Origin of the sequence: Variovorax multivorans (assembly GCF_051216835.1) — a bacterium.
GTDB lineage: Bacteria > Pseudomonadota > Gammaproteobacteria > Burkholderiales > Burkholderiaceae_C > Variovorax.
Window position 1 is genome coordinate 1 of record NZ_JBPJZL010000027.1, and the last position, 41,409, is coordinate 41,409.

Here is a 41,409-nt window from a genome sequence, read left to right on the forward strand (position 1 = left end):
GCATCACCGTCAAGCTGATCAACCCGATCGCGATGGAAGAAGGCCTGCGCTTCGCCATCCGTGAAGGCGGCCGTACCGTGGGTTCGGGCGTCGTGGCCAAGATCCTCGACATCTAAGTCGGGCGCAAAGAGTACCGGAGGGGTATAGCTCAATTGGCAGAGCGTCGGTCTCCAAAACCGAAGGTTGTAGGTTCGATTCCTACTGCCCCTGCCACTTAGGTGGCACTCCGAAAAAAGCCCGTCGCGTCCCGACGGGCTTCGGCGTCTCAAGAGACGCATTGAATTGAAGGCCTCAGGGTCACAGGAAATCAGCCAAACATGGCCACTTCTCAAATCGAAACCGTGAGCACCGGCGCTGACAAGGCCAAACTGGCCGTGGCTGTCGTACTGGCAGTGGGCGCTATCGTGGCGTTCTATCTGCTGTCGCGCCAAGGCTCGCTGGTGCAATGGGCTGCGCTGCTGGTCGGCTTGGCCGCGGCGGTGGCTGCCTTCGGCAGTTCGGAGAATGGCCGTCAGTTGTGGGCCTTCGGCCGCGACTCGTGGCGCGAGGTCAAGAAGGTCGTCTGGCCGACCCGCAAGGAAGCGATGCAGATGACGGCTTATGTGTTCGCCTTCGTGGCGATCATGTCCGTCTTCCTCTGGCTCACCGACAAGACGCTCGAATGGGTGTTTTTCGACCTCATTCTGGGCTGGAGAAAATAAATGACCGCTGATCCAGTGAATGCAGTTGAAACCACGCCGGGCGCACCAGAGGAAGAAAACACCTCGGTGCTGGCTCCCGCCGCCAACCCAGATCTGCGTTGGTACGTGGTGCATGCCTATTCGGGCATGGAGAAGGCTGTCGAGCGAAACATCACTGAGCGCATCAATCGCGCCGGCATGCAGGACAAGTTCGGCCGCATCCTGGTTCCGACCGAAGAAGTGGTTGAAATCAAGAACGGCCAGAAGCGCACCACCGAGCGCCGCTTCTTTCCGGGCTACGTGCTGGTCGAAATGATCATGGACGACGAGAGCTGGCACCTGGTGAAGCACACCAATAAGGTGACGGGTTTCGTGGGCGGCGCCAAGAACCGTCCTGCCCCGATCTCGCAGAAAGAGGTCGAGGATATCGTCAGCCAGATGCAGCAGGGCACCGAGAAGCCGCGCCACAAGGTCGAGTTCACCGTTGGCGAATTCGTGCGCGTCAAGGAAGGCCCATTCACCGATTTCAACGGCACTGTCGAAGAAGTCAACTACGAGAAGAGCAAGGTCAGCGTGTCGGTCATGATTTTCGGCCGCGCGACGCCTGTGGAGCTCGAATTCAGCCAGGTCGAGAAGACCTGACGACCCGCCGGCCTTCGGGTCGGCGTTACTGTTTCCGGCTGCGCGTTGTCCGACTCGGCGCGCGGCCTTGATCGAAGAGTCGTTTAACCCCGGGGAGCCGCGGCCGCAAGCCAAGGCGATATCACCCGCAAGGAGCAAATAGCATGGCGAAAAAAATCGTCGGCTTCATCAAGCTGCAAGTGCCAGCTGGTAAGGCCAACCCGTCCCCGCCGATCGGTCCCGCACTCGGTCAGCGCGGTCTGAACATCATGGAGTTCTGCAAGGCGTTCAACGCGCAAACCCAAGGCGTCGAGCCGGGTCTGCCGCTGCCGGTGGTCATCACCGCGTTCGCTGACAAGAGCTTCACCTTCATCATCAAGACGCCCCCGGCGATCACCTTGATCAAGAAGGCCATCAAGCTGGAAAAGGGCTCGGCCCGTCCGCACACCGACAAGGTCGGCAAGATCACGCGCGCCCAGCTCGAAGAAATCGCCAAGGCCAAGATGAAGGACCTGACTGCCGCCGACCTCGACGCAGCAGTTCGTACCATCGCCGGCTCGGCCCGCTCGATGGGCGTGAATGTGGAGGGCGTGTAAATGTCCAAGATCACCAAGAAGCAGAAGTCGCTCGAAGGCAAGGTCGACAGCAACAAGCTGTACCCGCTGGTTGACGCGATCACCATCGTCAAGGAAGCCGCCACCGCCAAGTTCGACGAATCGATCGACGTGGCCGTGCAACTCGGCATCGATGCGAAGAAGTCTGATCAGGTTGTGCGTGGCGCCGTCGTGCTGCCCAACGGCACCGGCAAGACCAAGCGCGTCGCCGTGTTCGCCCAAGGCGCCAAGGCTGAAGAAGCCAAGGCCGCCGGTGCCGACATCGTCGGCATGGACGACCTGGCTGCCATGGTCAAGGCTGGCGACATGCCTTTCGACGTCGTGATCGCCGCCCCTGACGCCATGCGCGTCGTCGGTACGCTCGGCCAGATCCTCGGCCCGCGCGGCCTGATGCCCAACCCGAAGGTTGGCACGGTGACCCCGGACGTCGCCACGGCCGTGAAGAACGCCAAGGCTGGCCAGGTTCAGTTCCGCGTCGACAAGGCCGGCATCGTGCACGGCACGATCGGCCGTCGCTCGTTCGACAACGACAAGCTGCAGGGCAACCTCGCTGCGCTGATCGACGCTCTGGTCAAGGCCAAGCCCGCGACCAGCAAGGGCGTGTACCTGCGCAAGGTGGCTGTGTCGTCGACCATGGGTCTGGGTGTCCGCGTGGACACGCAAACCATCTCGGCGAGCTAAAGAGATTTGCTCCGCCCGAAAGGGTGGGGCGAATGTGGTGGGTCGCGGCAACTCCGGTTGCCGCGGGCCATCCAAGACCGCTGGTGTGCAGGGTGCTGCACTTAATCGCCGGACCTTCCCGTCAGGCAATCAGCGCAGATGGCGATCCCGCTGCAAGGAATTTGATTTTTGTTCCGAAACAGTTGGTCGCTGCATGAAGCGCGATCCCAGGCCCCGGCCGAAGATCGCATTAAAAGGAGTAGACCTTGAGTCTGAATCGCAGTGAGAAAGAAGCGGTCATCAGTGATGTGACCAGCCTCGCCGCAAAAGCTCAAACGCTCGTGATGGCGGAATACCGTGGCATCACGGTGGCCGATATGACCAAACTGCGCAACGAAGCGCGCAGCAAGGGTGTGAGCCTGAGTGTTCTGAAGAACACCCTGGCCCGCCGTGCTGTCGCTGGTAGCCCGTTTGAGATTGTTGGCGACCAGATGACCGGTCCGCTGATCTACGGCTTCTCCGAAGACGCTGTGGCCGCCGCCAAGGTGGTGGCCGATTTCGCGAAGACCAACGACAAGCTGGTCATTCGCGGCGGCGCCTTCGGTGGCAAGGCCCTGGACGTCGACGGCGTGAAGCAACTGGCCAACATCCCTTCGAAGGAAGTGCTGCTGGCGCAATTGCTGGGCTTGATGCAATCCCCGATCTCTCGTACCGCCCGCGTGCTCGCGGCGCTGGCCGAGAAGCGCGGTGGTGGCGAAGCTGCACCCGTTGCCGATGCACCGGCAGAAGCGCAGGCCGCTTGAGCCCCGCGTTTGAAATATTCAACCCAATTGTTAGGAAACAAAAATGGCATTCGATAAAGACGCATTTCTGACCGCGCTCGACAGCATGACGGTCCTGGAACTCAACGACCTGGTGAAAGCCATCGAAGAGAAGTTCGGCGTGAGCGCCGCTGCAATGTCGGCTCCGGCCGCCGGTGGTGGCGCAGCCGCTGCTGTGGTCGAAGAAAAGACCGAATTCAATGTCGTGCTGGCTGACGTCGGCGCGAACAAGGTGTCGGTCATCAAGGCTGTGCGCGAAATCACCGGCCTGGGCCTCAAGGAAGCCAAGGATCTGGTGGAAGCCGCTCCCAAGGCTGTCAAGGAAGGCCTGTCGAAGGCTGACGCTGACGCTGCCAAGAAGAAGCTGGAAGAAGCCGGCGCCAAGGTGGAACTGAAGTAATTCAGACCCCCTGGAGGGCTGGAGGCGCCTGAAAAGGCCCTCCAGCCTTTGCCGCTTTCAGAGCGCACCCAAAAGCCGGCTCGTTGCCGGCTTTCCCGGAGACCTTCAGGTCGACGGAAAAGCCAAAACGAGACGTTTTTTGAGTGTCTTCTGACCCCGACTGCAGAAGACCCCTTGGTTCGGGCGATGTGCAACGCATCGCTGTCCGCCAACGGCTGGTAGTGGCCAGCCGCCAAGCAGTGGTGCCTCGGCACTGCTGACAAGTCGCTGAAGATCTCAAGCACCGGAGCTCTCATGGCCCAATCGTCCGCGTACAGTTACACCGAACGCAAGCGCATCCGAAAAAGTTTCGGCAATCGCGACAGCGTCGTCGAAATTCCCTACCTGCTGCAGATGCAGAAAGACGCGTACACCGCGTTCCTGCAAGCCGGCATTCCCCCGAAACAACGCACCGTCGAAGGCCTGCAGGCCGCGTTCGACGCCGCCTTCCCGATCGTCTCGCACAACGGTTTCGTCGAGATGAAGTTCCTCGAGTACAACCTGGCGAAGCCGGCGTTCGACGTGCGTGAGTGCCAGACCCGTGGTCTGACCTTCGCCTCGGCCGTGCGCGCCAAGGTCCAGCTCATCATCTATGACCGCGAGTCGTCGACCTCGCAGTCGAAGGTGGTCAAGGAAGTGAAGGAACAAGAGGTCTACATGGGCGAAGTGCCGCTCATGACCGAAAAGGGTTCGTTCATCATCAACGGCACGGAACGCGTGATCGTCTCGCAGCTGCATCGTTCGCCTGGCGTGTTCTTCGAACACGACAAGGGCAAGACGCACAGCTCGGGCAAGCTGCTGTTCTCGGCCCGCGTGATTCCCTACCGCGGTTCGTGGCTCGACTTCGAGTTCGACCCGAAGGACATGTTGTACTTCCGCGTGGACCGTCGCCGCAAGATGCCGGTCACGATCCTGCTGAAGGCCATTGGCCTGAACCCGGAATCGATCCTCGCGAACTTCTTCGTGAACGACAACTTCCGCCTGATGGACAGCGGCGCGCAGATGGAGTTCGTCTCCGAGCGCCTGCGCGGCGAAGTCGCGCGCTTCGACATCACCGACAAGTCGGGCAAGGTCGTGGTCGCCAAGGACAAGCGCGTTACGGCGCGCCACACGCGTGAGCTCGAGCAGGGCGGCACCACGCACATCAGCGTGCCGGAAGACTTCCTGATCGGCCGCGTGATCGCACGCAACATCGTCGACGCCGACTCCGGCGAAATCCTGGCCAAGGCCAACGACGAGCTGACCGAAGCGCTGCTGAAGAAGCTGCGCACGGCCGGCGTGCAAGACGTGCAGGTGATCTACACGAACGAACTCGACCAGGGCGCGTACATCTCGCAGACCCTGCGCATCGACGAAACCGTGGACGAATTCGCCGCCCGCGTGGCCATCTACCGCATGATGCGCCCCGGCGAGCCGCCGACGGAAGACGCTGTGCAGGCCCTGTTCCAGCGCCTGTTCTACAACCCGGACACGTACGACCTGTCGCGCGTCGGCCGCATGAAGTTCAACGCCAAGGTCGGCCGCGACGAATCGACCGGCCCGATGGTGCTGACCAACGAAGACATCCTGGCCGTGGTCAAGATCCTCGTCGACCTGCGCAACGGCAACGGCGAAGTCGACGACATCGACCACCTGGGCAACCGCCGCGTGCGTTGCGTGGGCGAACTGGCCGAAAACCAGTACCGCACCGGCCTGGCACGTATCGAGAAGGCCGTGAAGGAACGTCTGGGTCAAGCGGAGCAAGAGCCGCTGATGCCGCACGACCTGATCAACAGCAAGCCGATCTCGGCTGCGCTGAAGGAATTCTTCGGCGCCTCGCAGCTGTCGCAGTTCATGGACCAGACGAACCCGCTGTCCGAAATCACCCACAAACGCCGCGTGTCGGCCCTTGGCCCGGGTGGTCTGACGCGTGAACGTGCAGGCTTCGAAGTGCGCGACGTGCACGTGACCCACTACGGCCGCGTGTGCCCGATCGAAACGCCTGAAGGCCCGAACATCGGCCTGATCAACTCGCTGGCCCTGTACGCCCGCCTGAACGAATACGGCTTCATCGAGACGCCGTACCGTCGCGTGATCGACAGCAAGGTCACGATGGACATCGACTACCTGTCGGCCATCGAAGAAGGCAAGTACGTCATCGCCCAGGCCAACGCGGCCCTGGACAAGGACGGCAAGCTGACCGGCGACCTGGTCTCGGCGCGTGAAGCCGGCGAATCGATCCTGGTCGGTGCCGAACGCATCCAGTACATGGACGTGTCGCCCGCGCAGATCGTGTCGGTGGCCGCATCGCTCGTGCCGTTCCTCGAGCACGACGACGCGAACCGCGCGTTGATGGGCGCCAACATGCAGCGCCAGGCCGTGCCTGTGCTGCGCCCCGAGAAGCCGATGGTCGGCACCGGTATCGAGCGCGTCTCCGCGGTCGACTCCGGCACTGTGGTCACGGCCACCCGCGGCGGTATCGTCGACTACGTCGATGCGACCCGTGTCGTGGTGCGCGTGAACGACGCCGAAGCGGCTGCCGGTGAAGTCGGTGTGGACATCTACAACCTGATCAAGTATCAGCGTTCGAACCAGAACACCAACATCCACCAGCGTCCCATCGTCAAGCGCGGCGACAAGATCGCCAAGGGCGACGTGGTGGCCGACGGTGCATCGACCGACCTCGGCGAACTGGCCCTCGGCCAGAACATGCTGATCGCGTTCATGCCGTGGAACGGCTACAACTTCGAAGACTCGATCCTGATCTCGGAACGCGTCGTCGCCGAAGACCGCTACACCTCGATCCACATCGAGGAACTGGTGGTGATGGCTCGCGACACGAAGCTGGGCGCCGAAGAAATCACGCGCGACATCCCGAACCTGGCCGAGCAGCAGCTCAACCGCCTCGACGAATCCGGCATCATTTATGTCGGCGCCGAAGTGCAGCCGGGCGACACGCTGGTGGGCAAGGTCACGCCGAAGGGCGAGACCACGCTGACGCCTGAAGAGAAGCTGCTTCGCGCCATCTTCGGCGAGAAGGCTTCCGATGTGAAGGACACCTCGCTGCGTGTGGATCAGGGCTCGCAAGGCACCGTGATCGACGTGCAGGTGTTCACCCGCGAAGGCATCACGCGCGACAAGCGCGCCCAGCAGATCATCGACGACGAGCTCAAGCGCTTCCGCCTCGACCTGAACGACCAGCTTCGCATCGTCGAAGCCGACGCGTTCGACCGTATCGAGAAGCTGCTGACGGGCAAGGTCGCCAACGGCGGCCCGAACAAGCTGGCCAAGGGCACCAAGCTCGACAAGGCCTACCTGTCGTCGGTCGAGAAGTTCCACTGGTTCGACATCCGCCCGGCGGAAGACGAAGTGGCTTCGCAGCTCGAGTCGATCAAGAACTCGCTGGAGCAGACGCGCCACAGCTTCGACCTCGCGTTCGAAGAAAAGCGCAAGAAGCTCACGCAGGGCGACGAGCTGCCCGCGGGCGTGCTCAAGATGGTCAAGGTCTACCTGGCCGTCAAGCGCCGCCTGCAACCCGGCGATAAGATGGCCGGCCGCCACGGCAACAAGGGTGTGGTGTCGAAGATCGTTCCGGTCGAAGACATGCCCCACATGGCCGACGGCACGCCGTGCGACATCTGCCTGAACCCGCTGGGCGTGCCTTCGCGGATGAACGTGGGCCAGGTGCTCGAGGTGCATCTGGGCTGGGCCGGCAAGGGCATCGGCCAGCGCATCGGTGACCTGCTGCAGCAAGAGGCCAAGGTGGCCGAGCTGCGCAAGTTCATGGAGCAGCTGTACAACGGTTCGGGCCGCCAGGAAAACATCAGCTCGCTGAACGACACCGAACTGCTCGAAATGGCAGCGAACCTGCAGAACGGCGCGACCTTCGCGACGCCTGTGTTCGACGGTGCTTCGGAAGAAGAAATCCGCGGCATGCTGAAGCTCGCCTACCCGGACGACATCGCAAAGCTCAAGGGCCTGACCGATACGCGCACGCAGGCGTACCTGTTCGACGGCCGCACCGGCGACCAGTTCGAGCGTCCCGTCACCGTCGGCTACATGCACTTCCTGAAGCTGCATCACCTGGTCGACGACAAGATGCACGCGCGCTCCACCGGCCCGTACTCGCTCGTCACGCAGCAACCGCTGGGCGGCAAGGCGCAGTTCGGCGGCCAGCGTTTCGGGGAAATGGAAGTGTGGGCGCTGGAAGCTTACGGCGCCGCCTACGTCCTGCAGGAAATGCTGACCGTGAAGTCCGACGACGTGCAAGGCCGTACCAAGGTGTACGAAAGCATCGTCAAGGGCGAGCACTCGATCGAAGCCGGCATGCCGGAATCGTTCAACGTGCTGGTCAAGGAAATTCGTTCGCTGGGCCTCGACATCGAGCTCGAGCGTTCTTAATTTGAAAAGGGAAAGAGTCTTATGAAATCGCTACTCGACCTGTTCAAGCAATTCACGCCTGATGAGCATTTCGATGCCATCAAGATCGGCATGGCTTCGCCCGAGAAGATCCGTTCGTGGTCTTTCGGCGAGGTGAAGAAGCCCGAGACGATCAACTACCGCACGTTCAAGCCCGAGCGCGACGGTCTCTTCTGCGCCAAGATCTTCGGCCCCATCAAGGACTACGAGTGCCTGTGCGGCAAGTACAAGCGCCTGAAGCACCGCGGCGTGATCTGCGAGAAGTGCGGCGTTGAAGTCACGCAGACCAAGGTGCGTCGCGAGCGCATGGGTCACATCGACCTGGCCGCGCCCTGCGCCCACATCTGGTTCCTGAAATCGCTGCCGTCGCGCCTGGGCCTCGTGCTCGACATGACGCTGCGCGACATCGAACGCGTGCTGTATTTCGAAGCCTACGTGATCACCGACCCCGGCATGACCCCGCTGAAGAAGTTCGGCATCATGTCCGAGGACGACTACGACGCGAAGCGCAAGGAATACGGTGACGAATTCGTCGCCAAGATGGGCGCCGAAGGCATCAAGGACCTGCTCGAAGGCATCGAACTCGACAGCGAGATCGAACGCCTGCGCGGCGACCTGACCGGCTCCGAAGTCAAGGTCAAGAAGAACTCCAAGCGCCTGAAGGTGCTGGAAGCCTTCCGCAAGTCGGGCATCAAGCCCGAGTGGATGGTGCTCGACGTGCTGCCCGTGCTGCCGCCGGACCTGCGTCCGCTGGTGCCGCTGGACGGCGGCCGCTTCGCGACCTCCGACCTGAACGACCTGTATCGCCGCGTCATCAACCGCAATTCGCGTCTGCGCCGCCTGCTGGAGCTGAAGGCTCCGGAAATCATCGCGCGCAACGAAAAGCGGATGCTGCAGGAAGCCGTCGACTCGCTGCTGGACAACGGCCGCCGTGGCAAGGCCATGACGGGCGCCAACAAGCGCGCGCTGAAGTCGCTGGCCGACATGATCAAGGGCAAGAGCGGCCGCTTCCGCCAGAATCTGCTGGGCAAGCGCGTCGACTACTCGGGCCGTTCGGTCATCGTGGTGGGCCCGACGCTCAAGCTGCACCAGTGCGGCCTGCCGAAGCTGATGGCGCTCGAGCTGTTCAAGCCCTTCATCTTCTCGCGCCTCGAAGCCATGGGCATCGCGACCACGATCAAGGCTGCCAAGAAGGAAGTCGAATCGGGCACGCCGGTGGTCTGGGACATCCTGGAAGAGGTCATCAAGGAGCACCCGGTCATGCTGAACCGCGCTCCGACGCTGCACCGTCTGGGCATCCAGGCCTTCGAACCCATCCTGATCGAAGGCAAGGCCATCCAGCTGCACCCGCTCGTCTGCGCGGCATTCAACGCCGACTTCGACGGCGACCAGATGGCTGTTCACGTGCCGCTGTCGGTGGAAGCGCAAATGGAAGCCCGCACGCTGATGCTGGCCTCCAACAACGTGCTGTTCCCGGCTTCGGGCGAACCGTCGATCGTTCCTTCGCAGGACGTGGTGCTGGGTCTGTACTACACGACCCGCGACCGCATCAACGGCAAGGGCGAGGGCCTGATCTTCTCCGACATCGGTGAAGTGCAGCGCGCGCTCGACGCCAACGAAGTCGAACTCACCGCCAAGGTGGCAGTGCGCATCACGGAATACACCAAGAACAAGGAAACCGGCGAATTCACGCCGTCGACCTCGCTCGTGGACACCACCGTGGGCCGTGCCCTGCTGTCCGAGATCCTGCCGAAGGGCCTGCCGTTCTCGAACATCAACAAGGCGCTGAAGAAGAAGGAAATCTCCAAGCTCATCAACGTCTCGTTCCGCAAGTGCGGCCTGAAAGAGACCGTCGTGTTCGCCGACAAGCTGCTGCAAAACGGCTTCCGTCTGGCGACCAAGGCCGGTATCTCGATTGCCATCGACGACATGCTGGTGCCCGCTGAGAAGCACGGCATCATCGAGCGCTCCGCCAAGGAAGTGAAGGAGATCGAGCAGCAGTACGTGTCCGGTCTGGTGACCTCCGGCGAACGCTACAACAAGGTGGTGGACATCTGGGGCAAGGCCGGCGACGAAGTGTCGAAGGTCATGATGGCCAAGCTGTCGAAGCAGCGCGTCATCGACCGCCACGGCAAGGAAGTCGAGCAGGAGTCCTTCAACTCGATCTACATGATGGCCGACTCGGGCGCCCGCGGTTCCGCGGCCCAGATTCGCCAGGTGGCCGGTATGCGGGGCCTGATGGCCAAGCCGGACGGCTCGATCATCGAGACGCCCATTACCGCGAACTTCCGCGAAGGCCTGAACGTGCTGGAGTACTTCATCTCCACCCACGGTGCCCGTAAGGGTCTGGCCGACACGGCGCTGAAGACGGCGAACTCGGGCTACCTGACCCGTCGTCTGGTCGACGTGACGCAAGACCTGGTCGTGACCGAGCAGGACTGCGGCACCCACGGCGGCTACCTGATGCGCGCCATCGTCGAAGGCGGTGAAGTGATCGAGTCGCTGCGCGACCGTATCCTCGGCCGCTCGGCTGCAGACGACGTGCTGCACCCGGAAAACCGCTCGGTGCTGCTGAAGGCCGGCGAGATGTTCGACGAAGACAACATCGAAGCGCTGGAAGCGCAAGGCGTCGACGAGGTCAAGGTCCGCACCGCGCTGACCTGCGAAACCCGCTTCGGCATCTGCGCGACCTGCTACGGACGCGACCTGGGCCGCGGCGGCCTGATCAACATCGGCGAAGCAGTCGGTGTGATCGCTGCGCAGTCCATTGGCGAACCCGGCACGCAGCTGACGATGCGTACCTTCCACATCGGTGGTGCCGCTTCGCGCGCTGCCATCGCTTCGAGCGTGGAAGCCAAGTCGAACGGCTCGATCGGCTTCAACGCCACGATGCGCTACGTGACCAACAGCAAGGGCGAGCTGGTCGTGATTTCGCGTTCGGGCGAGATCGTCATTCATGACGAGCACGGCCGTGAGCGCGAACGCCATAAGGTGCCGTACGGCGCGACCCTGACGGTCAAGGCCGACCAGCAGATCAAGGCCGGTCACGTGCTTGCCAACTGGGATCCGCTGACGCGCCCGATCATTACCGAGTTCGCCGGCAAGACGCAGTTCGAAAACGTCGAGGAAGGCCTCACGGTTGCGAAGCAGGTGGACGAAGTGACCGGTCTGTCGACCCTGGTCGTGATCGACCCGAAGCGCCGCGGCGCTGCCAAGGTCGTGCGCCCGCAGGTGAAGCTCATCGACGCCTCCGGCGCCGAAGTGAAGATCCCGGGCACCGACCACTCGGTGACGATCGGCTTCCCGATCGGCGCACTGGTCCAGATCCGTGACGGTCAGGACGTGGGCCCCGGCGAAGTGCTGGCGCGTATTCCGGTCGAAGGCCAGAAGACCCGCGACATTACCGGCGGTCTGCCGCGCGTTGCCGAGCTGTTCGAAGCCCGTTCGCCGAAGGACAAGGGCATGCTGGCTGAAATGACCGGCACCGTGTCGTTCGGCAAGGAAACGAAGGGCAAGATCCGCCTGCAGATCACCGATCCGGAAGGCACCGTCTGGGAAGACCTCGTGCCGAAGGAAAAGAACATCCTGGTGCACGAAGGCCAGGTGGTGAACAAGGGCGAATCCGTGGTCGACGGCCCGGCGGACCCGCAGGACATCCTGCGCCTGCTGGGTTCGGAAGAACTGGCGCGCTACATCGTGGACGAAGTGCAGGACGTGTACCGCCTGCAGGGTGTGAAGATCAACGACAAGCACATCGAGGTGATCGTTCGCCAGATGCTGCGCCGCGTCGTGGTCGACAACATCGGCGACACGAGCTACATCTCCGGCGAACAGGTCGAACGCAGCGAAATGCTCAACACCAACGACGCCCTGCGCGCCGACGGCAAGATCCCCGCTACGTTCACCAACCTGCTGCTGGGTATCACGAAGGCGTCGCTGTCGACCGACTCGTTCATCTCGGCTGCTTCGTTCCAGGAAACGACGCGCGTGCTGACCGAAGCCGCGATCATGGGCAAGCGCGACGAGCTGCGCGGCCTGAAGGAAAACGTCATCGTCGGCCGCCTGATCCCCGCAGGCACCGGCATGGCTTACCACCAGGCCCGCAAGGTCAAGGACGCCATGGACGAAGCCGAGCGCCGCGCCATCGCCGAATCGGAAGCTGCCGAACTGGCAGGCTCCGCCGACAGCGATGCAGCCGCCAGCACGGCTGACGCCAGCGAAGGCGCCGCGACCGAATAACTCGGTAGCATCACCGGCCATGACCGGTACACCACGCCCCCCGACCGCTTCCGGTTGGGGGGCGTTTTTCTTTGTGTTTTCAATGATGAGGCGTTGTCGTCGATGAGCGTATTGCCCGAATCGCTGACCAGCTGGATCGTGATCGCGGTCCTGCTGTTCTGGTTTGTCGGTGCCTACAACCGGCTGGTGCGTTTGCGCGCGGCCGTGCTGCAGGCCTACGGCCTGCTCGATGCGGCCCTGGGCAAGCAGCTCGATTTCGTGCAGGCCAGCATCACGGCTGCGCCACCAGTGGAAGCGTCGCCAACGGGTGAATCGCTGTCATCCATCGCGCCATTGCAGGCTGCGACCACCCAGCTCGCGACCCTGCTCGGCGCGACCCGGCTGCACCCGCTGGACACTGGCGTCATGGCCGCGCTGGCTACCGCGCTGCAGGTGTGGATCAATGCGTGGCGGCGCCAGCACCCGGACGATGTGACGGTGTTCGACGCCGATGGCACGCTGTCGCGGCCGGCGCAACTGCAGCCCGGGACCGAGGCCACGGTGCCCAGCGCCATCGAGCCGATCGCATGGCCCGAGCCTTCGGCCGCGGCGGAGATCGCGCGCAGCCAGTTCAACCAGGCGGTGGGGCACTACAACGCTGCGATCGCGCAGTTTCCGGCGCTGCTGGTGGCATGGGCCGTGCGTCTGCGTCCGGCCGCTCCGCTGCTCTGAGTTCGGCGCCCGGCGCGGTTCTTTCTTCTTTCCATTGCGCGGCGTCCGGCTTTACGGTCGCCCGTTACCATCGCCCCAACTTGTCAGAACTACCTTCCGATCCTTCCTCCGGCAGCAACAACGGTGCGCCGTCGCTGCAGCCCCCGCTCTGGCGCCAACTGCAACTGACCGCGGTGGCGCTGGCGTCGATTCGCGCCGGCACCTCGGGCTCGGTTGCCTTCGAGGCGGTCGAGCCTTCGCTGCGCCCCGGCGTGCAGGCGCTCGGCTTCCAGGTGCTGCGCTGGCTCGGCCGCGCCGAGGCCTTGCGCCGTCACCTGGCCAAGCGCACGCCGCCGCCGCTGCCCGATGCCCTGCTGTGCACCGCGCTGGCACTGGCGTGGGACAGCGAACGTGCACCCTACGAACCTTTCACGCTGGTCGACCAGGCCGTCGAGGCTGCCAAGCGCAACCCGGCCACGCGGGCGCAGGCCAGCTTCATCAACGCCTGTCTGCGGCGCTTTTTGCGTGAGCGCGACGAGCTCGTGGCCGCCACCGACACAGAACCCGTCGCGCAATGGAACCACCCGCGCTGGTGGATCGAGCGCCTCAAGCGCGACCATCCGCGCGACTGGCAGCGGGTGCTGGCCGCCGACAACGCGCAGGCGCCGATGACGCTGCGGGTCAACGCCCAGAAATCGACCGTGGCTTCCTATCTGGCGGAGCTTGAAGCCGTCGGTCTCGGTGCGACACGCGTGGGCCTCAGCGGCCTGCAGCTGACGCGCGCACGTCCCGTGCAGCAGCTGCCCGGTTTTGCCGATGGCGCCAGCTCGGTGCAGGACTCCGCCGCGCAGATGGCCGCACCGCTGCTGCTCGAAGGCCTCTTGCCGACGAAGCCGGGTGCTGCGGCGCCGCTGCGCGTGCTCGATGCCTGCGCCGCCCCCGGTGGCAAGACCGCGCACCTGCTCGAAATGGCTGCCCCCGGGGCCATCGACGTGACCGCCCTGGAAGTCGATGCCGTCCGCAGCCGCCGCATCGACGAAACCCTGGCCCGCATCGGCCTCAGTGCCAAGGTGCTCGTCGCCGACGCGGGGCGTCCGGACCAATGGTGGGACGGCACACCCTTCGACGCCATCCTGCTCGACGCGCCATGCACCGCATCGGGCATCGTGCGGCGCCATCCCGATGTGCGCTGGCTGCGCCGCGAAAGCGATACGGCCCAGCTCGCAGCCCAGCAGGCCGCCCTCCTGGCCGCGCTCTGGCCGCTGGTGCGGCCCGGCGGCCGGCTTCTTTACTGCACCTGCTCCGTGTTCCGCGAAGAGGGTTCGCAACAAATTGATGCGTTTCTTGTACACAACACCGACGCACGATTGCTGCCATCGCCGGGCCATTTGCTGCCCCAAAGCGGGTCGAATGCCCGTGGCGTCCCGGACAATCCCTCTGGTGACCACGACGGTTTCTTCTACGCCCTGCTTGAGAAGCGCCCGCACTGAACGGCGCTGGCCGGCCTTGCTGGCCGTCCTGCTCTGGGCCTGGGCAATGTCGATGGTCTTGCTGCTGCCAGCCCCGGCGGCCGCCCAGGGCCGCAACGGCACGTCGATCACCCAGATGCGTCTCGAGCAGGCCGACGACGGCGTCTACTTCAGCGCTGCCGTGCAGTTCGAGCTGCCCTCGCTGGTGGAGGAAGTGCTCGACAAGGGCATCGCCATCTATTTCGTGGCCGAGGCCGAGCTCTACCAGGAACGCTGGTACTGGACCGACCGCAAGGTCGCCCAAGTTGCGCGCCACATGCGGCTGGCCTACCAGCCGCTCACGCGTCGCTGGCGGCTCAATGTGTCGGCGGCGCCGATGACCGGCGCGGCCGGCCTGGGCATCTCGCTGAACCAGAACTTCGACACCCTCGGCGACGCGCTCGACGCCATCAAGCGCATCGGCCGCCTGCGGCTGGGCGACCTGGCCGAGATCGGCGACGACCCGCAGCACCAGGTTACTTTCCGCTTCCGGCTCGACACCTCGCAGCTGCCGCGCCCGTTCCAGATCGGCGTGGTGGGGCAGGCCGACTGGAACATCGCCGCTGAACGCACGGCCAAGCTTCCGCTGGAGAAGCAGAAGTGAGCACTTCGGGGCGCAGCGGCGCAGCGGCCACGCCGGCCGCGCGCCGCGCGCGGGCCACGCGCTGGGCCATCGGTGTCGGTGCCGCGTTGGTCACGGCCATCGGCCTGGTGCTGATGTTCCTGCTGGCGCAGGCCACCAACAACCGCGCGCTGTACGAGCGCTACTACGTGCGCCTGTTCGGCATCAACGTCGTGGTGGCGGTGCTGCTGGTGCTGGTGATCGGCTGGGTTGCCTTCCGCCTGCTGCGGCGGCTGCGGCAGGGCAAGTTCGGCAGCCGGCTGCTCATCAAGCTGGCGGCCATCTTCGCGCTGGTGGGCGTGGTGCCCGGGGCGCTGGTCTACGTGGTGTCTTACCAGTTCGTCGCACGCTCCATCGAGAGCTGGTTCGACGTCAAGGTCGAGGGCGCGCTCGATGCCGGCCTCAACCTGGGGCGCGCCACGCTCGATTCGCTGTCCGACGACCTCGCCGCCAAGACGCGCGGCGCCAGCGCGCAGCTGGCGCAAGTGCCTGACACGAGCGCGGGCCTGGTGCTGGAACGCATCCGCGACCAGCTCGAAGCCACCGACGTGATCCTCTGGACCGGCAACGGGCAACTGGTGGCCAGCGCTGGCTCCTCGCGCTTCCAGCTCAACCCCGAGCGGCCAACCGTGCAGCAGTTCCGCCAGGTCCGCCCCGAGCGCGCCGTCGCGCACGTCGAGGGGCTGGACGAAACCGCCGCGCCGGGCGCGACCCCACCGGTCGCGAGCGTGCGTGCGCTCGCCATGGTGCAGAGGCCGGGCTTCGACTTCGACACCGCGCCGCGCTATCTGCAGGTCACGCGGCCGCTGCCGCCGGCCGTGGTCGCCAACGCGCTGGCCGTGCAGGAGGCCAACCGCGAATACCAGGAGCGGGCGCTCGCGCGCGAGGGCCTGCGCCGCATGTACATCGGCACGCTCACGCTGAGCCTGTTCCTCGCCGTGTTCGGTGCGGTGCTGCTGGCCGTGCTGTTCGGCAATCAGCTTGCGCGGCCGCTGCTCGTGCTGGCAGACGGCGTGCGCCAGGTGGCGGCCGGCGACCTGCGGCCCACCGCCGTGCTGCAGGGCAAGGACGAACTCGGCGGCCTCACGCGCTCGTTCGCCGTCATGACGCAGCAGCTGGCCGATGCCCGCGGCGCGGTCGAGAAGACCATGGGCCAGCTCGACGCTGCGCGCGCCAACCTGCAGACCATTCTGGACAACCTGACATCGGGCGTGATCGTGCTCGACGCCAAGGGCACTGTGCTGTCCACCAATCCGGGCGCGACCCGCGTGCTGCGCGCGCCGCTCGCGGCCTACGAAGGCCGGGCGCTCGTCGATGTGCCGGGTCTGGCCGAGTTCGGTTCCAAGGTGCAGCAGCAGTTCGATGACTTTCTCGTCGAGCGCATGCAGCACGGCCTCGACCACTGGCAGCACGCTTTCGAGCTGCACGCTTCCGGCACCGACCTGCCGCAGCAGGACGGCGCCATCAACATAGTCGCGCGGGGCGCGGAGCTGCCCGGAGCCGCGCGGCTGCTGGTGTTCGACGACATCTCCGAAATCGTCTCGGCCCAGCGCGCACAGGCCTGGGGCGAAGTGGCGCGCCGCCTCGCGCACGAGATCAAGAACCCGCTCACGCCTATCCAGCTCTCGGCCGAGCGGCTCGAAATGAAGCTCTCGGGCAAGGTCCCGCCGCCCGAACAGGCCGTGCTCGTGAAGTCGGTGAAGACCATCGTCGACCAGGTCGATGCGATGAAGCGGCTGGTGAACGAATTCCGCGACTACGCGCGCCTGCCCGCAGCCGACCTCAAGCCGGTGGACCTCAACGCCTTGCTGACCGACGTGCTCCAGCTCTACAACGCCGAGAGCCTGCCGATCACGCTGCGCTCCGAGCTCGACGAGCGCTGCCCGCCCATCCGCGGCGACGCGCAGCAGATCCGCCAGGTCATACACAACCTGTTGCAGAACGCGCAGGACGCCGCCGAAGCTGCCGCCAGCGGCACGGGCAAGGCAGGTGAGGTCGTCATCCGCACGCGGCTAGGCGATTCGGGGCAGCGCGTGCGCCTGACGGTGCAGGACAGCGGCCCGGGTTTTGCCGAAAATATTTTGAAGCGCGCCTTCGAGCCCTACGTAACCACGAAAACAAAAGGTACTGGTTTGGGCCTTGCGGTCGTGAAGAAAATCGCGGACGAGCACGGTGCGCGCATCGAGCTTTCCAACCGCGTCGTCGATGGGGCTGTAGCAGGGGCACAAGTCTCGCTATCATTCGCGCTGGCAGGCGAGCCGCGGGCAGCGGTCGCTCACACCGAAGATTCGAAGTCTTCCGCCGCCTGAGCCGCACGAATCTCCGTCGTCGCACAGGCGATGGATGGGCCAGCGGACCCTCAATACATTGCAGACACCAGCGCAAACAACAAGCAGCACTCATGGCAAACATTCTCGTGGTCGATGACGAGCTGGGCATCCGGGACCTGCTCTTCGAAATTCTCAATGACGAAGGCCACAACGTGGAGCTCGCGGAAAACGCCGCCGAAGCCCGCGCTGCGCGCCAGCGCGCACGGCCCGATCTCGTGCTGCTCGACATCTGGATGCCCGACACCGACGGCGTCACGCTGCTCAAGGAGTGGTCCACCGCGGGCCTGCTGAGCATGCCCGTCATCATGATGAGCGGCCACGCCACTATCGACACCGCAGTCGACGCAACACGCATCGGCGCCTTCGCCTTCCTCGAGAAGCCCATCACCATGCAGAAGCTGCTCAAGGCAGTGGAGCAGGGCCTGGCACGCGAGAGCGCACGCCGCGCCGCGGCAGGCGTGGTGCCCGCGCCGGTCACCGGCAACCAGGCGGCCGCTATCACGACGACAGGCGACAGCCTGCTGATGGCCTCGCTCGCTTCCGTGCCCGTGGTCGACGCCGGCCCGCAATCGACGCAGAGCTTCGACCTCGACCGCCCGCTGCGCGATGCGCGCGATGGTTTCGAGAAGGCGTACTTCGAGTTTCACCTCGCGATGGAGAACGGTTCGATGACCCGCGTCGCCGAGAAAACCGGTCTCGAACGCACCCATCTGTACCGCAAGCTCAAACAACTTGGGGTCGATCTTTCAAGAGGGCGCAGAAGCGCTGTATAATTTAGGGCTGCACACAAATGCAATGGCCCGGTAGCTCAGTTGGTAGAGCAGCGGATTGAAAATCCGCGTGTCGGTGGTTCGATTCCGCCCCAGGCCACCATCTTTCTTTCTCGGTAGATCCCAAGTCAGCTCAAAAGTCCTTGTACATCAAGGGCTTAGCCTCAAAAAGGCGGCTCAAGCGGCATCACCGAATCTCACAAAATCCCGTTCTTGCGTGTACCCCACGGTGTACCCCAGACTGCTTTTCAATCGCAGTCGATTTTGGGTACACCATGGGGCAACTCAACGAGCTTCAGATCAAGGCGGCAGCGCCGCGTGACAGGGAATATTTGCTGGCAGACGGCGACGGTCTTTACCTTCGCGTGCGACCGACCGGCAAGGCGTGGGTCTATCGCTACAAGCGGCATGGCAAGGAAGCCAAGCTCAGCATCGGGCACTACCCGGCGGTGACGCTTGCGGCCGCGCGCCGGAAGGCGCGTGCCGAAGCCGAGAAGCGCGCCGATGGCGTCGATCCACGGGAGGCGCGGCGCGTGGAGGAAGAGCGCGATCGCGTTGCACGCCTCAATACCTTTGAGCTGACCGCCCGTGCCTGGCATGCGCAGGCGCGGAAGGACCGCGAATGGTCGGCCAGCTATGCCGAGAAGGTGATGCGCCACCTGGAGCTGCACATCTTCCCGTGGATCGGTGCGCTGGCCATGGAGGCCATCTTGCCGACCGAGGTGGTCCGATGTCTGCACCGCATCAAGGAGCGCGGCAATCTGGAGACGGCGCAGCGCGTGCGCGAAGCGGTGCAGCATGTGTTCCAGTACGCCGTCGACGTGGGCGCGCTGGATCCGGCCCGGAACTTCGTGAACGGTCGTACCGGTGGTCTGCCGCCGCCACGTACTCGCCATTACGCGGCGATCACGGACCCGCAGAAGCTCGGTCAGTTGCTTCGCGACATGCGTGCCTACAACGGCAACGTCATCACGCGTGCGGCGCTGCAGCTCTCGCCCTTGCTGTTCCAGCGGCCCGGTCAGTTGCGGTTGGCGCACTGGGAAGATGTGGATCTCGATCAGGCGCTATGGCGTTGCCCGCCCGAGAAGATGAAGCTGCGGGAGTGGAAGAAGCGCGATGTACGCACGCCGGCTCATCTCGTGCCGCTGTCGACGCAGGCGGTCGAAATCCTGCGCGACATCTATCCGCTGACGGGTCCCAGTGGGCCAATCTTTCGCAGCATGGCGAAGCGCTCCGAGAAGACGCGCTACATGAGCGACAACACCATCAACAGTGCGCTGCGCACGCTGGGGTACGACACAAAGGAGCAGATCACAGGCCACGGGTTCCGCGCCACGGCTCGGACCCTGATTCGTGAACTGTTGGGATGCGATCGGGAGGTGATCGAGCGGCATTTGGCGCATGGCTCCGATGAGGAGCTGGGCAGCGCCTATGACCGCGCCACTTTCCTGAATCAGCGGCGCAAGATGATCCAGTTGTGGGCGGATCTGCTCGATGACTTGGCTGCGGACAAGGCGTTGGCGATGCCTGCTTGCACGGAATTCGCGACAGCAAGGGGGGGCGAGATGAGCGTGGTAGAGGCGGGCTCTCTTGCCGGTGCCTTGCCCATCTTGATACCTGATTCCGAGGGCAGCGTTGACGCATTGCAGTGGCATACCTCCGCCGGATCTCGATCGGAGGGCGCCACGTCATGAGGAAATCGATTCCTTCTTCCAAGGCAAGCGCAGCGACCTTGCCGAGTGGATATGCCGGTATCCGGGGCGGCATCGTCGAGCTGCTCGACGCTGCAAGGCAGGCGGCTGCTCGGAGCGTCAATTCATTGATGACGGCAAGCTACTGGGAGATTGGTCGCCGTATCGTCCAGGCCGAGCAGAAAGGCAGGCGGCGAGCGGGCTATGGCGAGCAACTGATCGAGCGGCTTTCATTGGACCTGACGGGGCAATTCGGTCGAGGGTTCAGCCGTCAGAACTTGCAGCAGATGCGCTCGTTCTTCCTTGCTTGGCCGATTCGCCAGACAGCGTCTGGCGAATCTCCCCGGCTGCTGACGCAAGAACATGTCTCGGGGGCGCAGGCACCGAATGCATCCCCGACAGTGGGGATCGGCTCCGCCGATCCCGTTCGAACATGGCGGCTTGAGGAGTTGGCGCCGCTTTTCACGCTGCCTTGGTCTGCCTATGTCCGCTTGCTCGCGGTCAAGGACAGTAGCGCCCGCCGGTTCTACGAAGCAGAGGCACTGCGTGGGGGCTGGAGCGTGCGCCAGCTTGATCGCCAGATCAGCAGCCAGTTCTACGAGCGCACGGCGCTGTCAAGAAACAAGGCGGCGATGCTTCAAAAGGGTTCGGTGCCGACACAGGGGGATGCTGTTTTCTCCGCCGATGCGGTCAAGGATCCTTATGTGCTGGAATTTCTGGATCTCAAGGACGAGTACTCGGAGTCCGACTTGGAAGAGGCTCTGATTCACCGCCTGGAAGACTTCCTGCTCGAGCTCGGCAGAGACTTCAGCTTTGTCGGACGGCAGCGACGGTTGCGCATCGACCAGACTTGGTACCGCGTTGATCTACTGTTCTTTCACCGCCGCCTGCGCTGTCTCGTCATCGTTGACCTGAAGCTTGGCGGGTTGACCCACGCGGACGTGGGGCAGATGCACATGTATTGCAACTACGCCAAGGAGAACTGGACCTTGCCTGACGAAAACCCACCGGTCGGTCTGATCCTCTGCGCCGACAAGGGGCACGCTCTGGCGAGGTACGCACTTGAAGGACTGCCAAGCAAGATCATGGCAGCGAACTATCGGACCGTGCTGCCGGATGCCGAACTGCTGCAAGGTGAGCTGGAGAAGACAAGACGCATGCTGGAGGTTCGTGGCACTTTCCGCGAGAAGGGGCGCCGAGGGTAGCGGTCGGTCGCCGTGCGTACGGCATCGTGACTGTACACGTGCGCGACATTTGTGGGTGCTCCCAGCGAAACAACGGGCTGCGTGACCACCCGGAGGGCGCGCAACTGGTCTTCAAGACCAGCCCAGCTGCCCGATAGAATAGATGGTTACGCTAGGAACACGGTACGCAAGCGGCAGCGAGGGCGGTCTGAGTGCCCTAGGACGATGTCGTCCCCCCGAATGGGGTGCACGATTGCGCAAATTGGAGGACCCAAGCGAATGTCAACGAAGAAGCCATCATCCTCCCCGGCGGACCAGGACGTCAATGTTGCGCCGTCCCTGCTCCAATTTGACCTAGACAATCCACGCTTCGTTGATGGGGATTTCAGCGACGAAGATGAGATTGTCCGGCACCTTGTCGATGAGGCGGATGTAAAGGAAATTGTCCAGTCTATTCTTTCCGCAGGCTATGTGGACTATGAACCTCTCATCGTGCTCAAGGCCGGAAGCATTGTCTTGGAGGGGAATCGTCGGCTCGCCGCGCTTCGATTGATTACGGACGCTCCGCTTCGAAAGCGGGTCAACTTCGAGTTACCGGCAATCCACAATGCTCGGGCTGCGCCGAGTGCGGTTCGCGTCCGCTACGTCGATAGTCGCGCGGATGCCCGTAGCTATATCGGCTTTAAGCACATCAATGGCCCCTTCAAATGGGACGCGATGGCGAAGGCCAAGTATGCCGCTCAGTGGTTTGATGAAGGTGAGAGTATCGCCACGATCAGTCAGACGTTGGGTGACGGGCACAGCACTGTCCGGCGTTTGGTCAACGGCTGGTACGCCCTGAAGCAAGCCGAAAATGACGGCTTTGATCTTGCCAATAGGACTAAAAAGCGGTTTGCGTTCTCGCATCTCTACACAGCCCTAACGAGGGCTGCCGTCCGGGACCATATCGGACTAGGTGACGAGGACGTTTCTTCTCCGCCGAAGAAAAACCCAATCCCCAAAACACATAGGGCGCAGTTCGCCCAATTGATGTCTTGGCTGTACGGGCAAGAGCAGAAGGGCGAGTCCGCCCTGATCGAGAGTCAGAACCCAGACCTCAACAAGCTCAGTGATGTCCTTGGCAACCCCGAAGCCAAAAAGATGTTGATGGCAGAGAGAAATCTCTCTACTGCTTACGCACGAGTTGTGCCCGGAACGACTAGGTTTGAAGAGGCCTTACTTAAAGCAGCGAAGTTCACGGAAGACGCCAGCGGTTTTTCCGGCTCGTATGGAGGTGATCCGACGCTACTCAAAGTCGCGGAAGGCCTTCAGCGCACTGTAAGAAGCCTTCTGGTTGCGATGAAGGATCGCGTCAATACAGCACCAGACGAGCTGTAAAAATGCTGCTGTCGCCAACCGTCAATGACCGCCGCTCTTCGCTGGCGGACTGGTTCGAACTTAGCGCTATCTTGTCCGCGCGCCGGATGTCCTCCAAAGGCGATCTTGCCAATGTCTTCGATATCGCAGATGACGGACCTCATCAGCGGGACGCGACTGATCCAGTTACTGGCGATCCGTTGGATCAAGAGATCCTGGACGAGCCTCGTACGGCTCTGTTTGATGCGGCCTTTGCAGAGCTTGAGTTTCGAAAGTCTTGCCTTGGCGATTCCTATCCATTCACGGTAGATGCCCACCGTGGTGTGTTGCGTGCTTGTTTCACGAAAGATGAGTTGCACTACGGGCAAGTGGCATACACATTCTGCTTGGTAGCCACGGCTATCCGAGAAAAGATGTTGTCTGGACTTGGGACGCTTGCCCCGGAGATCTTGAAATTACCACTTCTCTTTCAGGTATGTGCTTGTCTGGCTGCTGGTGGTTATTTTGGTGGTGCAGTGTGCTCGTTTGGCTTTCCTCGGGCTGAAGGGGATGCATTCTTGCCGGCTCTGCGTAGAGCGTACGAGCGATTTGGATATGGGAATTTCAGGACAGCGATTGAGCCAGGGCTGGCGGCTGCAACCAAGGATGGTGGTATTGACGTGATAGCGTGGCGAGACCACCCGGATCGACTCCCGAGCAAGCTCTATTCGCTGGGTCAGACCGCTTCAGGAAGCAACTGGATGGACAAATCGGTTGTCCAGGATGTGCAGCCCTTTCATGGAGATTGGTTCTCCGGTGATCATCCCGCCGTGCACTACATACCCGCGTTATACATCCCTTTTTTGAGCTACGCCGACTTGGACGAATTTGAGGATTCAACCTATGAGAGCGCGAGGGCTCGGATGGTCGCTAGCCGAGAACGTCGGTTCGGGTTGATCTTTGATCGCCTTCGCATCGCGCATCATCTCGAAACTTGCATGAAGACCCGCCCTGGCGACTTGGCTAATGTTGACGGGGCAGATCAAGTGATCGATATCGCTGCCTGGGTAAACGTCACGGTTGGAAAAGTGATCGGCCAAGGAGTCGCCGCATGAGACACCCCTTGCACTCGTTGTGTCCGTACTTTGCGATGTTCCCTGAGGATTTTGTGGCAAAGCATGTGCTGGCTCATACAAAGCGCGGTGACTGGGTATTCGACCCCTTCAGTGGTCGGGGTACTACGGTGTTTGAAAGTCTGCTGAACGGTCGTCAGGCTGCTGGTACCGACATCAACCCGGTTGCTGCTTGCGTCGCTGGCGCTAAGGCTGATGCACCAAGCCAACGTTTGGCCTTGCGTAGGCTGGCAGAACTTGAGGCCGAGTATCGTGCGAGCGCACGGACACTTCCGCCCCAGTCGGAATTCTTTCGATGGTGTTTTCATGAAAGCACCTTTGCTGAATTGATGTTCCTAAGGGAACGGCTTGCTTGGCAAACATCAAAAGTGGACCGTTTCTTGGCGGCCGTCATACTGGGGTGCTTGCACGGGGAATCGCATAAAACGCCTAACTGCCTGAGCAATCGGATGCCGAGAACCATCAGCACCAAGCCCCAGTATTCGATCAAATGGTGGACTGAGCGTGAGTTGCATGCCCCGTTTCGGAAGACGTTCGAGATTTTGAGGGCAATGGTTCGGTTTCGTTTGCAAGGTGAGGTGCCGTCTCTGACCGGAAAAATCCGACATAGAGATGCTCGACAGGCGTCCAGAGCGTTTCCGTTGTTAAAGGAGCAGGTTTCATTGATCGTTACCTCACCACCTTACTTGGATACGACCGACTACAACGAAGACCAGTGGTTAAGGCTGTGGTTTTTAGGGGGGGCTGACGAGCCTCACGCCGGCGTAAATAAGGATGATCGCCACACCAACCTAGATGACTATTGGAGTTTTCTGGAGGAGGTCTGGTCGGGGCTTCAGCCATTGGTGAAGACTGGGACTCATGTCATCGTGAGAATTGGCGGGACTCGCATGCCGAAGCAAGATCTTATGGATGGGCTGCTGATATCGCTCAGCAGTGGTTTCAGTGGTTATCGCGTGAGCGCGCAGCACGAAGGCTCGACTACGGAAATCCTGAATCGACAGACAAACGTCTTCAGGCCAGGAACTTCCTCCAAGCGATACGAGCACGACTTCACCTTCAAGGTCGCCGCTTAGCGACTAAGAAGGCTGCGGGTGGCTTCGGGGCGTCCAAAAGTGCGCAGTCCGGCTATGCGAGCTGTTGCGGTGACCCGCATCGAAGCTCAGTGGCTCATCGCCGCCAACAGCGGGTAGATATTTCCGAACAGACCAGCGATGTCTCCAGGCAGTACTGAGAACTTCGGATTGTGGACCAACTGATTCATTGAGGTCACCGAAAGCAGTCCCTCCGGCTTTCCCAATTGGGTCATGGCCCCGTGAAGAACCTTCATCGCCTCTTTGTCGGTGTTGTTGCTCGTCAAGTGAGTTGCGATGCTCCTGAGTACATCGACGAGTGCCTTGTCTTTGCCCGACGCGTCCTTCGAACTTGGACCTCCGCTCCTCTTGTGATCTTCGCAATATGCCTTGGCTGAGATCTCGAACATGCTTCGGAGTAGAAAGCAAAAGGCTGTCGGAGCCTTGTCTAGCTTCAAGGTGAGCATTTCTTTTTTCAAGGTCACCACTTTTTCTCTGTTTGCACCGAGCGGCGTAAATTTCCGTAGTGTTCGCATAACCGATTTCGGATCATTGATAGAGACCGCGGCAGTCTTCTTTCCGGTCCCCGCTGCGGCACCGGCACTCGACGCACCGCCTGAATTGCCGGTACTACCTGTGTTTCCCTCTCCGTTGCTGCCAGCCCCAGTTCCTTGTTGACCGTCACCACTAGCGGAGCCGTTCGAAGCGCCACTTTCCGCTCCACCTGTTGTGTTGTCTATGCCAGATGACGCTTTCTCGACAGACAAGGGAACACCATAGGAAACTGCAAATTCTTCTTTCGCATTCCGTATGGTTTCGAATCGGATCTTCTGCAGGCCAATGTCTTTGATGATTGCGTCCAGCGCATCACGGTGATCAATTTTGGGATATTTCTTTGCGAGCTCTGGTGCGTTCGCAACGCCCAGGCGAGGCGCAAGCTTCTTGATCGCTTCGTCAAGAACCGTGATCGGATACGTGCCGGCCCAGTTGTCCGACTGCTCTTTAGACACATTGCGTGCGACTTTGAAGAACTTTTCCAGCAAATCAAGACCCGCCTCGGACGCCTGATTCGCGTCCCTGTTGTGTCGCGCTCTTGCAATGGCTTTCCACTCTTCGCGCGCGGCCTTTTCCCCTTTGCCGTGTGTCAACGTGACGATGCGGTCAACGACATTTGCTTCCTTTGACTCATAGATCACGCAAGGTACGGTCAGATTGTCTTGCTTCCACTCATCAGTGACGACCTTAATTCTCTTCGCGATCTCTGAGGGAACCGTGATGCCAACCTTCGGCAGGAATCCGTGGATGAGCTTGAGGCCAGCAATTCGACGGTTGCCTTCCCGCACGATTTTCGGCGCGTCGGTGCCTACAGCCTTGATTACGATGATATTTTCGGTCGGCAAATAACCATCATCGAGCAAGCTTTCCACCAGTGCCCAAAATCGATCTGGACTGACGGAAATCATTGCCTGTATCGCTTGGACTTCTTTGGTTTGTGCAACCGTCCTGTAGTTGCGCAGATCTAAAGTCAGTTCCTGGATATCCACGGAAGCGCTCTTAGGCATTTTTCGTCCTGATGATGTTTGTTGTCTTGTAAGGGGCTGCTCCATTGGGGCGCCCCGATATATTAGACAAGCGAGTCGAAGGTTGTTTCGATACGGAGAGCGGTCAAGCCGGGATACGGCCAGTTTTAGCTCACAAGCGTTTCGGTCACTAAGAGCGGCTCACAAAACGGAGCAAGAGTGCGAATGCAAATGGCACGCCAAGCTAGGGTAGACAGCGCGCATGAACGTCGATGCGGTGCTCAAGGCGGGTACGCAGCTTGCCTGCAGCGGATGGAGATCTCTATCTCATGGCCTTTTAGGAGTTAGCTCTTCAAGCATTTTTTCTTCCTCGCGCGCCGTGAGGGCATCAGAGATTCCCTGCAACGTTCCTTTGCATGTGTCTTTAGAACCGGCAGCGGTCTCAGCGGCCATTCCGGTCTCCCCTGGAGGGAAGACGTTTTCAAGAGCGGTTAGGACTGCTTCTTCGACTGCGGCTCGATCCGCGAGTTCGGTCGGGCTCATCGCATTGATTGCTTTCTGCTCTCGCATGTCGCTTGCTCCTGTGGAGTTGGTAATTGACATGTGTCGGACAGTAACACTGCGGAAGTTTCGGTGCCACCGGGTTTTCTGGCTGGGGGCTGCGGTCATTGAGGCGCCGGATGCCCGTCATCATTGACGTTCTGGCGTTGATCAAGGTCAGACTGGCCGCTTACGCTCAAGGGGCCCTTCAGGGCCCGTTTGTCTTTGCGGGGGCCAACTGGCGAAGAGTGTTTCCCCAAAGAACCCAAAATTCATGAGGCTCACAGCCATGATTGATGGATCTACCGGCCATCCTGCCGGCGAAAAAAGCTCATTGCCGACGCGTTGCTGCTGAAGAGCTTGCTGGTAGTGATGGACCTATATCTTGCCGGTTGGTCGCACGCGAAGGCGCCCAGAGTCAGAGTGGAAGCCAGCGCCGGTCTGAGCCGCAATACTTAGCGGCGACCATGACGAGGTCCTCCTTGTGGACGACCTGCCAACACGCGACGAAGAAGGTCCTCAGCGAACTCAATGTTCTTTTGCACTGTCTGACGCAAAAACGCGTCAGACGTATTCAGGGCAGCTTCCAAATCCTTGAGGGCAAGTCCCAGAAAGCGCTTCCCATCCTCCCATGCACGTGTTTTTGCCTGGGGGGGCAATCCATCGCGGCGCGCCGTCCTCGTGCATTGCTTCGCCATCCCGATGTATGAATTTCCACGGGCCTGCAGCAGGAACGCGTTGTCTCTCCACTCCGGATGCTCGCCTAGCTGCTTGTCAATGAATGCAACTGCCCCATGGTCATCTCCAGCCCTGCTCAATCCGTAGGCAACTTTTCGAACCTCACGCTCGTCAGAAAGTCCCTTCGAAGCATAGAGATAGAGGCGGCGAGCAATGTCGAAATCTGGACGCCCAGGGTTCTGTTGCATCGTTAGCGCCTCGGCAAGCTGCAGCAAGGCTCTCGGAGGAAGGGCGGACACGCCGTCTTCATGCTCTGTCAGGTAGCTGCGCACGAGGTTGGGCTCCTTCAGCGCACCCGCAATTTCTGCGAGAAGTTGAACTGCGCGGGTATTCATCCCGTCATCTACGAGAAGCGCTTGAACTCGGCTCTTTGCCAATTCGAATTCGCCGAGCGAAATAGCCTCTTCGATCTGACGATATTCGCGCGCAAGTGCGTGCCGCGGATGCGCTGGAAGCGTGCAGATCACTCGGGCGTCGTCGTCCTCATCGAACCTCGGATCGGGGCACCCTTCCTCCCTCATAGATCGAATAATCGTCGGAATCCCCTGTCCCTCTGCCTGGGCCAGTTGCAGCCTGCTTAGGAACCAAGCCAAGCTTTGATTTCGCCATCTTGAGCCTGACTTGCCCTCCCGTAGCACCTCTAGCTTCACTCCTAATGGCAAACCGCCTGGAGATGCGATCTCAATCCGATCCGCAAAGACAGTTGTCCGCGCCGGGTCTGGAAGCTCGTAGTCACGGTGCGCTAGCGCGTTAACCATCGCTTCTGTCAACGCTTGTCTCGGGTACTTAAGGACGTTAGGGGAGCGCTCGCTGGTCTTATCAAAGGCGATGTAGCTCTGCACTCCGAGTATGGCTATCGCGCGCCGTGCTTGATCAATGATCGTTCCGTCCAGTTCATGACGCTCCGCATGAGGCTCAGAGCGGTCATGGCCGGGATAAATCGATACGAGCGAGTACGCACCTGGCACATGCGCTTGCACTTGGCGTCCGAATAGCAGCATCGCAAAATTCCGCGGTCGCAGCTGTCCTGTCAATGGGTCCCGGCCGCAAAGCGGCGGAACAAAGGGGCTCAATGCGTGTGTGTCTGACAAATAGTCGTCGATTCCACGCTTCGGATCGAAAACATTCATCCTTTGTAACGCGTCGCGAAGAGCGACCAGATCAAGGTCGTTCGTAGTTGCCGAACCGCACACTCGCCGGTCCCAAGGCTCAATCTCGTTTTTCCTCACAAGGAGAGTTCTCAGGATGCCGTCTCGGGCCTCTCTGGTCTCCCTGCTGATTCGCACATAGTGCTTGCCAGAGTCGGTACCCCGCCGAAACGTGTGTGCCTTCGGATTTGCTGGCATCACAAATACCAGGACGCGGCGAGTAGGGTCGGTCGTCGGGATTTCGTGGACAAGTGGGGCAATAGAGGGCGACACACGATCTCTACAGCCGGTCAACACTCGCCCCTCAATTTCTTTCAAACGTGCGGCTTCGAGGCCCGTGATTGCAACCGACGGAAAACCGTGAGCGTCTTTCCCTTCCTCCGCGCCGCAGACCACGTACCCACCGCCCAAGTTTGACCAGTCATTCGCAAACGCACACAACGTGGCAACCACATCGTCTGGATCGGCGACGTTCTCTTTCCACTCGACCTGTTCGCTTTCACGAACAAGCAAGTTGCCTAGATCAATCGGCTCGTTGACGTTTGTCGTGCTCATCAGGTGGTCGAAGAAGTATTAAATTTGGTCGCGAATCCCGCGTTCGGGCTGTAGTCGCAGAGTTTCTATCCATTATCACGGCTCGCCTCGTTGAATCACCCGTTTTTGAGGGAGCTTCAACTCTTGAGAATATGAAGTCATGCCGTTCGGAAGACCATCAGAGACAGGAGCGCTGGATGCCTGCCGGACGGCGGTCAACTGGAAAATTCTGTGCCGAGCGCTCGAACCAGTTGTGGGTGTCGGATTTCAAGTGTGTGTCGGCCTAGGAGGACTGACTTTGCGTGGCTTCGTCACCGACGTGTTCGCCTGACACATCGCCGGCTTGTGCCGTCACGCTAGTTGACAATACGCCACAAATCCGCAACGTTGGCCTGTAGTGTTCCATGTAGGTGCCAAAGGCCTCAGGGCCCGCCTCATCCGTCGTTCTGGCGTGCATGGTCCTTGGACTCGATCAGCGCCCAGTGGAAGTGCTTTGGCGCCTGCTCGTCCACGCTCAAGGCCATCTACCGGAGATGATCCGTGAGCGCATTCTGACGGCCCCGGCGCCCAGCGCGCGACTGGTTTGGCCTCCGCAGTTACTCGACCTCGTTTTTGGGGCTAAGCCAGTCGAGGGCCACCTCCTCGGGGGCATCGCTCGCGGCCGTTCGTCGCGGATGCTCACGGTGCCGAGCCGCGACCTAGCAGGTGTGTAGCCCTGATTTAGTGCCCATGCTGACTGTGAGTGGTAGATCGTAGTGGGCTTGGCTCGCGCCGCTTCATCTGTCGCCGCGTGGACACGCACGCAATGCTTGATCTACATCGGACCTTTGGTCGGACCTTCTTCACTTAGGACTGCGAGTCTTGCCTCTGGGCAACGAGTTCTGGGAGAACTCTGCCAGCCCAAGGTTTGCGATTTCGGCCGCCACCTGCTCCTGAATCTTGCGGGTCTCTTCGGAAGATGGCGAACTTGCGTAGGCGAGCGTAAGCACAGTCAAGGGGTGCAGGCCCAAGACTCGAACCAAGGCATCAATCTTCGTCAACGTGGGGGCATTCACGCCTCTCTCAATGATGCTGACGTAAGTCCGCGATGACACCGTGTCGAAGGCTTCCTGCGAAATGCCTACAGCGACCCGTGCTGTCCGAAAAGCACGCGGAAAGTCGGGTGGCGGAATGGGGTTGGCGCGACGACTTGGCACCGCATGATTGCCCCATATAGAATGGCATAGAGCTACAAAGTATATGACGAGTTATTGTGTGATGCCCCTCGTTCCAGAGGCTCCGCACAAATGCAGGTCGCCCGTTTCATGTGCGAGATTCATGATGGCCCATAGACAACTTGCTTCACCGTTGCCGACCGTCAGCCCACTGCGGCTGCCGGCCTCGGTGACGCGCATCCGGCCGAGGCGGCCAGCACCTGCCGTACGCAGCCTCTCCGCGGCACGCATCGGCGCGCAGGTGAGGGCGCTTCGCATGGCGGCTGATGTGTCCGGCGGTGCACTCGCGCAGGCCTCAGGGATTTCTTCCTCGATGCTCTCGCGCATCGAGCGCGGTTTGGTCTCGCCTTCGGTGGAGACCTTGGAGCGCCTCGCGCAGGGCCTGCACGTTCCGGTGTCGCGCTTCTTCAGTGATCAGGCGCGCCGCACGGACTTCTGCCACGTGCGGGCGGGACGTGGTGTCCTTGTCGACCGCATCGGCGCGGTGGCGGACTACCGCTACGAGCTGCTGGGCCACCTGCTGTCGGGCAACCTGTTCGTCGAGCCCTACCTGGTCACGCTGCTGCCAGGCGCCGATCCCTACGTGATCTTCCAGCACCCGGGCCTCAAGTTCCTGTACTTCCTCTCCGGGGATGTCAGCTATCGCTACGGAGGCAAGGTGGTCAAGGTGAGAGCAGGGGACTCGCTGCTGTTCGAGGCCACGGCGTTGCATGGGATCGAGGCGATCCATTCGGGGCCGGTTTCGTACCTCTCGGTGGTGTTCACGCTGCGCGAATAAGCCGCTCGCGGCGGCACTGTCATGCTGTGGAGTGAGGCGGATGCCCAGCCGATTGATAGCTCGCGCATTCGCTATACGCCGCAATCCCTTTTCTCCCTCCTTTCCTGGGTGTTCGGCATGCCGAACACCGAGGAAGCCTCGAACGGTTATCGACAGTGCAGGTCTTCCTGTTCGATGAAGGAGGAGGAAATTTGTGAGGCGACCGTCTGGACGCTCTGGGGAAGTGCGATGGATGACTGAGCACCGGCAGTCTGGGATCGGCGGTTGCAGGGCGACGTTGAACTTCGAGGGCAAAGGCCTTGTGCGGTGATGAGGGCAGGATAGACTGCCGTCAGACATTGTTAACAGCCATGGCGTTGCGATGACCAAGCCCTCTCTGTCGAGCGTGATTGGGACCCGGGTGCCGCCCGATACGAAGGCGCGGTTTGCCGCGCTGGCCGCGCGCCATGAACTCAGCGAATCGAGGCTGCTCGCCAAGATGGTCAACGAAGTGCTGAAGTCCAACAGCGCGGGGGCGCGCGATTCGACGGCCGACGGCGCTGCATCGGATCGCATCACGCTGCGGCTTCGCAACGGCGATCGAAGGTTGGCGGCACAGCGGGCCCGTGCCCGTGAGATGAAGACTGGCAGCTACCTGGCCATGCTGGTCCACAACCATGTGCGGCGCTCGGCAGTGCTGCCGCCGAAAGAGTTGGACCAGCTCCGAGTGACCTGCGCACAGTTGGCCGCGCTCGGGCGGCAGCTTCGAAGGTTCGGCATGCCGAACACGTTGGCGGAGCCAGTGGCCTCGGACCCGGGCGATGCGATTGCGCTGCTCCGGCGGGAAGTCGAGGCGGCACGCGAAGCCACGGCGGCCGTCGTGCGCCGGAACCTCATCAGCTGGGAGACCGGCAGCGAGACGGGCCATGCCTAAGCAGGTTGTGCGGTTGGGGCGAAGCAATCGCGGGCCGGCCGACGCGACGCGTGACATGTCGCTGGACATCGTGAGCTATGGCCGGCGAGGGCCCGGTGGCACCCTGCGTTTCGGCGCCGACCAGATCGCACAGATCCAGCGCACGGTCGGTCGCACGCCCGAGGTGATGGTGAAGGTCTCCGGCGGTGGACGGGACGTGGGCGGGGTCGAGGCGCACCTGCGCTACATCGGCCGGCACGGCAAGCTGCCGGTGGAAGCAGACGAGGGACTGATCCTGCAGGGCCGAGGTGCAGCGAAGGAGATCACGACCGACTGGCAGCTGGACCTTTGCAGGAGCCCGTACAAGCCCAGGCCGGCCGAGGGGCAGAAGGACACCCGGGCGAAGCTCGTGCACAACATCGTTCTGTCGATGCCGGCGGGCACACCGCCGCAGAAGGTGCTGGCGGCGGCACGCGTGTTCGCGCGCGAGAACTTTGCGCTGCAGTACCGCTATGCCATGGTGCTGCACACCGACCAGCCGCACCCGCACGTGCACCTGGTGGTCAAGTGCGAGCACGAGTTCGAGCCTGGCCAGCGCCTGTACATCCGCAAGGACACGCTGCGGCAATGGCGCGAACAGTTCGCTGCGCTGATGCGCGAGCAGGGCGTGGCGGCCAATGCGACGCCACGTCAGGTGCGAGGGCAGGTCCGCAAGCCGTACACAGACGCGATCCATCATCGGCTCCGTGCACTTCGGGCGTTCGGGCAACTGCCTGTGGACAAGCGAGCAAAGTGCCAGTCGCCGAAGACCTCGACCTTCATGCGCGCCAAGCTGGAGAGCGTGCTCCAGGTTCTCCGGTCGGGCCGGGGCGTCCTGGATGCTGGCCAGGAGGCGATGCAGGGCACCCGGCAGGAGGTGATGGCGGATTGGCGCGCAACGGCGGATGCACTTCGAAGACAGGGCGCAGGTGATCTAGCCGCCCAGGTGGATCGTTTCGTCGCGCGCATGCCGGAGGTACAGACCGATGCGCAACGAATGGCTGGCCGCTGGAGAGAGCAGGCCAGAAGCCGAGCGCTGGAGCGCGCGGATGCTAAATCGCCCCACCCGCATGTCCGATGATCGTAGAGATCGTCGATGCCAAGTGTGGTGGCGTAGCTTTACGCTGATCACCGCTGCAGTTCATTGGCAGCTTGCCCTTGGATTCAGCGCGTTCATCCGTCGTGTGAGAGCAGCCACTGCTTCATTTCTCTCAATTGCTTTTCACGGGCTGCGATCGCCAGAGCCAATGCTCGCTCGCCATGCCGCCCGACGCTGAACGATTTGTTCACGTTCTTGCCATTGATACGTGTCTGGGCTCGCCACATGGCCGGCTGACCATCCGGCGTCCATCGGATGCACGTCACGCCAGCGATGCCAATGGGTGAGTCAACCCGCGGTTTGGCTGCCTGTACATAACGCGGCGTTTGCGGCTTCTCGATCTCAATCGCATCACGCCATTGCCTGGCGATCTTCAATGAAGCACGAACCCCACCGTGCGTGCTGAACAAGAAGACGCGGCGATGGCGTTGGCCTTGTCGTATGAGCGTGACTTCCCAGCGGTCGTCCATGCGCCAGATGCCGCGCATGGCGGGTGGATTTGATATGCCTTTGGGCACCTGCGTCTTTCCCTAAGGTCAATCACAGATGTTGGTGCGCCGGTCCCTGGTTAGCGGAAAAATCTCAGCAACAACTGCTGCTTCTCCCGAGCGAATGTCAATCGTGCACGCGTTTCCGTCCTTGACGAATCGCATCGAGTAAGTTGCCGCCGGCAAGGGGGTGAATTTGATGAAGTATGGGCCGCATTTGACAATGGACTTGTCATATTGCGCGAGGATGGTTTCCACCTGCAGAGTGATCTTCTTGTTTTCCTCTACTTTGAAAGTAACCTCGTCGTTGGGCTTGGCCGAATCGCCGAAATCGCGACCCATCAGGTTTCGGCGATCAAACCCCGGCTGTTTGGTGTAGCCCACGGGTTGCGCAACACAGTAGTTCTTACCCTCTGGGTCGATCCGCGTCATTCGACTCACAGACGTCCATGTTGGAAAGTCGGAGCGAAATTTGACAGTCGGACTGGAAGACGTGCCTTCAAACTTGTAGGGAGGTACTTCGGGGTAAGAAGTGCATCCGACAAGTGCCGCGAGGCCCGCCAATGGCAGCCAAAGGCGCATACGCGCGAGAAGATTTGAAGGCATTTTGCAGGGGACGGAATGAAGCAATGAGGATGGTCGAGTTGCGAGCCTGGTTCACAGACTCCGGTTCGACAGAGGACTCAGAAACTTGCGTTGAGATTGAAGCCCAGCGTGACCTTCGCGGTGCGATAGCCCTCCGGCTTGCTGATCGGCGCACCGATGAAGAAGTCGTAGCTCAGCTTGCTCCATTGGCCACGCACGCCGACAACTGCACCGGCAAGGCTGCGTCCGAGAAGATCAACCGTCGAACGTCCGCCAACATGGCCATAGTCCATGCCCGTGTACAGCTCCGCCCCGCTTTGCCCCATCGCCCAGCCGATGTCGTTGCGGATGAGCCAGCCGCGCTCACCCAACAGACTCGTCTCGCCATCGAAGCCGCGCACCGTGTAGCGCCCGCCGATGGCGAAGCGGTCTTGAGGCGTCAGCGGCGTGCGGTTCCATTGGGCGCGGATCAGGCCGGAATAGCGCAGCTTCTGTTCACCGAGCTTGAACGGCGCATTGAGGGTGACATCGGCCGTGTAGAGCTTCAGGCGCGAGGTGCCCTCGCCGAACTCTTCTTCGGGCGCAACGCGTGAGCCGAAGCCACCGGTTCCACGCTTGTAGGCCAGCGTGCCTTCGAGCGTCGCTTCGCCGATGAACTCCTTATGGTTCAGGCTGAGCTCCCAGCCACCGACCACGCGGTGCTGCACCTCGACCTCGGTGTCGTCCACGAAGTTGCGCGATTCGCGGCGCCATCCCTTGACGGCCACCGTGGTCTTGCGGCTCTGGTCGCGGTAGAGCAGGCGCGAGAGCTTGACCTCGGCGTTGTTGGACTTGCCGGCGTAGACGTAGTCCTGGTTCAGGCCGGCCACGCTCTGGCGGTACTGGCTGTTGGAGGCGGTGAAGCCCAGGAGCCAGTAGCCGTAAGGCAGCGAGTAGTGAACGGTCTGGCCCTCGGTGCCCTTGGCCGGGTCACTGAAGACGTGGTTGTTGATGTTGTGGTTGGCGCTGACGTAGAACAGGTCGTTCAGGCCGAAAGGGTTGTCCAGGGACAGTGTGGCGCCGGCCTGGTAGCGGCCGGTGGCTTCGGTGCCGCTGTCGTCCAGGCTCAGGGTGACGCGCCATTTCTTGGACTGGACGTATTTGACGACGAGATCGCTGTCGCCGGGCTTGGCATTGGGCGCAGTCGAAGGCTCGATCTGGATGTCGGCCTCGGCGGTAGGTGCGCGCTTGAGGTTCTCCAAGCCCTGCTCGATGTCGCGCAGGTTCAGAAGATCACCTGGGCGCGCAGGAATGGCCGTGGCCAGCAAGGCCGAACTGCCGAGCAGCGTGGATGAAGAATCAGGTGTCGTTCGAATGGCGGCGATGCGGCCGGGTACCAGCGACAGGGTCAACGTGCCGGTGGACAGATCCTGCGGTGCGGCCAGCACGCGGGTGGTGACAAAGCCGCGCGCGATGACGGCTTGCTGAACACGCGCGAGGACCACGTTGACGCCAGCCGTGCCGAGACAGCGCCCTACTGGTGAATCATTGCCATCGGGACCGGACAGATCCGCTACAACCCATTGGAATGATTCGGACTGCTCGCCGACCAACAGCACGCGGTCTATGCGAAAGCACGGAGACTCGGAGTCGGGGATGCGCGCCACTGGCGCAGGCGGCGCAGCCTGTGGCCGCTGATCGACGGTGCGCTCGTTCTGCTCGCGCAAGGCGCGTTCCCGCTCCTGTTGGCGCTGTAGTTCAACGAAGGGTTGCGGGGTGGTGGACGATTGCTGCGCAAAAGCGGCCAATGGAGCGATTAGCAATACAGCGGAAAACTTCTTCAATTTCACAAATCCATTTGCCTGTTTTTGAGCGGATGCAGCGATATTTGTCGGCTTTGTATCAATAAATTGCGTTGGCTAGGCAGTCGTTATCAGGAGATTTTGGATGGATTAGTGAAAGATGCTGATGCTGCGGTGCAATCGAGGCGTGAGTAGACGTACCACTGCGTCCGAGATTTTCTTCCCTCCTTTTTCGGAAGGCTCAATCCCTTTTGAAAAATCCGCGGGTGCATTGCACACCGCTCTTAAATCCAGAATCCCAATCCCTTGCTCTGCGGCGATTTTAATAATCCTGCTGTTGAAGACATCGAGTGCGATGCTCACTCTTTTTTGGTATTCGGGATCTGGGAAATTTCCATGATAAATGGTGCAAACAAATAATCGCGACGTAATCTCAAGGCAGCGCTCAATGGCGGATCTATAGGATTTTTCGAACTCTTCCGTTACGTCTGAAAGCAAATCAAGAACCTCTGCTGTAGAGGAGGCCGGCATGTCTAGGATGCCAGCGTTTAGCAATGCGTCATTGCCACCTATGCTTACCAGCAAATAAGAATCCTCAACCTTCTGTACAGCAAGTTGATCTCTCAGCATCAAGGTCGTTGCACCATCTTTTGCTAGCATTGATATATGCCAGTCGGGGAGTGATTTTCTAATGTGGGTTAGTACCTCTTCTCCCGGGTCTACGTGTCGGCCATTGTCAAATACAGAGTCGCCTGCAAGGATTAAATTCATTTGAAATTTCCTGAGGCTAAATCGGGTTGACGGGGGTTGCGAATGGGAACATTTTTAAAATACTCGCAAGAGCGAATAGCATCGGCCCTGGAGTAGTCCAAATGCGTTTGTGATCGATGCCGACAAGTAGGATATCCATTTCTTCTTTGGATGGATTCTTGCTTGCAGATGAGGAGATGATGACAGTGTGAGAAACATCGGCCAGTAAAAGTCTGTTTGCCGTGTCTTGGGATTTGCTCAGCACTTCTTTGGTAGTTATGACAGACCAATTGGCCTGATCTCCCCAGGCGAGCAGCAATGGCTCTCCTTGCAAGGCATGTAATTCAAGGATGTGCTTTTCGCTTTCAGCTGCTGGGTTGAAATAAGAGCAGCCTGTCAGTGAATCCCATTTGTGCTGCTTGGCGCGCCAAAGAATGCGATTCCTGTGCCATGCTTCTTGTTCAGTAGACAATGAAAAAATCTCCATTTGGGGAAGGATTTTTTTCGACTTTCCCGCCGAAAAACAGTCTTCCATCCTGCACACGACGATTCATGAACTCTTCCAATTTTTCATTGCCAAGAAATCCAGTGTCGACGCGAGCACTTGTTGCGCCCAAGGATTTTGCATAGGCGATGACTTTTTGAATGTCAGATGCAGTCATCGAATTTGTAAGATCGATACGTACGGTGGCGACCCCATCGGCAATCACAATATTCTCAAGCTTGATCCCGAGTCGCTCCGCCTCGGCCGTTGGAAGCCTCGGGGCGTGTCCGGCCGCTGTGGGCTGCGGATTACTACCTGCGTTTCCGGCATTACTGGCGCTGGCACCAATTGCGGCGGCACCTGCAATGTCCTTGAACACAGTATCGTCACCAACTGCTGAGGCAGCTCTGGCAATGCGTGAGTTCAGCCCGATCACATCCGTCTGATCGGTGCCGATCCCCTTCGCTTTCATATCGGCCCGCACGGCCTGTAGCTGAACCAACGACCCAGCCGCGCACGTAGTGTCACCGGCTGCGCATTGATCAAATGCTTTCATCGCGTTGATTGCGGTGACCGTTGTCTCGGCTCGATCACTCACGATCCGGTCATAGCGGGCGTTGACATCATCGGTACAGCGCTGCACTTCTCTGCATGCTTCGATGTTCCGATCCTTCGCTTGCTGCTCTTGCGTGTTCAAGCCTCCAACGTTTCGAGGGTCAAGCGAGTTCAGTTGGTCCAACCGCTGATCCGCCTCGGTGTAATTGAACAAGGTGGTGGTCTGCGCATTGCGCAGCAACTCCAGTGCACGGGTGTACTCACCGTTCGCATTGGCGGCTACTGCTTGGTCCGTGACCTGCAGCGCAGCCTTCGCAGGATCCCCGTCGCGTTTGCCATCTGCGCAATGTGTCATGTAGCAGGCAGCATCCGTCAGTTGCTGCTCCAAGACCGGATCACCATTTGCCAGTTGCTTGATCTTGGCTTTCTCGTTTTCGTGCAGCAGACGGTTGTTGACCGTTGCATTGTTCGCAACCGTTGCCCCTAGGCCAGCGTTCCCTGTCGCGGTCCCCACCGCAGCCCCAAGCATGGTCGAGCTGGCAGTCAGGAGTTCAGAGAACTCACGATTCGGCGTTCCATCGGCGTTGTACCGATAGATGCCTTGGCCATTCAGAATCTTCTCGATTTCCGGAAGCAGCACTTCATTCAATGCCCCAGCCAGTGCGCCCGTCAGAGCGCTACCGTCACCGACCTTGGCCTGAATGACCCCGGCAATGGCATGCAGTACGAGCTTCTCGGTGCCGCCTTCTTTCCAACCCTGCGCGGCAGCCACGTCACCAACGACGTTGTTGATGACGCTGCCAATCAGCTGTGCCGCTCGCTGCCGGTCCTGCGCCTCCTGCTGCAGCCTCGGGATCTCCTTGGCCTGCTGCAGCGTCAGTGTGTTGACCAACGCCCCGTTGGCTGTTGCCGGATCGCGCGCGGTGAGCGTCGCGACATTCTCGCGGCTCTTGTCGTCGACCCCCTGATCGCCCGTGCCTGTGATCTTGATGTTGCCTGGGCTGATCACACTGAGCGTCTGGCTGCTCTGATTGCCACTGCCCGGCAACCCTGCGCCACCATTGAGATTTGCCAACGCGGTATTCGTCGCACTTCTGGCCGCATTGGTGAGCGCACTGGTGCCCTGCCGAACAGCGCCGCTGGCATCGGTGTAACTTCCGCTGCTGAAGCTCAAGCTCAACGCGTCGTGACTGGAATTGGTCGTCTGCTTGTTCTCCAGATCGCTGGTTACGAGGCTGGCGGTCGTGAGACTGTTCTTCTCCTTGTCCGCGGTGCTCGTGATGGCCGCGCCCACGAGCGTCGTGCCGCCCTTGACATTGATGTCGTACCCGCCCTGGCCCGCGGCAATACCGCTTTGCCCGGTCGCGCTCTGGTAGTTGTGGTTGACATTGCTGCTGGCATAGTCGACCTTCGCCGTGACCATTTCTCCGTAGCAGATTGGGGGAATGCACAGACTAAGGTCCAGTCCACCGCTTGACTGGCTGCTGCCGTACATGGTGACGTCCTGCAGCGTCTTGATGTTCAGTTGGCCGCCCACATTAGCCTTGACGCTGTCTCCGGCCACCTGAGCTCCGATCATGTTGAGATCGCCGCCGCTCTTGATTTTCACGCTGTCGGTTGCGGTGACGAGCGTGTTGTCGTAGTGAACTTCGTAGCCGTTGGATTTTCCCTTGCTCGTACCTGCATTGGCCTGGAAGCTGATGCCGTTTTGCGCGCCAAGCCCCACGGTGACCCCACCGCCGAACGAACTGCCAGAGCTGTTGCCCACGGTTGCGGCAGTGTTCACCGCCGCATTCAGATTGATGTCCCGCACGGCATCGAGACTGATGTCTTTGGCTTGCAGCTTTGCGCCCTGCATGTTGATATCCGTCTCGCGCGCCGTGATATCGATGCTGCCGGCCTGGATGTTGGTGCCGCGCTGGTTGGAATAGACATCGGCACTCGTCGAACTGGTACGGCTGCGCTGCTCGCTGGCGCTGACGGCGAACATGGAGCCGGCAGGGTCTCCCCCTCCGCCAGGCGCAGCCACGCTTTGAATACCCGTGCTCAAGGCGCCGCTGGTGGCCAGCTTGTAGGCGTCGTAGCCAGCCTTGAGTTCCAAGGCACCCTTCAGGCGACTATCGTCGGTCCTGCGCGCCTGCTGGGCGTTGTCCCAGATGCTCGTGACGACCCCGCCCACAAGACCGCTGAGCTGGGCGCCGATGGTGTGGCTCTTGGACTGCGAGCTGTGCGTGCTTTGGCCTGATGAAGTGGCCGCGTTCAGGTTGACGGCGTTGCCGGAGATCGTGACCCTGTCCTTTGCCAGAAGGTCGGCGCCTTCGGTCGTGACGTTGCCCTGACCCGATCCCTTGTATTGAGAATCCGCACCCGCAACCATCGTCAAGCTACCACCGTTGGCGCTCAGCAGGCTGGTCACGGCGGTGCTGCTGGTGCCGGTGCCAGCCTCCGAGCCTTGGTTGTTCGCGTAGAGGGTGTAGCGCGGTGCTACCCCGGTGGCCACTGGCGTGACACTGCGGCTGTGCCCGCTGTTGGTCGTCGCGGAGATCGACGTGTCCTGTGCTGCCAGAACGTCGATGTTGCGACCGGCCGTGATCGCAATGTTCTTGTCCGCCAGGACGTTGCTCGCCACGATCTGTGCATCGCGTCCGGCATCAATGCTGACGTTACCACCGCTGACGGTGCTGCCGACCTGGGTCGTGCTTGCACCGAGTTCCACGCGATTGCTGTTGGTGCTGTTGTAGCCAACGCCGTAGAGGAAACTGTCCTTGACACCTGTGAAACCGTGCTGACTCGACTTCGAGTTAACGCCGCCTGCACTCTGCTGTTGAGCGCTTTCGATGCGCACGTCGCGGCCTGCACTGAGCGAGAGTTGATCCTGGGCAGTCACCTGGCTGCCCCGGATGACGAGATCATTGCTGGCACTCATGACAACGTCCTTGCCAGAGAAGCTGCTGCTGATCACGGTTGTGTCGACCTGCACCTTGGTTTCGGATGTGCTGCTGCTCGACAAGAGCTTCTTGCTTGATGAGCTGGTGTTCGCTACCGAAGCCTGAGCTGCCTGGCCGGCATCGATGCGAATGTCATGCCCCGCCGTAACCGCCAGGGTGCCGGCGGCGGCAACTTGTGCGGCTCGGGCATTGACATCATTGCCGGCGGTAATAGCGACACTGCCGCCGCCGAGGATGGCCGAACCGACCTCGCGGCTTTGAGAGGACACCCCGCTGAAGCTGTTGCGGGCATTGCCGCCACTGGCGACGATGGTGCTCGACTCCGTGACGGTCGAGAGATTGACGTCCCGCCCCGCCTTGACCAGAGTGCGACTGCTCTCTCCATTGTTACGTAATAGTCCGACGAAGGCCGTCTTGATGAAGCCGGACGAAGTCGACAGCATGTGACCTGAATAAATGGCACCGCATTAGGTGCCCATCATCAGGAGTGCATGTACATCATGAAGAG

At 61.1% G+C, this 41,409-nt stretch carries 33 protein-coding genes and 2 tRNA genes; 25 read left to right on the forward strand and 10 right to left on the reverse strand.

Annotation, left to right across the window (positions count from 1 at the left end):
* The 21 genes from ACSFCA_RS35005 to ACSFCA_RS35105 all read left to right on the forward strand — a co-directional run.
* Positions 1 to 116: EF-Tu C-terminal domain-related protein (locus ACSFCA_RS35005; protein WP_475539687.1), on the forward strand; the 116-nt coding region annotated here is incomplete at its 5' end.
* A 21-nt stretch (positions 117 to 137) separates the two neighbouring features.
* A tRNA-Trp gene (locus ACSFCA_RS35010) sits at positions 138 to 213 on the forward strand.
* Positions 214 to 317: 104 nt separating this feature from the next.
* Entirely contained in the window at positions 318 to 701 is a 384-nt protein-coding gene (gene secE / locus ACSFCA_RS35015; protein WP_093057178.1) for a preprotein translocase subunit SecE, read from the forward strand.
* Entirely contained in the window at positions 702 to 1,322 is a 621-nt protein-coding gene (gene nusG / locus ACSFCA_RS35020) for a transcription termination/antitermination protein NusG (protein WP_256217011.1), read from the forward strand.
* 143 nt (positions 1,323 to 1,465) lie between these two features.
* A complete protein-coding gene (gene rplK / locus ACSFCA_RS35025; protein ID WP_007831051.1) occupies positions 1,466 to 1,897 on the forward strand; it encodes a 50S ribosomal protein L11 in 432 nt (143 codons plus the stop codon).
* A complete protein-coding gene (rplA, locus tag ACSFCA_RS35030) occupies positions 1,898 to 2,596 on the forward strand; it encodes a 50S ribosomal protein L1 (RefSeq protein ID WP_093057179.1) in 699 nt (232 codons plus the stop codon).
* Positions 2,597 to 2,841: 245 nt separating this feature from the next.
* Entirely contained in the window at positions 2,842 to 3,378 is a 537-nt protein-coding gene (gene rplJ, locus ACSFCA_RS35035; protein ID WP_093057180.1) for a 50S ribosomal protein L10, read from the forward strand.
* A 43-nt stretch (positions 3,379 to 3,421) separates the two neighbouring features.
* Positions 3,422 to 3,796, forward strand: coding sequence for a 50S ribosomal protein L7/L12 (gene rplL / locus ACSFCA_RS35040; protein ID WP_093057181.1), 375 nt, complete (start codon positions 3,422 to 3,424; stop codon positions 3,794 to 3,796).
* A 294-nt stretch (positions 3,797 to 4,090) separates the two neighbouring features.
* A complete protein-coding gene (gene rpoB / locus ACSFCA_RS35045; RefSeq protein WP_093057182.1) occupies positions 4,091 to 8,215 on the forward strand; it encodes a DNA-directed RNA polymerase subunit beta in 4,125 nt (1,374 codons plus the stop codon).
* Between the two features lie 21 nt (positions 8,216 to 8,236).
* Entirely contained in the window at positions 8,237 to 12,472 is a 4,236-nt protein-coding gene (gene rpoC, locus ACSFCA_RS35050) for a DNA-directed RNA polymerase subunit beta' (RefSeq protein ID WP_093057183.1), read from the forward strand.
* 102 nt (positions 12,473 to 12,574) lie between these two features.
* A complete protein-coding gene (locus tag ACSFCA_RS35055; RefSeq protein WP_093057184.1) occupies positions 12,575 to 13,183 on the forward strand; it encodes a LemA family protein in 609 nt (202 codons plus the stop codon).
* Positions 13,184 to 13,263: 80 nt separating this feature from the next.
* Entirely contained in the window at positions 13,264 to 14,652 is a 1,389-nt protein-coding gene (gene rsmB, locus ACSFCA_RS35060; protein ID WP_375338423.1) for a 16S rRNA (cytosine(967)-C(5))-methyltransferase RsmB, read from the forward strand.
* A 46-nt stretch (positions 14,653 to 14,698) separates the two neighbouring features.
* The gene (locus tag ACSFCA_RS35065; RefSeq protein WP_375338491.1) at positions 14,699 to 15,274 is read left to right on the forward strand and encodes a DUF4390 domain-containing protein; all 576 of its coding nucleotides are present in this window, start codon (positions 14,699 to 14,701) and stop codon (positions 15,272 to 15,274) included.
* Positions 15,271 to 17,601: a sensor histidine kinase gene (locus tag ACSFCA_RS35070; protein WP_435462798.1), complete on the forward strand. Its 2,331-nt coding sequence runs from the start codon at positions 15,271 to 15,273 to the stop codon at positions 17,599 to 17,601. Before ACSFCA_RS35065 ends, ACSFCA_RS35070 begins: the two co-directional genes overlap by 4 nt.
* Positions 17,602 to 17,693: 92 nt before the next feature.
* Positions 17,694 to 18,395, forward strand: a complete 702-nt coding sequence (locus ACSFCA_RS35075; RefSeq protein WP_093057187.1) for a response regulator — start codon at positions 17,694 to 17,696, stop codon at positions 18,393 to 18,395.
* 24 nt (positions 18,396 to 18,419) lie between these two features.
* A tRNA-Phe gene (locus ACSFCA_RS35080) sits at positions 18,420 to 18,495 on the forward strand.
* Positions 18,496 to 18,667: 172 nt separating this feature from the next.
* Complete coding sequence (locus tag ACSFCA_RS35085; RefSeq protein WP_435462797.1) at positions 18,668 to 20,086, forward strand: tyrosine-type recombinase/integrase; 1,419 nt, start codon at positions 18,668 to 18,670, stop codon at positions 20,084 to 20,086.
* Entirely contained in the window at positions 20,083 to 21,288 is a 1,206-nt protein-coding gene (locus ACSFCA_RS35090; protein ID WP_435462796.1) for a PDDEXK nuclease domain-containing protein, read from the forward strand. Before ACSFCA_RS35085 ends, ACSFCA_RS35090 begins: the two co-directional genes overlap by 4 nt.
* A gap of 258 nt (positions 21,289 to 21,546) precedes the next feature.
* Positions 21,547 to 22,644: a hypothetical protein gene (locus tag ACSFCA_RS35095; RefSeq protein ID WP_435462795.1), complete on the forward strand. Its 1,098-nt coding sequence runs from the start codon at positions 21,547 to 21,549 to the stop codon at positions 22,642 to 22,644.
* A 2-nt stretch (positions 22,645 to 22,646) separates the two neighbouring features.
* Positions 22,647 to 23,717 (forward strand): hypothetical protein, encoded by a 1,071-nt coding sequence (locus tag ACSFCA_RS35100; protein WP_435462794.1) that lies wholly within the window; start codon positions 22,647 to 22,649, stop codon positions 23,715 to 23,717.
* Positions 23,714 to 24,811 (forward strand): DNA methyltransferase, encoded by a 1,098-nt coding sequence (locus ACSFCA_RS35105; RefSeq protein WP_435462793.1) that lies wholly within the window; start codon positions 23,714 to 23,716, stop codon positions 24,809 to 24,811. Before ACSFCA_RS35100 ends, ACSFCA_RS35105 begins: the two co-directional genes overlap by 4 nt.
* An 86-nt stretch (positions 24,812 to 24,897) precedes the next feature.
* On the opposite strand, the gene ACSFCA_RS35110 is transcribed toward ACSFCA_RS35105, so the two are convergent.
* From ACSFCA_RS35110 to ACSFCA_RS35125, 4 genes are all read right to left on the reverse strand, one after another.
* Entirely contained in the window at positions 24,898 to 26,352 is a 1,455-nt protein-coding gene (locus tag ACSFCA_RS35110; protein ID WP_435462792.1) for a hypothetical protein, read from the reverse strand.
* Between the two features lie 303 nt (positions 26,353 to 26,655).
* Entirely contained in the window at positions 26,656 to 26,931 is a 276-nt protein-coding gene (locus ACSFCA_RS35115; protein WP_435477479.1) for a hypothetical protein, read from the reverse strand.
* Between the two features lie 392 nt (positions 26,932 to 27,323).
* Complete coding sequence (locus ACSFCA_RS35120; RefSeq protein ID WP_435462790.1) at positions 27,324 to 29,309, reverse strand: ATP-binding protein; 1,986 nt, start codon at positions 29,307 to 29,309, stop codon at positions 27,324 to 27,326.
* Positions 29,310 to 30,130: 821 nt separating this feature from the next.
* Positions 30,131 to 30,484, reverse strand: a complete 354-nt coding sequence (locus ACSFCA_RS35125) for a helix-turn-helix domain-containing protein (RefSeq protein ID WP_435462789.1) — start codon at positions 30,482 to 30,484, stop codon at positions 30,131 to 30,133.
* 259 nt (positions 30,485 to 30,743) lie between these two features.
* Here ACSFCA_RS35125 and ACSFCA_RS35130 point away from each other — a divergent pair, with 259 nt between their 5' ends.
* From ACSFCA_RS35130 to ACSFCA_RS35145, 4 genes are all read left to right on the forward strand, one after another.
* Positions 30,744 to 31,280: a helix-turn-helix domain-containing protein gene (locus tag ACSFCA_RS35130; protein ID WP_435462800.1), complete on the forward strand. Its 537-nt coding sequence runs from the start codon at positions 30,744 to 30,746 to the stop codon at positions 31,278 to 31,280.
* Between the two features lie 21 nt (positions 31,281 to 31,301).
* Positions 31,302 to 31,520, forward strand: coding sequence for a hypothetical protein (locus ACSFCA_RS35135; RefSeq protein WP_435462788.1), 219 nt, complete (start codon positions 31,302 to 31,304; stop codon positions 31,518 to 31,520).
* 121 nt (positions 31,521 to 31,641) lie between these two features.
* The gene (locus ACSFCA_RS35140) at positions 31,642 to 32,193 is read left to right on the forward strand and encodes a hypothetical protein (RefSeq protein ID WP_435462787.1); all 552 of its coding nucleotides are present in this window, start codon (positions 31,642 to 31,644) and stop codon (positions 32,191 to 32,193) included.
* Positions 32,186 to 33,292 carry a relaxase/mobilization nuclease domain-containing protein gene (locus ACSFCA_RS35145; protein WP_435462786.1) on the forward strand — a complete coding sequence of 369 codons (1,107 nt, stop codon included), beginning with the start codon at positions 32,186 to 32,188 and terminating at the stop codon, positions 33,290 to 33,292. The genes ACSFCA_RS35140 and ACSFCA_RS35145 overlap by 8 nt, the downstream gene beginning before the upstream one ends.
* Positions 33,293 to 33,384: 92 nt before the next feature.
* On the opposite strand, the gene ACSFCA_RS35150 is transcribed toward ACSFCA_RS35145, so the two are convergent.
* From ACSFCA_RS35150 to ACSFCA_RS35175, 6 genes are all read right to left on the reverse strand, one after another.
* Positions 33,385 to 33,798 (reverse strand): hypothetical protein, encoded by a 414-nt coding sequence (locus ACSFCA_RS35150; protein WP_435462785.1) that lies wholly within the window; start codon positions 33,796 to 33,798, stop codon positions 33,385 to 33,387.
* 48 nt (positions 33,799 to 33,846) lie between these two features.
* Entirely contained in the window at positions 33,847 to 34,230 is a 384-nt protein-coding gene (locus ACSFCA_RS35155) for a hypothetical protein (RefSeq protein ID WP_435462784.1), read from the reverse strand.
* A gap of 251 nt (positions 34,231 to 34,481) precedes the next feature.
* Positions 34,482 to 36,179 (reverse strand): ShlB/FhaC/HecB family hemolysin secretion/activation protein, encoded by a 1,698-nt coding sequence (locus ACSFCA_RS35160; protein ID WP_435462799.1) that lies wholly within the window; start codon positions 36,177 to 36,179, stop codon positions 34,482 to 34,484.
* 135 nt (positions 36,180 to 36,314) lie between these two features.
* Positions 36,315 to 36,935: an SGNH/GDSL hydrolase family protein gene (locus tag ACSFCA_RS35165; protein WP_435462783.1), complete on the reverse strand. Its 621-nt coding sequence runs from the start codon at positions 36,933 to 36,935 to the stop codon at positions 36,315 to 36,317.
* A 16-nt stretch (positions 36,936 to 36,951) separates the two neighbouring features.
* Positions 36,952 to 37,386, reverse strand: coding sequence for a hypothetical protein (locus ACSFCA_RS35170; protein WP_435462782.1), 435 nt, complete (start codon positions 37,384 to 37,386; stop codon positions 36,952 to 36,954).
* Positions 37,376 to 41,344: a hemagglutinin repeat-containing protein gene (locus ACSFCA_RS35175; protein WP_435462781.1), complete on the reverse strand. Its 3,969-nt coding sequence runs from the start codon at positions 41,342 to 41,344 to the stop codon at positions 37,376 to 37,378. Before ACSFCA_RS35175 ends, ACSFCA_RS35170 begins: the two co-directional genes overlap by 11 nt.
* Positions 41,345 to 41,409 lie beyond the last annotated feature (65 nt).

Bases quoted from the DNA above. Each gene is read 5' to 3' on its own strand.
- secE (WP_093057178.1), top strand. From the start codon at position 318: ATGGCCACTTCTCAAATCGAAACCGTGAGCACCGGCGCTGACAAGGCC.
- nusG (WP_256217011.1), top strand. From the start codon at position 702: ATGACCGCTGATCCAGTGAATGCAGTTGAAACCACGCCGGGCGCACCA.
- rplK (WP_007831051.1), top strand. From the start codon at position 1,466: ATGGCGAAAAAAATCGTCGGCTTCATCAAGCTGCAAGTGCCAGCTGGT.
- rplA (WP_093057179.1), top strand. From the start codon at position 1,898: ATGTCCAAGATCACCAAGAAGCAGAAGTCGCTCGAAGGCAAGGTCGAC.
- rplL (WP_093057181.1), top strand. From the start codon at position 3,422: ATGGCATTCGATAAAGACGCATTTCTGACCGCGCTCGACAGCATGACG.
- rpoB (WP_093057182.1), top strand. From the start codon at position 4,091: ATGGCCCAATCGTCCGCGTACAGTTACACCGAACGCAAGCGCATCCGA.
- rpoC (WP_093057183.1), top strand. From the start codon at position 8,237: ATGAAATCGCTACTCGACCTGTTCAAGCAATTCACGCCTGATGAGCAT.
- ACSFCA_RS35055 (WP_093057184.1), top strand. From the start codon at position 12,575: ATGAGCGTATTGCCCGAATCGCTGACCAGCTGGATCGTGATCGCGGTC.
- ACSFCA_RS35065 (WP_375338491.1), top strand. From the start codon at position 14,699: ATGTCGATGGTCTTGCTGCTGCCAGCCCCGGCGGCCGCCCAGGGCCGC.
- ACSFCA_RS35075 (WP_093057187.1), top strand. From the start codon at position 17,694: ATGGCAAACATTCTCGTGGTCGATGACGAGCTGGGCATCCGGGACCTG.
- ACSFCA_RS35085 (WP_435462797.1), top strand. From the start codon at position 18,668: ATGGGGCAACTCAACGAGCTTCAGATCAAGGCGGCAGCGCCGCGTGAC.
- ACSFCA_RS35090 (WP_435462796.1), top strand. From the start codon at position 20,083: ATGAGGAAATCGATTCCTTCTTCCAAGGCAAGCGCAGCGACCTTGCCG.
- ACSFCA_RS35095 (WP_435462795.1), top strand. From the start codon at position 21,547: ATGTCAACGAAGAAGCCATCATCCTCCCCGGCGGACCAGGACGTCAAT.
- ACSFCA_RS35100 (WP_435462794.1), top strand. From the start codon at position 22,647: ATGCTGCTGTCGCCAACCGTCAATGACCGCCGCTCTTCGCTGGCGGAC.
- ACSFCA_RS35105 (WP_435462793.1), top strand. From the start codon at position 23,714: ATGAGACACCCCTTGCACTCGTTGTGTCCGTACTTTGCGATGTTCCCT.
- ACSFCA_RS35115 (WP_435477479.1), bottom strand. From the start codon at position 26,931: ATGTCAATTACCAACTCCACAGGAGCAAGCGACATGCGAGAGCAGAAA.
- ACSFCA_RS35120 (WP_435462790.1), bottom strand. From the start codon at position 29,309: ATGAGCACGACAAACGTCAACGAGCCGATTGATCTAGGCAACTTGCTT.
- ACSFCA_RS35135 (WP_435462788.1), top strand. From the start codon at position 31,302: ATGCTGTGGAGTGAGGCGGATGCCCAGCCGATTGATAGCTCGCGCATT.
- ACSFCA_RS35140 (WP_435462787.1), top strand. From the start codon at position 31,642: ATGACCAAGCCCTCTCTGTCGAGCGTGATTGGGACCCGGGTGCCGCCC.
- ACSFCA_RS35145 (WP_435462786.1), top strand. From the start codon at position 32,186: ATGCCTAAGCAGGTTGTGCGGTTGGGGCGAAGCAATCGCGGGCCGGCC.
- ACSFCA_RS35150 (WP_435462785.1), bottom strand. From the start codon at position 33,798: ATGCGCGGCATCTGGCGCATGGACGACCGCTGGGAAGTCACGCTCATA.
- ACSFCA_RS35155 (WP_435462784.1), bottom strand. From the start codon at position 34,230: ATGACGCGGATCGACCCAGAGGGTAAGAACTACTGTGTTGCGCAACCC.
- ACSFCA_RS35165 (WP_435462783.1), bottom strand. From the start codon at position 36,935: ATGAATTTAATCCTTGCAGGCGACTCTGTATTTGACAATGGCCGACAC.
- ACSFCA_RS35175 (WP_435462781.1), bottom strand. From the start codon at position 41,344: ATGCTGTCGACTTCGTCCGGCTTCATCAAGACGGCCTTCGTCGGACTA.